Source organism: Streptomyces sp. NPDC040410 (assembly GCF_055595715.1).
Genome location: NZ_JBVIVK010000014.1, coordinates 1 through 54,493, shown reverse-complemented (window position 1 = coordinate 54,493; position 54,493 = coordinate 1). Strand labels below are relative to the sequence as shown.

General features: G+C 72.0%; 53 protein-coding genes and 8 pseudogenes (1 of these 61 cut by a window edge). 23 read left to right on the top strand and 38 right to left on the bottom strand.

Translation table 11 applies throughout. The features are described from left to right. A protein-coding gene (locus ACZ562_RS25950) for a hypothetical protein (RefSeq protein ID WP_471183516.1) crosses the window boundary here: on the bottom strand, positions 1 to 94 show its 5' portion. The gene continues 50 nt to the left of window position 1, outside the view; 94 of the gene's 144 nt are visible here — the first part of the coding sequence; it begins with the start codon at positions 92 to 94; the stop codon falls past the left edge of the window. A gap of 304 nt (positions 95 to 398) precedes the next feature. Here ACZ562_RS25950 and ACZ562_RS25945 point away from each other — a divergent pair. Further along, positions 399 to 518: pseudogene (locus tag ACZ562_RS25945) on the top strand (SDR family oxidoreductase); the annotation flags it as partial. A 32-nt stretch (positions 519 to 550) separates the two neighbouring features. Here ACZ562_RS25945 and ACZ562_RS25940 read toward each other — a convergent pair. Then, positions 551 to 1,246: a glycoside hydrolase family 75 protein gene (locus ACZ562_RS25940; protein ID WP_471183514.1), complete on the bottom strand. Its 696-nt coding sequence runs from the start codon at positions 1,244 to 1,246 to the stop codon at positions 551 to 553. Between the two features lie 401 nt (positions 1,247 to 1,647). Here ACZ562_RS25940 and ACZ562_RS25935 point away from each other — a divergent pair, with 401 nt between their 5' ends. Together ACZ562_RS25935 and ACZ562_RS25930 are read left to right on the top strand one after the other, a co-directional pair. Beyond that, entirely contained in the window at positions 1,648 to 2,730 is a 1,083-nt protein-coding gene (locus tag ACZ562_RS25935) for a fibronectin type III domain-containing protein (RefSeq protein WP_471183901.1), read from the top strand. A gap of 146 nt (positions 2,731 to 2,876) precedes the next feature. Next, the gene (locus tag ACZ562_RS25930) at positions 2,877 to 3,413 is read left to right on the top strand and encodes a hypothetical protein (protein ID WP_471183512.1); all 537 of its coding nucleotides are present in this window, start codon (positions 2,877 to 2,879) and stop codon (positions 3,411 to 3,413) included. An 82-nt stretch (positions 3,414 to 3,495) separates the two neighbouring features. Here ACZ562_RS25930 and ACZ562_RS25925 read toward each other — a convergent pair whose 3' ends face one another. The 3 genes from ACZ562_RS25925 to ACZ562_RS25915 form a co-directional block, all read right to left on the bottom strand. Next, positions 3,496 to 4,047 (bottom strand): PadR family transcriptional regulator, encoded by a 552-nt coding sequence (locus ACZ562_RS25925; protein WP_471183509.1) that lies wholly within the window; start codon positions 4,045 to 4,047, stop codon positions 3,496 to 3,498. A 30-nt stretch (positions 4,048 to 4,077) separates the two neighbouring features. Continuing rightward, positions 4,078 to 6,093: an oxidoreductase gene (locus ACZ562_RS25920; RefSeq protein WP_471183507.1), complete on the bottom strand. Its 2,016-nt coding sequence runs from the start codon at positions 6,091 to 6,093 to the stop codon at positions 4,078 to 4,080. Between the two features lie 100 nt (positions 6,094 to 6,193). After that, positions 6,194 to 6,562: a hypothetical protein gene (locus ACZ562_RS25915; RefSeq protein WP_471183504.1), complete on the bottom strand. Its 369-nt coding sequence runs from the start codon at positions 6,560 to 6,562 to the stop codon at positions 6,194 to 6,196. Between the two features lie 401 nt (positions 6,563 to 6,963). On the opposite strand from ACZ562_RS25915, the pseudogene ACZ562_RS25910 reads away from it, so the two are divergent. Together ACZ562_RS25910 and ACZ562_RS25905 are read left to right on the top strand one after the other, a co-directional pair. After that, positions 6,964 to 7,672, top strand: a pseudogene (locus tag ACZ562_RS25910) (PP2C family protein-serine/threonine phosphatase); the annotation flags it as partial. Positions 7,673 to 7,781: 109 nt separating this feature from the next. Beyond that, positions 7,782 to 8,546: a hypothetical protein gene (locus ACZ562_RS25905; RefSeq protein ID WP_471183502.1), complete on the top strand. Its 765-nt coding sequence runs from the start codon at positions 7,782 to 7,784 to the stop codon at positions 8,544 to 8,546. A 6-nt stretch (positions 8,547 to 8,552) separates the two neighbouring features. Here ACZ562_RS25905 and ACZ562_RS25900 read toward each other — a convergent pair whose 3' ends face one another. Both ACZ562_RS25900 and ACZ562_RS25895 read right to left on the bottom strand, forming a co-directional pair. Next, positions 8,553 to 9,419, bottom strand: a complete 867-nt coding sequence (locus tag ACZ562_RS25900; RefSeq protein ID WP_471183499.1) for a putative protein N(5)-glutamine methyltransferase — start codon at positions 9,417 to 9,419, stop codon at positions 8,553 to 8,555. A 240-nt stretch (positions 9,420 to 9,659) separates the two neighbouring features. After that, positions 9,660 to 10,073: pseudogene (locus ACZ562_RS25895) on the bottom strand (GNAT family N-acetyltransferase); the annotation flags it as partial. 86 nt (positions 10,074 to 10,159) lie between these two features. Between ACZ562_RS25895 and ACZ562_RS25890 the strand changes: the two are divergent. The 7 genes from ACZ562_RS25890 to ACZ562_RS25860 all read left to right on the top strand — a co-directional run bounded on the left by ACZ562_RS25890 (position 10,160) and on the right by ACZ562_RS25860 (position 15,952). After that, positions 10,160 to 10,765, top strand: a complete 606-nt coding sequence (locus tag ACZ562_RS25890; protein ID WP_471183498.1) for a sulfite oxidase-like oxidoreductase — start codon at positions 10,160 to 10,162, stop codon at positions 10,763 to 10,765. Continuing rightward, positions 10,758 to 11,513, top strand: a complete 756-nt coding sequence (locus ACZ562_RS25885) for a ferredoxin reductase (RefSeq protein WP_471183495.1) — start codon at positions 10,758 to 10,760, stop codon at positions 11,511 to 11,513. Before ACZ562_RS25890 ends, ACZ562_RS25885 begins: the two co-directional genes overlap by 8 nt. Positions 11,514 to 11,705: 192 nt before the next feature. Next, positions 11,706 to 12,290, top strand: coding sequence for an Rv1733c family protein (locus ACZ562_RS25880; RefSeq protein ID WP_471183899.1), 585 nt, complete (start codon positions 11,706 to 11,708; stop codon positions 12,288 to 12,290). Between the two features lie 140 nt (positions 12,291 to 12,430). Continuing rightward, a complete protein-coding gene (locus ACZ562_RS25875; protein WP_471183492.1) occupies positions 12,431 to 13,399 on the top strand; it encodes an acetylxylan esterase in 969 nt (322 codons plus the stop codon). Positions 13,400 to 13,409: 10 nt separating this feature from the next. Continuing rightward, complete coding sequence (locus tag ACZ562_RS25870; protein ID WP_471183489.1) at positions 13,410 to 13,814, top strand: nuclear transport factor 2 family protein; 405 nt, start codon at positions 13,410 to 13,412, stop codon at positions 13,812 to 13,814. A gap of 103 nt (positions 13,815 to 13,917) precedes the next feature. After that, positions 13,918 to 15,084 (top strand): serine hydrolase domain-containing protein, encoded by a 1,167-nt coding sequence (locus ACZ562_RS25865; protein WP_471183485.1) that lies wholly within the window; start codon positions 13,918 to 13,920, stop codon positions 15,082 to 15,084. Positions 15,085 to 15,214: 130 nt separating this feature from the next. Next, entirely contained in the window at positions 15,215 to 15,952 is a 738-nt protein-coding gene (locus ACZ562_RS25860) for a GntR family transcriptional regulator (protein ID WP_471183483.1), read from the top strand. A 130-nt stretch (positions 15,953 to 16,082) separates the two neighbouring features. On the opposite strand, the gene ACZ562_RS25855 is transcribed toward ACZ562_RS25860, so the two are convergent. Together ACZ562_RS25855 and ACZ562_RS25850 are read right to left on the bottom strand one after the other, a co-directional pair. After that, entirely contained in the window at positions 16,083 to 16,889 is an 807-nt protein-coding gene (locus ACZ562_RS25855) for a thioesterase family protein (RefSeq protein ID WP_471183481.1), read from the bottom strand. A gap of 46 nt (positions 16,890 to 16,935) precedes the next feature. Then, positions 16,936 to 17,664, bottom strand: a complete 729-nt coding sequence (locus ACZ562_RS25850) for a class I SAM-dependent methyltransferase (RefSeq protein ID WP_471183479.1) — start codon at positions 17,662 to 17,664, stop codon at positions 16,936 to 16,938. A 146-nt stretch (positions 17,665 to 17,810) separates the two neighbouring features. Between ACZ562_RS25850 and ACZ562_RS25845 the strand changes: the two genes are divergently transcribed. After that, positions 17,811 to 18,209 carry a nuclear transport factor 2 family protein gene (locus ACZ562_RS25845; RefSeq protein WP_471183478.1) on the top strand — a complete coding sequence of 133 codons (399 nt, stop codon included), beginning with the start codon at positions 17,811 to 17,813 and terminating at the stop codon, positions 18,207 to 18,209. A gap of 46 nt (positions 18,210 to 18,255) precedes the next feature. Next, a pseudogene (locus ACZ562_RS25840) lies at positions 18,256 to 18,411 on the top strand (SDR family oxidoreductase); the annotation flags it as partial. Positions 18,412 to 18,461: 50 nt separating this feature from the next. Here ACZ562_RS25840 and ACZ562_RS25835 read toward each other — a convergent pair. Together ACZ562_RS25835 and ACZ562_RS25830 are read right to left on the bottom strand one after the other, a co-directional pair. Continuing rightward, positions 18,462 to 21,299, bottom strand: a complete 2,838-nt coding sequence (locus ACZ562_RS25835) for a SpoIIE family protein phosphatase (RefSeq protein WP_471183476.1) — start codon at positions 21,297 to 21,299, stop codon at positions 18,462 to 18,464. Positions 21,300 to 21,435: 136 nt separating this feature from the next. Beyond that, a pseudogene (locus ACZ562_RS25830) lies at positions 21,436 to 21,750 on the bottom strand (RNA polymerase subunit sigma-24); the annotation flags it as partial. A 354-nt stretch (positions 21,751 to 22,104) separates the two neighbouring features. On the opposite strand from ACZ562_RS25830, the pseudogene ACZ562_RS25825 reads away from it, so the two are divergent. After that, a pseudogene (locus ACZ562_RS25825) lies at positions 22,105 to 23,082 on the top strand (D-alanyl-D-alanine carboxypeptidase family protein); the annotation flags it as partial. Between the two features lie 59 nt (positions 23,083 to 23,141). Here ACZ562_RS25825 and ACZ562_RS25820 read toward each other — a convergent pair. The 14 genes and pseudogenes from ACZ562_RS25820 to ACZ562_RS25755 all read right to left on the bottom strand — a co-directional run. Continuing rightward, complete coding sequence (locus ACZ562_RS25820) at positions 23,142 to 24,518, bottom strand: glycosyltransferase 87 family protein (RefSeq protein ID WP_471183474.1); 1,377 nt, start codon at positions 24,516 to 24,518, stop codon at positions 23,142 to 23,144. After that, positions 24,515 to 25,918: a polyprenol phosphomannose-dependent alpha 1,6 mannosyltransferase MptB gene (mptB, locus tag ACZ562_RS25815; protein WP_471183472.1), complete on the bottom strand. Its 1,404-nt coding sequence runs from the start codon at positions 25,916 to 25,918 to the stop codon at positions 24,515 to 24,517. The genes ACZ562_RS25820 and mptB overlap by 4 nt, the downstream gene beginning before the upstream one ends. A 191-nt stretch (positions 25,919 to 26,109) precedes the next feature. Beyond that, positions 26,110 to 27,042: a glutaminase gene (locus tag ACZ562_RS25810; protein WP_471183897.1), complete on the bottom strand. Its 933-nt coding sequence runs from the start codon at positions 27,040 to 27,042 to the stop codon at positions 26,110 to 26,112. Positions 27,043 to 27,076: 34 nt separating this feature from the next. Beyond that, on the bottom strand, positions 27,077 to 28,489 hold the full coding sequence (gene aspA, locus ACZ562_RS25805; protein ID WP_471183470.1) for an aspartate ammonia-lyase: 1,413 nt from the start codon (positions 28,487 to 28,489) through the stop codon (positions 27,077 to 27,079). Between the two features lie 32 nt (positions 28,490 to 28,521). Next, positions 28,522 to 29,547, bottom strand: coding sequence for an asparaginase (locus tag ACZ562_RS25800; RefSeq protein WP_471183895.1), 1,026 nt, complete (start codon positions 29,545 to 29,547; stop codon positions 28,522 to 28,524). A gap of 32 nt (positions 29,548 to 29,579) precedes the next feature. Next, a complete protein-coding gene (locus tag ACZ562_RS25795) occupies positions 29,580 to 31,022 on the bottom strand; it encodes an amino acid permease (RefSeq protein WP_471183468.1) in 1,443 nt (480 codons plus the stop codon). Continuing rightward, on the bottom strand, positions 31,019 to 31,696 hold the full coding sequence (locus ACZ562_RS25790) for a FadR/GntR family transcriptional regulator (protein ID WP_471183893.1): 678 nt from the start codon (positions 31,694 to 31,696) through the stop codon (positions 31,019 to 31,021). The genes ACZ562_RS25795 and ACZ562_RS25790 overlap by 4 nt, the downstream gene beginning before the upstream one ends. Before the next feature lie 160 nt (positions 31,697 to 31,856). Then, entirely contained in the window at positions 31,857 to 32,693 is an 837-nt protein-coding gene (locus tag ACZ562_RS25785; RefSeq protein WP_471183466.1) for an undecaprenyl-diphosphate phosphatase, read from the bottom strand. A gap of 71 nt (positions 32,694 to 32,764) precedes the next feature. After that, positions 32,765 to 33,139 (bottom strand): fluoride efflux transporter CrcB, encoded by a 375-nt coding sequence (gene crcB / locus ACZ562_RS25780; protein WP_471183465.1) that lies wholly within the window; start codon positions 33,137 to 33,139, stop codon positions 32,765 to 32,767. Beyond that, positions 33,136 to 33,531, bottom strand: a complete 396-nt coding sequence (locus ACZ562_RS25775) for a DUF190 domain-containing protein (RefSeq protein WP_471183462.1) — start codon at positions 33,529 to 33,531, stop codon at positions 33,136 to 33,138. The genes crcB (ACZ562_RS25780) and ACZ562_RS25775 overlap by 4 nt, the downstream gene beginning before the upstream one ends. Then, entirely contained in the window at positions 33,528 to 33,989 is a 462-nt protein-coding gene (gene crcB / locus ACZ562_RS25770) for a fluoride efflux transporter CrcB (protein WP_471183460.1), read from the bottom strand. Before crcB (ACZ562_RS25770) ends, ACZ562_RS25775 begins: the two co-directional genes overlap by 4 nt. Positions 33,990 to 34,195: 206 nt before the next feature. Beyond that, the gene (locus ACZ562_RS25765; protein ID WP_471183457.1) at positions 34,196 to 35,158 is read right to left on the bottom strand and encodes an SMP-30/gluconolactonase/LRE family protein; all 963 of its coding nucleotides are present in this window, start codon (positions 35,156 to 35,158) and stop codon (positions 34,196 to 34,198) included. A gap of 67 nt (positions 35,159 to 35,225) precedes the next feature. Continuing rightward, complete coding sequence (locus tag ACZ562_RS25760) at positions 35,226 to 35,513, bottom strand: ArsR family transcriptional regulator (RefSeq protein WP_471183454.1); 288 nt, start codon at positions 35,511 to 35,513, stop codon at positions 35,226 to 35,228. Between the two features lie 213 nt (positions 35,514 to 35,726). Next, positions 35,727 to 35,965 (bottom strand): annotated as a pseudogene (locus ACZ562_RS25755) (glycosyl hydrolase 53 family protein); the annotation flags it as partial. 252 nt (positions 35,966 to 36,217) lie between these two features. On the opposite strand from ACZ562_RS25755, the gene ACZ562_RS25750 reads away from it, so the two are divergent. Beyond that, entirely contained in the window at positions 36,218 to 36,568 is a 351-nt protein-coding gene (locus ACZ562_RS25750; RefSeq protein ID WP_471183452.1) for a VOC family protein, read from the top strand. 147 nt (positions 36,569 to 36,715) lie between these two features. Next, complete coding sequence (locus ACZ562_RS25745) at positions 36,716 to 37,105, top strand: MarR family winged helix-turn-helix transcriptional regulator (RefSeq protein ID WP_471183450.1); 390 nt, start codon at positions 36,716 to 36,718, stop codon at positions 37,103 to 37,105. Between the two features lie 78 nt (positions 37,106 to 37,183). Here the strand turns inward: ACZ562_RS25745 and ACZ562_RS25740 are convergent, their stop codons facing one another. Next, positions 37,184 to 37,585 carry an SseB family protein gene (locus tag ACZ562_RS25740; RefSeq protein WP_471183447.1) on the bottom strand — a complete coding sequence of 134 codons (402 nt, stop codon included), beginning with the start codon at positions 37,583 to 37,585 and terminating at the stop codon, positions 37,184 to 37,186. A 307-nt stretch (positions 37,586 to 37,892) separates the two neighbouring features. Between ACZ562_RS25740 and ACZ562_RS25735 the strand changes: the two genes are divergently transcribed. Next, complete coding sequence (locus tag ACZ562_RS25735; RefSeq protein ID WP_471183445.1) at positions 37,893 to 39,338, top strand: glyceraldehyde-3-phosphate dehydrogenase; 1,446 nt, start codon at positions 37,893 to 37,895, stop codon at positions 39,336 to 39,338. A 165-nt stretch (positions 39,339 to 39,503) separates the two neighbouring features. Here ACZ562_RS25735 and ACZ562_RS25730 read toward each other — a convergent pair whose 3' ends face one another. Beyond that, a complete protein-coding gene (locus ACZ562_RS25730) occupies positions 39,504 to 39,683 on the bottom strand; it encodes an integrase (RefSeq protein ID WP_471183442.1) in 180 nt (59 codons plus the stop codon). A 229-nt stretch (positions 39,684 to 39,912) separates the two neighbouring features. On the opposite strand from ACZ562_RS25730, the gene ACZ562_RS25725 reads away from it, so the two are divergent. After that, on the top strand, positions 39,913 to 40,179 hold the full coding sequence (locus tag ACZ562_RS25725) for a hypothetical protein (protein WP_471183441.1): 267 nt from the start codon (positions 39,913 to 39,915) through the stop codon (positions 40,177 to 40,179). Positions 40,180 to 40,332: 153 nt separating this feature from the next. Here ACZ562_RS25725 and ACZ562_RS25720 read toward each other — a convergent pair whose 3' ends face one another. From ACZ562_RS25720 to ACZ562_RS25700, 5 genes are all read right to left on the bottom strand, one after another. After that, positions 40,333 to 40,701, bottom strand: coding sequence for a hypothetical protein (locus ACZ562_RS25720; protein WP_471183438.1), 369 nt, complete (start codon positions 40,699 to 40,701; stop codon positions 40,333 to 40,335). 475 nt (positions 40,702 to 41,176) lie between these two features. Beyond that, positions 41,177 to 41,497, bottom strand: coding sequence for a 4a-hydroxytetrahydrobiopterin dehydratase (locus ACZ562_RS25715; protein WP_471183436.1), 321 nt, complete (start codon positions 41,495 to 41,497; stop codon positions 41,177 to 41,179). Positions 41,498 to 41,508: 11 nt separating this feature from the next. Then, a complete protein-coding gene (locus ACZ562_RS25710) occupies positions 41,509 to 41,979 on the bottom strand; it encodes a hypothetical protein (protein WP_471183433.1) in 471 nt (156 codons plus the stop codon). Then, complete coding sequence (locus ACZ562_RS25705; RefSeq protein ID WP_471183431.1) at positions 41,979 to 42,170, bottom strand: hypothetical protein; 192 nt, start codon at positions 42,168 to 42,170, stop codon at positions 41,979 to 41,981. Before ACZ562_RS25705 ends, ACZ562_RS25710 begins: the two co-directional genes overlap by 1 nt. A 33-nt stretch (positions 42,171 to 42,203) precedes the next feature. Beyond that, positions 42,204 to 42,785: a PadR family transcriptional regulator gene (locus tag ACZ562_RS25700; protein ID WP_471183428.1), complete on the bottom strand. Its 582-nt coding sequence runs from the start codon at positions 42,783 to 42,785 to the stop codon at positions 42,204 to 42,206. 395 nt (positions 42,786 to 43,180) lie between these two features. On the opposite strand from ACZ562_RS25700, the gene ACZ562_RS25695 reads away from it, so the two are divergent. Continuing rightward, positions 43,181 to 45,070 carry a PAS domain S-box protein gene (locus ACZ562_RS25695; protein ID WP_471183891.1) on the top strand — a complete coding sequence of 630 codons (1,890 nt, stop codon included), beginning with the start codon at positions 43,181 to 43,183 and terminating at the stop codon, positions 45,068 to 45,070. A 26-nt stretch (positions 45,071 to 45,096) separates the two neighbouring features. Beyond that, positions 45,097 to 45,528 (top strand): hypothetical protein, encoded by a 432-nt coding sequence (locus tag ACZ562_RS25690; protein ID WP_471183426.1) that lies wholly within the window; start codon positions 45,097 to 45,099, stop codon positions 45,526 to 45,528. Positions 45,529 to 45,664: 136 nt separating this feature from the next. Here ACZ562_RS25690 and ACZ562_RS25685 read toward each other — a convergent pair whose 3' ends face one another. Continuing rightward, positions 45,665 to 46,357 (bottom strand): response regulator, encoded by a 693-nt coding sequence (locus tag ACZ562_RS25685; protein WP_471183424.1) that lies wholly within the window; start codon positions 46,355 to 46,357, stop codon positions 45,665 to 45,667. A gap of 340 nt (positions 46,358 to 46,697) precedes the next feature. Next, positions 46,698 to 49,082: a phosphoketolase family protein gene (locus tag ACZ562_RS25680; RefSeq protein ID WP_471183422.1), complete on the bottom strand. Its 2,385-nt coding sequence runs from the start codon at positions 49,080 to 49,082 to the stop codon at positions 46,698 to 46,700. 571 nt (positions 49,083 to 49,653) lie between these two features. On the opposite strand from ACZ562_RS25680, the gene ACZ562_RS25675 reads away from it, so the two are divergent. Together ACZ562_RS25675 and ppk2 are read left to right on the top strand one after the other, a co-directional pair. Continuing rightward, positions 49,654 to 50,115 (top strand): cyclic nucleotide-binding domain-containing protein, encoded by a 462-nt coding sequence (locus ACZ562_RS25675; protein WP_471183419.1) that lies wholly within the window; start codon positions 49,654 to 49,656, stop codon positions 50,113 to 50,115. Between the two features lie 367 nt (positions 50,116 to 50,482). Then, positions 50,483 to 51,286: a polyphosphate kinase 2 gene (gene ppk2, locus ACZ562_RS25670; RefSeq protein WP_471183417.1), complete on the top strand. Its 804-nt coding sequence runs from the start codon at positions 50,483 to 50,485 to the stop codon at positions 51,284 to 51,286. Positions 51,287 to 51,289: 3 nt separating this feature from the next. Here ppk2 and ACZ562_RS25665 read toward each other — a convergent pair whose 3' ends face one another. From ACZ562_RS25665 to ACZ562_RS25650, 4 genes and pseudogenes are all read right to left on the bottom strand, one after another. Further along, positions 51,290 to 51,433, bottom strand: a complete 144-nt coding sequence (locus tag ACZ562_RS25665) for a universal stress protein (RefSeq protein ID WP_471183415.1) — start codon at positions 51,431 to 51,433, stop codon at positions 51,290 to 51,292. Between the two features lie 62 nt (positions 51,434 to 51,495). Beyond that, positions 51,496 to 52,401: a universal stress protein gene (locus tag ACZ562_RS25660; RefSeq protein ID WP_471183413.1), complete on the bottom strand. Its 906-nt coding sequence runs from the start codon at positions 52,399 to 52,401 to the stop codon at positions 51,496 to 51,498. Between the two features lie 278 nt (positions 52,402 to 52,679). Beyond that, positions 52,680 to 52,816: pseudogene (locus ACZ562_RS25655) on the bottom strand (hemin transporter); the annotation flags it as partial. Positions 52,817 to 52,947: 131 nt separating this feature from the next. Then, positions 52,948 to 53,784: a class II glutamine amidotransferase gene (locus ACZ562_RS25650; RefSeq protein ID WP_471183410.1), complete on the bottom strand. Its 837-nt coding sequence runs from the start codon at positions 53,782 to 53,784 to the stop codon at positions 52,948 to 52,950. Positions 53,785 to 54,493: the final 709 nt, after the last annotated feature.

Genomic DNA, 54,493 nt, shown 5'->3' with positions numbered 1-54,493 from the left:
TCAGCTCGGCCTCCGCCGTTCCCGGGCCGGTCGCCGCGTCGGTGGTGCGCCAGCCGTGGTGCTCGACCGCCGCGCGCAGCGCCGCGTTGGACATCGCCGCCTGATCGCCCTGATGAGGGCTGTCCTGGGGCAGCCGGACACGCTCAGCAGGCGCGCGGCGAACGCCGGCTCGGCCTCTTCGTACGTCTGGCGCCAGACCGCGCGCAGGCCCGGCTCGGTGCGGGTCAGGCGCACCAGTACTCCGACGGTGGCGCGGGCCGGCCCGCCGCCGAAGCCCCGCCGGGCGGTGAACGCTCGTCGAAGAGCTGCTCGAAAGGCTGCCCCGGACGCCAGTCCCTCAGGCAGGCGGCGATCGCCCCGATGCCCACCGAGAACAGCGGCCGTACGAAGCTCTCCGAATCGGCCGGCCGGCGCAGCCCCGGGAGCAGGCCGCCGCCATCGTGTGCCTCGCCTCGGACGCCGCCAGCAACATCAACGGTGTGGTCCTGCCCGTCGACGACGGCCGGCCGGCCGTCTGACGCATCCTCAGGGCCGGGCGGAGGGAAGCGGTTCACCGGCTCCGCACGAACTGCCTCGCCAGCCGCTCCCCCGCCTTCACAGCGGCCGCGTGGTCCTCGATGGGCGTCACCCGCGTGTCCTTGAAGACGATGTACGTGACGCCGGAGTCCGTGCCGCCGCCGCGCGGGCCGGGGCGGATACCGAGGGCCTTGGCGGTGGCGTAGGACGCCTCACCGATGACGTCGTACGGGCCGACGTCCCCGACGACCGCGTACACCACGCGGTCCTCGTGTACCACGGCAGCGAGGGAGCCCCCGCGGACACCGTGGTCGCGGTGGTTCCAGATGCCGCTCGGGGCGGGCACCACGATGTACGGGAGGCGTTCGGGCTTCAGATAGCGGCCGTCGGACTGCTGGTAGGCCGTGGAGCCGGAGAAGTACGGGTCGGTACGGCGGTTGCAGCGGGGGCCCGGCCGTCCGTCGCAGTCGATGTCCATGTCGGCCTTCCAGAAGACCGCCTGTGTGGTGCCGCACACCGGGATGCGGGCGCGCGCGCCGTCGTCGCTGCGGTAGCGGCCGCGGGAGACGGGGGTGCAGTCACGCACCCTGGCAAGCAGGTCCGCGGCGCGGACGTCGCCCTCACGCCTCATCACAAGCTCCTCGTGGGCGTGAGGCCTTGGGGCGGGCATTGCCGTGGGGGCGAGCAGGACGGCGCCTGCCGCGACCAGCGTCAGTGACGGGACATGCACGATGGTGGCCCTCTCCTCGGGGACATGTGCCGAACACGCGGCCACATCTGTTCCCGTTCCGGGCACACGGCCACCACCAGGGGGCCGGACGGCGCACATCCCGGCAGGGGCCGGGGGCCTGAGCCCGTGTCGGCTCCGGCCGCCCGGCCACCCACGTCCGGCGCGGGATCAGCGACGACAGCGGCCCGCGCCACCGGCTGAACTACCCAGTCCTCAGGGTGAGTTCAGACGTGAGCGACTTCAGCATACGTAACTCTTCCCACGACCGGCAGACGACGGCCCTCTTGATGCGATCGCACCGGCGGCGCCATATTGGTCCGTACCATTGCCGCCGCGCCGCCCCGGGAGGCAGAGCCGTGCGACGCGTTTCCGCTGTCCGTACCGCTTTCCCGCGTCCCTTCGTGCTGTTCCGCCGCTCCTCCCCGCGCCGCTTCGTCCTGCTCTGCGCGGCACTCGCCCTGGTCGCGTCCTGTGGCAGGAGCGGGGCGGACGACGGCGAGGGCGGCAGGCTGCCCGCGGCGCCCGTGGGCGTCACCGCGGCGGCGGGGAGCGCGACCAGCGTGCACGTGATGTGGAACGCGGTGTCCTCGTCCGCCGGCATCAGTGTCTACGAGGTGTATCGCGGCACCACGAGGGTGAAGGAAGTACCAGGTTGGCAGCACATGGTGGATGTCACCAGGCTCAGGCCGTCCACCGCATACGTCTTCACCGTGCGGGCGCGGGACACCGGCGGACGGCTGGGGCCGCCCAGCCGGGAGGTCCGGGCCACCACCTCCGCTGCCGCGGCCGCGGCAGCGGACCATTCGGCACCGACGCGTCCGGGCAGGTCACGGGGCAGGGTGATCGGCAGCCGGGCCGTGCAGCTGTCCTGGTCGGCGTCGACGGACGACCGGGGCGTGGTGTCGTACGACATCCAACAGGGCTCGACGAAGATCCACAGTGTGGGCGGGAACCAGACCACGGCCGTCGTCACGGGGCTGCGGCCGGGCATCCGGTACTCGTTCAGCGTGCGGGCCCGGGACGCGGCCGACAACGTCTCGCCCGCCGGCGACACCGTCCGTCTCACCACCGCGCCGGGCGCCGACGACGGCCGGGGCACCGCGCCCACCGGCTTCCGCGCCACGACCCACCGCGCCGACGGGGCGTACTACGTCGACCTCGCCTGGGCCCCGCCACGGACGGACGGCGTGGTGACGGAGTACCAGGTTCACCTCGACGGCCGTCCGGCCACCTCGCTGGTGTACGGCGGGAGCGCGCCGCCCGACCGGCCCACGTACAGCTTCTACGTGGGAGAGGACGCCCGGGTCACGCACCGGGTACGGATCCGCGCCAGGCTGCCCGACGGCACCTGGGGCGGCTTCTCGGCGGAGCGGACGGTGACGACGGGCGCGGCGGGCGGCCGACCCACCTCCTGGCTGACGTCCCTCACGACGGACCTCCGTCGCGGCGGACAGCCGGCACGGCAGGCCGGGAATCCCCCGTAGGAGGGAATCCGTCACCTGCCCGGGCGTCGTCCGCATGCGGCCCGGACCGGGGGCACGTTGGCTTTTCCCGTGGCAGCACGGGCGTTCCCCGATCCTCGGCGGCGCAAGGGATGTACCGCCAACCGTGCCGCCGGAGGGCAGTCCACATGCGCAACTCTCAGCCACTCCTCCGCACCGGCCTGACCGCGGCAGCCGCCGCCGCGCTGCCGCTCACCCTGCTGGCCGGGCATGCGTCCGCGACCCCGGGCATCTCCGTGAACACCAACGGGTCCACGGTCTCGGTCACGACCAGCGCGTGCACCCAGATCAACGGCAGCTGGGGCAACGCCTCGCTGCTCAACAGCAGCCAGGTGAACTTCGCCCAGGGTCGCCAGGCGGCGTTGACGGGCACGAGTTCCCTTCAGTCCGCGGCCTGGTCGAACGTGAGCCCCGGGACGTACACCGTCGTCGTGGTGTGCTCGAACGGCAGCACCGCGGGCACCCAGTCCGTCATCGTCTCGCCCGTCTCCACCCCGACGATCTCCGCCACGGCCTCGCCGTCCCGGGGTGTCATGGGCGGAGTCGGCGGCGCCGCCAGGGACTACGGCACCCTCACGCTCGTGGCGGGCGGGGCACTGGCCGGGACCGGTGTCATCGCCGCGGCGTGGTTCCTGCGGCGCCGCTCGAAGCCGTACCGGCTCTGACGCGTCCGGCGATCAGGTCGGAGGGAAAGCGGCGGCTCCCCCGCGTCTGCGGCATGGTCCGCCGGCCTGGGCGCGGCCGCCTTCAGGTGGTGTCCGCGTCCGGCAGTTCCGCGAACTCCTCCACCGCGCGCGTCAGCCACTGTGTCCAGAAGGTCTCCAGGTCGATGCCCGCCTGCAGCACGAGGTGATGCAGGCGGTCCTGGGGAGTGTCCTTGCCGGGCGGGAAGTCGCGCTTCTCGATCTCCCGGTATTCGGCCAACTGCCGCCGGTGGAGCTCGAGATGGCGGCGCAGATCGGCCTCGATCCCGGCGGTTCCCACGACGGCCGCCGCGCGCAGCCGCAGCAGCATCACGTCGCGCAGCGGCTTCGGGTCCTGGGAGGTGGCTGCCCAGCGGGCCAGCTCGGCGCGGCCCGCGGGGAGGACCTCGTAGCTCTTCTTCTGCCCACGGGCCGGCTGCTCGGCCGGGAGCGCGCGGATGGAGCCCTCGGCCTCCAGCTTTCCCAGCTCGCGATAGATCTGCTGGTGCGTCGCCGACCAGAAGTAGCCGATCGACTTGTCGAAACGGCGGGTCAGCTCCAGCCCCGACGACGGCTTCTCGAGCAGGGCGGTGAGGATCGCGTGCGGGAGTGACATGGGCTCATCCTAGGGACGCGGGGACGGCCCTCAGAGTGCTGCCGCGAGCTCCGTGCCCTGCTTGATGGCGCGCTTGGCGTCCAGCTCGGCGGCGATGTCGGCGCCGCCGATGAGGTGGGCGCTGCGGCCGGCGGCGAGCAGCGCCTCGTACAGGTCGCGCCGCGGGTCCTGACCGGTGCACAGCACGATGGTGTCGACCTCCAGGACGGTGCTCCGCTCGTCGACGGTGACGTGCAGGCCGGCGTCGTCGATACGGTCGTAGCGCACGCCCGGGACCATGGTGACGCCGCGGTGCTTGAGCTCGGTGCGGTGGATCCAGCCGGTGGTCTTGCCGAGTCCCGCGCCGACCTTGGTGGTCTTGCGCTGCAGCAGGTGGACGGTGCGCGGCGGGGCGGGCCGCTCGGGGGCGGCGAGTCCGCCGGGCGCCGCGTAGTCGGTGTCGACTCCCCACTGGCGGAAGTACGTCGCCGGGTCCTCGCTCGCCTTGTCGCCGCCGTCGGTGAGGAACTCGGCGACGTCGAAGCCGATGCCGCCCGCGCCGAGGATGGCGACCCGGTCGCCGACGGGGGCGCCGTCGCGCAGGACGTCGAGGTACCCCACGACGCTCGGGTGGTCGACGCCGGGGATGTCGGGGGTGCGCGGGGTGACGCCCGTGGCGACGACCACCTCGTCGTAGCCGGAGAGGTCCTCGATGGCCACCCGTGTGTTCAGCCGTACGTCCACACCGTGCTCTTCGAGCTGGTGACGGAAGTAGCGGAGCGTCTCGTCGAACTCCTGCTTGCCGGGGACCTTGCGGGCGACGTTGAGCTGGCCGCCGATCTCGCTCGCGGCGTCGAACAGGGTCACCTCGTGGCCGCGGTCGGCCGCCGAGACGGCGCAGGCGAGCCCGGCGGGCCCGGCGCCGACGACGGCGACGCGCTTGCGCAGCCGGGTGGGGGAGAGCACGAGCTCGGTCTCGTGGCAGGCGCGCGGGTTGACCAGGCAGGAGGTGATCTTCCCGCTGAAGGTGTGGTCGAGGCAGGCCTGGTTGCAGCCGATGCAGGTGTTGATGGCGTCGGGCCTTCCGGCCGCGGCCTTGGCGACGAAGTCCGGGTCGGCGAGCATCGGGCGGGCCATCGACACCATGTCCGCGTAGCCGTCGGCGAGCAACTCCTCGGCGAGGTCGGGGGTGTTGATGCGGTTGGTGGTCACGAGCGGGACGGACACCTCGCCCATCAGCCGCTTGGTGACCCAGGTGTAGGCCCCGCGCGGCACCGAGGTGGCGATGGTGGGGATGCGGGCCTCGTGCCAGCCGATGCCGGTGTTGATGATCGTCGCGCCGGCGGCCTCGACGGCCTTGGCGAGCGTGATCACCTCGTCGAGCGTCGAGCCGCCCGGGACGAGGTCCAGCATGGACAGGCGGTAGACGATGATGAAGTCCTCGCCGACGGCCTCGCGCACCCGCCGGACGATCTCGACCGGGAAGCGCATGCGGTTGTCGTACGCGCCGCCCCAGCGGTCGCTGCGCCGGTTGGTCTGCGCGGCGATGAACTCGTTGATGAGGTAGCCCTCGGAGCCCATGATCTCGACGCCGTCGTAGCCGGCCTGCCGGGCGAGGCGGGCGGCGCGGGCGTAGTCGTCGATGGTCTGCTCGACCTCGGCGTCGGTCAGCTCGCAGGGCGGGAAAGGGCTGATCGGCGCCTGGAGGGGGCTCGGGGCGACGAGGTCCTGGTGGTAGGCGTACCGGCCGAAGTGCAGGATCTGCATCGCGATCCGGCCGCCCGCGCCGTGCACGGCCTCGGTGATGACCTTGTGCTGCTCGGCCTCGGCGTCGGTGGTGAGCTTCGCCCCGCCCTCGTACGGCCGCCCGGCGTCGTTGGGTGCGATGCCGCCGGTGACGATCAGGCCCACTCCCCCGCGCGCCCGGGCGGCGTAGAACTCCGCCATCCGCTCGAAGCCACGCTCGGCCTCCTCCAGGCCGACGTGCATGGAGCCCATGAGGACGCGGTTGGGCAGCGTGGTGAAGCCCAGGTCGAGCGGGCTGAGCAGGTGCGGGTAACGGCTCATGGCAGGCCTCCGTGCGCGGTGTCGTCCCCACTGTTCTAGAGGACCGCGCACGGTTTATGCAACTAGTTGCACAACAACTCCCGGGGTGATGTGCCGCAGGTCACCGGCTTTCCAGCAGGACGTGCAGCTCCCGCTCCTGGTCCCCGGAGGCCGAGGAGAGGTCGCGCACCGCGAACAGGGAGTCCAACGTGGCGCGGAGCCGCTCGATCGCCCAGTAGCCACCCTGCGCGTCGGCCTCGACGGAGGACGAGAGCCGGGCCGGGCGGGGGCACTCATGCGCGTCGGTGACTTCGAACGTGCCGAGCCACACCGCCGGGCGTGACTCGTGGAGCTGCTGCGGCACCTCGTCGGCACGCCGGTCGGACTCGAAGCAGGCGCACAGCGTGTCGAACACGATCCGGGCATCCTCCTTGCTGCATCCGCTGATCTCGACGGAGACGGGCTCCTCGTGCAGTCGCTCACGGTCCATCGTCGCTCCTCTCGTGGTGGTGGCGCGGGACCGCGGGTTCCCCGCGAACCACACCACACCCCCAGAAAAGCACCACTCGCCGGGCGAGCACCACCCACGGCGCCACCCGATGTCAGCCGCGCGTGAAACGGAGGGTCTCGCCGGCCGCCGGGGCGCTCGGCGGCGGACTCGGCATCAAACCTTCGCCGGACGGCCGCCACTCGGCGAGAGATGGTGGAAGAGTGCGACGGTGGCGTCGCAGCAACGGTTGAGCGCGGTGGGCCAAGGGGAGTCGGCACGGGGGAACGGCGTGCCGCGAGGACGGTCGGAGGCGGTGCGTGGCATGAGTGCAGCCGGGATTCCCGTGCCCGAGGGCGAGGAGCCCGTACGCGGCGTGGTAGGGCCGACCGGGCTGCTCGACGAGCGCCCTCACCCCGCAGCGCAGCCTGCTGCCAAGCCATCCGCCGGTGACCGGCGGCCTCGAGGTCGCCTCCCGCTACCAGCCCGCGGGGCGCCATCGCCGAGGTCGGCGGCGACTGGTTCGACGTGATCCCCCTTGACGGGGGCAAGACCGCGCTCGTCGTCGGCGATGTGATGGGCAGCGGCATCAACGCCGCCACGACCATGGGCCGGCTGCGCACCGCGACGAACACCCTGGCCTCGCTGGACCTGGATCCGGCCCGGCTCCTGGAGCACCTCGACAAGATCACCGAAGGGCTGGACCCCTCGATCGCCACCTGTGTGTACGCCGTCCACGATCCGCGGCTGCGGCAGTGCCGGATCGCCAACGCCGGCCACCTGCCCCCGGCCCGGGTCCGCGCCGGCCGCCCGCCGGAATTCCTCGAACTGCCCACCGGGGCCCCGCTGGGCGTCGGCGGCGTCGCCTTCTCCACCACCACGGTCGACCTCGAACCCGGCGACCGGCTGGTCTTCTACACCGACGGGCTGGTCGAGACGCGGCAGCACCCTCTCGACGAACGGCTGAACGCGCTGCTGGGCCTTCTCGACAGCCCCGACCGCCCGCTGGAGGAACTCTGCGACATGCTGCTGCGCACCCTGCACCAGCCGGACAACTCCGACGACGTGGCGCTGCTCATCGCCCGGGTGCAGACGCGGGGGCAGGAGGGGTGACCGCCCCGATTCACAGGACTTGATTACCCGCTCCTTACCGGCCGCATTCCATAATCGCAGCAAGGCATGGCAGAGAAATACCGGGTGCCGTGGCCGATGGGAGCGAGCCGTGAGCAACGATCCGGACCAGGAAAGCACCGCCGGCGGCGAGCCGACCACCCGGCCGTCCGGCAATCCGTGGGCCCCACACGCGGGCGCGGACCGGGAGGTGATCACGGGTCCCGGCGTGACGGAACCCGCCCGCTCACCCGGCGTGGGCCTCCGGGAGCTGTGGCAACGCCGGGCCGTCCGGGCGCGGGCGGTGGCCGCGGCGGCCACGGCCGTCGTGCTGGCCGTCGGCGGCGTGGCCTTCGCGGCGAGCTCGGGCGGGCCGGGCGGCGGGCCCGCGCCGGCGGCCTCCGGCTCCGCGTCTGCGTCACCGGACGGCCCCGGTGAGCGGCACGGCCACGGCATGTGGTTCGGCCCCGGCGGCGAGGGCGTTCACGGCGAGGCGACCGTCAAGGACCGTGACACCGGCGAGTGGGTCGTACGGATCTGGCAGCGGGGCACCGTCGAGAAAGTGGCCGGCGACGAGGTCACCGTCAAGAGCGAGGACGGGGCCTCTTGGACGTGGACGGTGTCCACGGACACGCGCGTGTTCGGCGACGGTACGCCGGACAGCGGGGCGGACGCCGTCAGGAAGGGTGAGACGGCGTACCTCGTCGGCTCCCGCTCCGACGACGGCACCAGGACCGCCACGCACGTCCTCTCCGGCCCCTGGAAGGACAGGGGTCAGGACGGCGACCGGCGTGGCGGATTTCCCGGACACGGCCCCAGGGACTGGCGCGGCCCCTATCCCTCGGCAAGCCCGCAGGACAGCGGCGCGACGGCCTGAGCACCCTCAGGGCCGCGGGGCCTCAGGGCCGGCAGCTTCGGCAGAGCCCCGGTTGTGGGGCCTGGTGCCGATGACGACATCGGCGTCCAGCTCCTCGGATGCGGCGAGCCGTGCCGTCAGCCCGCTGCGGGTGAAGATGTCGACGGCCGCGTCCGCCTGGCGTTCGCTCGTCTCGACCAGCAGGCAGCCGCCGGGAGCGAGCCAGCGGGGCGCCTCCGCGGCGACCCGGCGCAGGACGTCCAAGCCGTCCGTGCCGCCGTCGAGGGCGACCAGTGGCTCGTGGTCTCGCGCCTCGGCGGGCAGGAGGCCGACTTCGGCGGTGGGGACGTACGGCACGTTGGCCGCGAGGATGTCGACACGGCCGCGCAGGTGACCGGGCAGCGCTTCGAAGAGGTCGCCGCGATGGACGTGCCCGCCGACGGCGGCGACGTTGCTGCGGGCACAGCGCACCGCGGCCGCGTCGACGTCGGCGGCGTGCAGCTCGACGCGGCCGAGGGCGGCGGCCAGAGCGGCGCCGACGGCGCCCGAGCCACAGCACAGGTCCACGACGACGGACGCGTCCGGGGCCTGGGCGAGGGCCTGTTCGACGAGGAACTCGGTACGGCGGCGGGGCACGAAGACTCCGGGTGCCACGCCGATGCGCAGCCCACGGAACTCGGCCCAGCCCAGGACGAGTTCGAGCGGCTCGCCGGTGACCCGGCGGTCCACCAGGGCGGCCAGCTCGTGCGCGGTGCGGGCGGCGGCCAGTATCAACTGCGCCTCGTCCTCGGCGAAGACACAGCCGGCGGCGCGCAGGGTGGCGGCGACCCGGTCATGCGAGGAGGACGACGACGGTGCGGGGGAAGAGGGCGACGAGGGAGAGAGTGGAGGCATGGAGAGCCGAGGGCCTTTCGGGAGCCGAAGGGCGCTCTCGCGGACACCTACTGCCGGTGAGCCGCGTCGACTTGAGGTGAGAGCACCCGACCTGACACAGCGGTAATGGGTCTCACCTCCTCGGTACTCGGGGCCGGGTCGATCCGCGGCCGGACGGCCACCTTACACCGGCGACCACCACGTCCTGGTGCGCCACCCGACCGACGCCGGCGGCGGCCGCATCCTCGGCGCTGGCCCAGGTCACCGAGAGCCGCCGCCCGCCCCTTCCGGCTGCGGCACCGGCACGGCGGCGCGACCGTCCGCCGGCCGTCGCGGAGCCCGCGCCGCCGGGAACGCGGTGGTGCGGCTCAGCCGGAACCCCAGGGACTCGTAGAGCCGGATGGCCCTGGTGTCGCGGGCGGCGGTGTGCAGGAAGGGCGTCTCGCCGCGTTCCCGGATGCCGTGGGCGACGGCGAGGATCAGGCGGGTCGCCAGGCCCTCGCCGCGGAACGCGATATCGGTGCACACTGCACTGATTTCGGTCCAGCCCGGCGGGCGCAGCCGCTCCCCCGCCATGGCGACGAGGCCGCCGTCGCGCCGTATGCCCAGGTAGGTGCCGAGCTCGATGGTGCGCGTCAGGAAGGGGCCCGGCCGGGTCCGCTCGACCAGGTCGAGGGTGACCGCGGAGCCGCCCCGGGGCCCGGTCATGCCCCGCGTGCCCTTACGGTTGAACGCGTATGCATTTTGGAGGCACCCCCCGTATGAACGTCACCCGAGGCTTCACCGGGCGCCCCCGCGTCCACAACCCGGGACTGCCGCCCGGCCAGTACGACGCGGGCGACGAATGGCCCGTGCTGTCCGCGGAAGTCACACCCGAGCTGGCGCACGACCACTGGAACTTCCGCGTCGACGGCCTGGTGGAGGCACCGCGCACCTGGAGCTGGGATCAGGCGCACGCGTTCCCGGCCTCGGTCTACGAGGGCGACATCCACTGCGTGACGAGCTGGTCGAAGTTCGGGGTGCGCTTCAGGGGGGTGTCACTGGACGCGTTCCTGGATGTGGTGCGGCCCCATGTGTCCGCCACCCATGCCGTCGCCTACTCGCACACCGGGTACACCACGAACCTCCCGCTCGCCGATCTGACCGGCGGGCGTGCCTGGATCGTCTGGGAGCACGACGGCGAGCCGCTCGCACCCGAGCACGGCGGGCCGGCACGGCTGCTGGTGCCGCACCTGTACTTCTGGAAGAGCGCCAAGTGGATCGCGGGAGTGAGGCTCCTGGACCACGACGAGCCGGGCTTCTGGGAGCAGAACGGCTACCACGCCCGCGGCAACCCCTGGGAGGAGCAGCGGTACTCCGGTGACTGAGACCTTCACTCCCCCGACGCGGTTCGCCGTGCCCGGCCGCATCGCCGTGAGCCACAGCGCCGCCGTGGTGTGGCAGACCGCCACCCTCACCGAGATCCGCCGCGAGACCCCGCACGCCGCCACCTTCCGGTTCGCGGTGCCCGGCTGGGCCGGGCACCTGCCCGGCCAGCACCTGATGCTGAGGCTGACCGCGGACGACGGCTACGCGGCCCAGCGCCACTACTCGATCGCGTCCCCGCCCGACGACCCGGGGCACATCGAGCTGACCCTCGGCCACGTGGCGGGCGGTGAGGTCTCGGGCTGGTTCCACACCGTGGCCCGGCCCGGTGACGAGGTGCAGGTGCGCGGCCCGCTGAGCGGGTTCTTCGCCTGGCCGGGCGACCGGCCCGCGCTGCTGATCGGCGCCGGCTCCGGCGTCGTACCGCTGATGTCGATGGTGCGCCACCACCGGGCGCGGGAGCTCGCGGTGCCGCTGCGGCTGCTGGTCTCGGCGCGCGGTCCTCAGGAGCTGATCTACGCGCGGGAGTTCGGCGCGGAGACGACACCCGTGTTCACGCGAAGCGCGCCGGAGGGTGTGCCCGTGGGACGTATGGCGGCCGCACATGTGGCGCCGCTCCTGGCCGAGCAGCCTCCCGGTGGATGGGAGGCCTATGTGTGCGGCTCCAACTCCTTCGCCGAGCACGCCTCGCGACTGCTGGTCGAGGCCGGCCAGCCCGTGGATCGCATCCGCATCGAACGTTTCGGCTGAGAGGTCTCACGGCCGGGCCGCGCGGGCCCCGGCCCACCGCGCCGGGGTTTCGCCGCGACGCCGCCGGGCACTCCTGTGCGGCGGCGGGAAACGGCGTCGGGCGGTCCCATGCGGCCCGTTGGTGAACGATGGCGGTGGACGGATACTGAATCCGTGCGAGCACTCGCAGGTGTGCGCGGTGCGGAGGTCGACATGCGAACCCGGGTGCGCGGCTGGCGCTGGCGGCGCAATCCGTTGCGGCGCCGGTCGGACGTCGTCGAGGCGTGGACCGTACTGGCCGTCGCCTTGTTGCTGTTGGCCGGCGCTCCGCTGGCCGGGGCGGTCGCGGCCTGGTGGGCCCACGACGACGCGCGCACCGTGGCGACGGCACAGCGCGCCGAGCGTCACCGGGTGCGGGCCGAGGTCGTCGGCAGAACCCCCGCCACACTGCCGTCGGTGCAGGGCGGCCGGGAGCACTCGTACCGGGTGACCGTGCGCTGGACCGAGCCCGGCACCGGTGCGCGGACGGCCACCGCGCGCGTCCCGGCGGGTACCCGCCAGGGTGACAGGGTCGACGTGTGGTTCGACTCCCGGGGCCGGAGCGTGCCCCCGCCGCCCGGCGAGACCGCGGTCTGGCAGCACACCCTGACGATCGGCGCCTGCGCGACGGGCGGCGCGGCCGCCGTCGTCCTGCTCGGGCAGTCCGTCGTACGCGGCGTGGCCACGCGGCACCGGCTGGAGGAGTGGGAACGTGAGTGGGCCCGCACCGAGCCGCGGTGGACTCGCCGCCGGGCGTGACGGACGTACCGGGCACGGTCGCGCCCCCTGAGCCGATGAAGCAACGGCGGCGTCCTGGCCACGCCTGACGGCCTGGCGAGTCGTCCGATCACCCACGTACGGTGTGATCATCCGCACTCTCTCCACAAAGGCGGTCCCACATGGCCCTGTTCGACCTTCCGATCGACGAGCTCCGCGAGTACCGCAGCGCGTCCGCCGAGCCCGAGGACTTCGACGCGTTCTGGTCCAAGACCCTCGGGGAAGCCCGCGAGCACGACCTGGACGCCCGCTTCGAACTCGTCGACACGGGTCTGACCACGGTGAAGGTGTACGACGTGACGTTCGCCGGGTTCGGCGGTCACCCGGTGAAGGGCTGGTTCACGCTGCCCGCCGAGGTCTCCGCGCCGGTGCCGGTGGTCGTGGAGTTCGTGGGGTACGGCGGCGGGCGCGGCCTGCCGCACGAGCACCTGCTGTGGGCGTCCACGGGGCGGGCGCACTTCGTCATGGACACCCGCGGCCAGGGCAGCGCCTGGGGCGCCGGGGGCGGGACCGCCGACCCGGTGGGGGGCGCGCCCGCGTTCCCCGGTTTCATGACCCGGGGCATCGACGCTCCCAATGACTACTACTACCGCCGGGTGTTCACGGACGGGGTGCGCGCGGTGGAGGCGGCCCGTTCGCATCCGCTGGCCGACGCCGCCCGTACGGTGGCCGTCGGGGCGAGCCAGGGGGGCGGCATCTCGATCGCGGTGGGCGGTCTCGTCCCGGACCTGGCGGCGGTCGCGCCGGACGTGCCGTTCCTGTGCGACTATCCGCGCGCGGCGACGCTCACGGACCGGCACCCGTACCGGGAGATCGGCAGCTACCTCAAGACCCACCGCGGCCGCACCGAGGAGGCCCTGCGCACCCTCTCGTACTTCGACGGCGTGCACTTCGCGTCCCGCGGCCGGGCGCCCGCCCTCTTCTCGGCGGCCCTGGAGGACCAGACCTGCCCGCCCTCCACCGTCTTCGCGGCCTTCAACGCCTGGGCGCACGACGACAAGGCGATCGAGGTGTACGAGTTCAACGACCACGAGGGCGGCGGGCCTTACCAGGAGGCCGCCAAGCTGCGCTGGCTGCGGCCGCGCGCCTGAAAGGGCCCGTATGGAGACGCGTGAGGCCGCGGAACGTTTCGTCCGGGTGTGGCAGCGGGGCTGGGCCGCGCATGACGTGGACGCGCTGATGCAGGTGTACGCGGAGGGGTGTGTGCACCGATCCATGCCGTTCCGCGAGCCGCATCGGGGCCGGGCCGAACTTGCCGAGTACCTGCGCTGGTCGTTCGCCGAGGAGAAAGTGACCGACGTGCGGTTCTCGGCGCCGGTCGTCGGCCCGGACGGCGTCGCGGTGGCCGAGTTCCGGGTGCTGGCCGAGCAGGGCGGCGAGCCGTCCACGCTCGCCGGGTGCGTGTTCGTGCGCTTCGACGGTGCGGGGCTGGCTGTCGAGACCCGCGACTACTGGCACACGGCCGAGGGGCATCAGGAGCCGAAGGGCGCCCTGTTCTTCCGGTGAGTCTCCGCGCCCTTCCGTCCTGTCCGACCAGTCGGTACGTTCAGGGGGCCCGGGTCGCTGTGTCGCGGCCCGGGCCTTTCGGCGGACGACGGAGGGCCTGCACATGTCCGAGCACGAGGCAGAGGTTCACGGTCACTGCGAGGCACGCTTCGAAGCGGTGCGCACGGCGTTCGAGGAGAACTTCCGGGATCGCGGCGAACTGGGCGCGGCGGTCACCGTCAGGGTCGACGGCAGGCCCGTGGTGGACCTGTGGGGCGGGTGGGCGGACGCGGCGCGCACGCGCCTGTGGGAGCGGGACACGCTGGTCAACGTCTGGTCGACGTCGAAGGGGCCGGTCGCCCTGTGCGCACACATCCTCGCCGACCGGGGGCTGCTCGACTTCGACGCGCCGGTGGCCGCGTACTGGCCCGAGTTCGCCTCGGCGGGCAAGGAGAAGGTGCTCGTACGGCATCTGCTGTCGCACCGCTCCGGCCTGTCGGGCCCGCGTGAGCCGCACTCGCTCGCGCAGCTGTGCGACTGGGAGCTGACCACGCAGCGCCTGGCGGCGATGGAGCCCTGGTGGGAGCCCGGGACACAGTCCGGATATCACGCGCTGTCGTACGGCTTCCTGGTCGGGGAGGTCGTGCGGCGCGTGTCGGGGCTGCTGCCCGGCGCCTTCCTGGAGCGGGAGGTGACAGGGCCGCTCGGGATCGACTTCACCATCGGACTGCCGGAGCAGGAAGCAGGGCGGGCGGCCGAGCTGGTGCACCCGCCGGCCGCTTCGAGCAGCGAACAGGCATCGATCTTCAGCCAGTTGACACCCACGGCGCTCGCCGCACTGGCCAACCCCCTGGTGGGTGCAGCGGAGGCCAACTCGCCCAAGTGGCGCGCCGCCGAGATTCCGGCTGCGAACGGCCACGGCACCGCACGGGCCGTCGCCGCTCTGTACGGGGTCTTCGCGGGGCGGGGCTCCCACGACGGCCACCGCGTCCTTTCCGCCGAGGCGGCCGAGCGGGTGCGCGAGGGCCAGGGCGGCTGCCGCGACCTGGTGCTCGGCGCCGGCTTCGAGCACGACACCGAGATCGGGCTCGGTCTGTGGCTGAGCGGACCGAACGGCTCCTACGGGCCCAACACGCGGGCCTTCGGACACGACGGCTTCGGCGGCTCCTGCGGTCTGGCCGACCCGGAGGCCGGGGTCTCACTGGGGTACGTGATGAACCGCATGGGGCCCCGCATCGCCGACGACCCACGGAAGATGGCGCTGATCGACGCCTTGTACGGCGCGCTGTGAAAGGGTTCCGAGCGGGCCGGGTTTCGGCCGAACAGGCGGGCCGGTCTTCCCTCATGGTTTAGACCAATGCTAGATCTGGTGGCGCAATGAGCCCGCACGGCTACGGCACGTCACCAACAGGAGGCGCGGCATGGCCCGCACCACCCACGACCACCCGTTCCCCGAGGAACAGCCGATCTACTGGCGGATCGCCAGGGAGTTGCTCGGCGAGCTGCGCGACGGGACCATCCCGCCCGGTGAACGCCTGCCGGGTGAACGGCGGTTGGCCGAACACTTCGGGGTCAGCAGGGAGACGGTACGGCAGGCGCTGGAGGTGCTGCGCCGCGACGGGCTGGTCGCCACCGACCGGCGCGGCTCTCACGCCACCCTGCCCGGCCTGCCCGTCGAGAACCCGGCCTCGCTCGCCTTCCCGGTCGGTTCCCGGGGTGCGGACCCGGGCACCGACCGGACCACCGTCACCTGGGAGACGCCGCCGCCGGAGCACGCCCGGGTCCTCGGGCTGGCCCCGCACCGGCCGACCCTGGTGCACCGCTACGAGTCCGCGGGCGCCGACGGGCGGGGGAGGCGCAGGGCCGTGACCTCCTTCTCCGCCGTGGCCCTCGCCGAGGTGGAGGAACTGGCCCGGTACCGCGACCGCGCCGACGGTGCCGCCGAGGCGCAGCTGCGGCGGGCCTACGACTGGATGCGCCGGGCGGGCCTCACCCTGCACCACCGGGACGCCATCACCCCGCTCGCCGACGCGCCCTCGGTACGGGTCACCCGGCGTGTCCACGACCAGTACGACCGCCCGCTGGAGATCACCGACCTCGTAGTGGACGCCCAACAGGACGCCCTGGTCTACGAGTTCACGCTGCCCGGAGCGCGCTGACCGCACGGGGGCGCCGGAAGTACAGCGGCACCGACTCCACCGGGCGCCCACCGGGCGTCTTCGGCCACGGTCTGCGGCTGCCGCCGGGCAGTCGGGCAGTCGGGCAGTCGGGACCACTTCATCCCAAGCCTCATGCGGCACCGGCTCCCGCGTCCCCCCGCACCACGCGGGCCTGGCGGCCCAGGGCCAGCAGCCGGCCGTCCGCCGACCAGACGGCACTGTCGTCGACGGCCCAGCCGCCACCCGCCTGGTCGGTACGGATGCGGACCAGGGCCCAGCTCTCGGGGGCACCGGCGTCGAGGGCGTCGGTGAGGTGGACCGTCAGCTGCGCGGTCGGGACGGGCCGCGGGGCGCGCCAGCGGGCGTAGAGCGCGGGCGGCAGGACGTCGGTGAGCGTGACGGCGGCCGCCGCGTCGAGCGCACGGCCGTCCGGAAAGCGCACCCAGGCTACGAGCTCGGCCGTGTCGCCTCCGGCGAGCGGGAGGGCCGCGGTGGCCGGGCGTATCTCCACCTGCTTGGCGAAGGGGGCAAGTTCGGAGGGGAGATCGAGGGGGCGGCAGTCGTCCGGTCGCGGGACGTCCGGGGCCGGCTGTCCGTCGTACGCGGGCCCGGTGCGCCCCGGGCCGAACAGCGCCGAACCGACGAGGACGGGCTCCCCGCCCTGGTGGCCGGTGAAGACGCAGCTGGCCGTGCGACGTCCGGCCGCGGGCGCGGCTCCCGACAAGTGCAGGGGCCGGGCGTCGACAGGAGCCAGGAAATGTGCGGTCAGGGTACGGACGGGTTGCGCTCCCCCGGCGAACCGGTCGCGTACGGCGCCGAGGGCGACGGCGGCGACATGGCCGCCGTGCGCTCCCTCCCACGACCACCACAGGGGGTCGATGCGGATCTCGTCGGCGGTCGTCTCGGTCGCGTGTTCAGTGGTCACGCGCTTCACCATAGACTGGTGGGTTGGAAAATCAAACGCATAAGGTGGAAAAACAAATTCACCAGGTGGGCCGCCGGGCCACGACCATCCGCACCCGTGGGCTTCCGTCGCGCCGCTGCCCGAACTCGGGCAGCGCCCGAAGATCGACCCGGAATCCGGTGCGCTCCAGTTCCCGCAGCACGTCCCCGAACCGGAAGGAGCGGTAGTACATGACGAACCGCGGCCGCCACACGGCGTTGCGCAGCCGCATGACCATGTCGAAGCCGAGCAGCATCCAGAAGGCGGGCGAGGACGGGCGGGGTGGCGCGAGCACGGGGAAGGCGAAGCGTCCGCCCGGCCGCAGCGCGGAGTGGACCTGGGCGAACAGCCCCGGCAGCTCGCGCGGCAGGAAGTGACCGAGCGCCCCGAAGCTGACCACGAGGTCGAAGGCGGGTCCGAAGGGCAGGGCGCGGGCGTCCGCGCGCACCCAGGCGACGCGCGGCCCCGTGATCCGCGTGCGTTCGCGGGCGGCATCGAGCATGCCGGCACTGAAGTCGACCCCGGTGACGCTGCGCCGGCACACCCGGGCCAGCACGTCCGTCCCGGCGCCCGTCCCGCAGCACAGGTCGAGGCCGTCGTCGCAGGGCCCCGCCCGCTCCAGCGCCGACGCGACGGCGGTGAGCACCGAGTCGGGCGTGCGGAAGGGGGTGTGGTCGAACTTCGGGGCGAGCAGGTCGTAGCCGCGCTCGACCGACGACAGCGCTTGGACGGCGAGTTCACGCAGGCTGGGACCTTCGGGGCTGAACATCCCGGTCAGCCTAGGCCCTGTCGTCGAATTCCCACCCGCCCGCGGGCGGACGACGGGAATTGGACGACAGGATCCAGTGGACACCCCTGCCACGACTGATTAATCTCACCCTCACCTACTCAACTAATTGACTATGGGGTGATCCGATGCGCGCGTTCCGCGAGGCGGTCGAGGCCGGGGACCTGGACGCCGTCGAGGCGCTGCTGGCGGAGGACGTCGTCTTCACCAGCCCGGTGGTCTTCAAGCCGTACCCCGGCAAGGCGATCACCACGGCGATCCTGCGCGGTGTCACGCGGGTCTTCGAGGACTTCCGGTACGAGCGTGAGCTCGCCGGCTCCGACGGTCGCGACCACGCGCTGGTGTTCAGGGCACGGGTGGGCGGCCGCGAGCTGTCCGGCTGCGACTTCATCCATCTCGACGACGAGGGTCTGATCGACGAACTGACGGTCATGGTTCGCCCGTTGTCGGCTGCACAGGCCCTGGCGGCGGCCATGGGCGCGCAGTTCGACCAGATCGAGAAGGAAGCGGCGGCCCGGTCCGTCTGAGCGCGGCGTCACTCTCACGGTGCGGTGACGGTGCGACGGAGGCGCGGGCCGCGCGGGCACGGTCGACGAGGTGGCCCCGCTGGTCGTGTACCTGCTGCCGGACGAGTCGTCGTACGTGAACGGCGCGGAGATCACGGTGGACGGCGGGCACGCGGCGCACGGCGGGGTGAAAGCGATCACGAACGCCCTCGACGCGCCGTGACCGCCGCGCTCGTCATCGCAGCGGAGTCGCCCGCCTGGCCCCTGCGGCCGTCACGGCAGGGGCTGTTCGGTCCAGATGATCTTGCCATCTGGGCTGTAGCGGGTCCCCCAGCGGTCGGTGAGCTGGGCGACGAGGAAGAGTCCGCGACCGCCCTCGTCCTCGGTCTTTGCGCGCCGCAGCCGGGGCGAGGTGCCGCTGCCGTCGCAGACCTCGCAGATCAGCGCGCGGTCGCGGATCAGCCGCAGCTGGACCGGGCCGGTCGCGTGGCGGATGGCGTTGGTGACCAGTTCGCTGGCCACGAGTTCGGTGGTGAAGGCCAGTTCGTCGAGGTCCCAGTCGGCGAGCTGGGCGATGACAGCCGCACGGGCGCGGGACACCACCATCGGGTCACTCGGCAGGTACCACTGCGCGACCCGCTCCGGCCCGAGGGCGTGCGTGCGGGCGACGAGGAGGGCCACGTCGTCGCTCGGCCGGTCCGGCAACAGCGCGTCCAGGACCGCCTCGCAGGTGTCCTCCGGCGCCCGGTCGGCGCGGGCCAGGACGGTGCGGAGCCGGTCCAGGCCGGAGTCGATGTCCCGGTGACGGTCCTCGATCAGACCGTCGGTGTACAGCACCAGCTGGCTGCCTTCGGGCAGTTCGAGTTCGACCGTTTCGAAGGGCATCCCACCCAGCCCGAGCGGCGGCCCCGAGGGCAGGTCGACGAACTCCGCGGTTCCGTCCGGCCGTACGACCGCGGGGAGCAGGTGCCCGGCACGGGTGAGGGTGCACAGCCGGGTCACCGGGTCGTAGACGGCGTACAGACAGGTGGCTCCGACGATTCCGGAGTCCGGCGGTGTGTTCTCCATCTCCCAGCCCTCGCCCCGGTCGAGCCGTCCGACCAGGTCGTCGAGGTGGGTGAGGAGGTCGTCGGGCGGCAGGTCGAGGGAGCAGAAGTTGTGCACCGCGGTGCGCAGCCGGCCCATCGTGGCGGCGGCGTGCAGTCCGTGGCCGACCACGTCGCCGACGACCAGCGCCACGCGGGCGCCGGACAGCGGGATGACGTCGAACCAGTCGCCGCCCACCCCCGCCTGCGCGGGCAGATAGCGGTAGGCGGCCTCGACGGCGCTCTGTTCGGCCCGGCCCCGCGGCAGCAGACTGCGCTGCAAGGTGAGGGCGGTGTTGTGCTCACGGGTGTAGAGGCGGGCGTTGTCGATGCAGACGGCGGCACGCCCGGCCAGCTCCTGGGCGAGCGACAGGTCGTCGTCCTCGAAGGGGGCGGGCTTCACGGAGCGGTAGAAGCTCACCACGCCGAGGGTCGCGCCCCGGGCCCGGAGCGGCACCGTGATCAGCGAGTGGATGCCGACCGAGAGCGCCCGCTCGAGGCGCGGCGGATCCTGGGCCAGCCAACCCGCGGCATCGGTCAGTACGGGTTCGAGTACGGACCGCCCGCTCTCCAGGCCGCGGGCCTGCGGAGTGGATCGGACGTAACGGACCTTGTCGCCGACGCCGTACAGGTGGGAATCCTCGTGCACGGCACCCAGGGCGACCCGGCGCAGCGGGGTCTCGGCCCCGAGCGGCCCCGGCTCGTCCCCGCGCAGCACGGAGTCCGGCAGGTCGACCGCGGCGAAGTCGGCGAAGCGGGGTACGGCCACCTCCGCGAGTTCCTCCGCGGTGCGGGTGACGTCCAGCGTGGTACCGATCCTGCCGCCGGCGTCGTGCAACAGCTCGAGGCGCCTGCGGGCGAGCACGGCCAGCCGGCCGACGCCCGGCTCGCCGACGAGGAGGAGCCGGCCGCCGGCACCGCCGCCTTCCCCGTCGTCGTCCGCTTCTGTCACCGTCGGCCATACGGGAACCGGCCCGGGAGACGGCGGCGGCGCGGCGGGCACGGCCATGGTCGGCACGTCCACCGGCGCCGACTCGGCCCGCCCGGGCTCCGCCGGCGCGGGCTCCGCCGGCACGACCGGTACAACGGAGCGCATTCGCGGACCGCCGAGCACACGGGCCTCGACGACCACACCCGCTTCCCCAGCCGCACCCATGACCTGGCGGCGCAGCAGGACGGCGGTACGGCCTCCGGACAGGGTCACCTCGTCGAGGGTGCGCTGCGGGGAGGCGATGAGTTCCTCGGCCCTCTCCCGCAGGACGGCGAGATCCGTCCGGCCGAGATCCCCGCTCTCCCGGCCCCTCCCCCGGCCCGCCGCGGCGAGCTCGGGCTGCCGCGGCCGGCGGGCCGCTTCGGGGCCGGCCCGCCGGTACGCGGCGAGGAGCGCCCGTTCCCGTTGCGTGGCGTGCTCCAGCAGTCGCGCCTCTATGTCGCGGGCGGCTTCGCGCACCAGCCGCACCATCGTGGGGTCGCCGTCGTCGCGCAGACAGGTGAGATCGAGTACGGCCTCGATGCGCCCGCTGAGGGGGTCGCGGACGGGCGCGCCCGCACAGGCGAAGGGCTGCAGACAGTCGGCGAAGTGCTCGCGGCCGACGACGTAGACGGGGCCGCGCTCGGCCAGCGCGGTGCCCACGCCGTTGGTGCCCACGACCGGCTCGGAGGCGTCGAACCCGGGGGCGAACCTCACCTCGTCGAGCCGCCCGCGCAGCCCGGGGTCACCGCCGAGCCGCTGGACCAGGCGGCCCCGTGCGTCGCAGAGAACGACCGTCATCCCCACATCGGAGAGCGACGCGCTGAGCTCCGTCAGGACCGGGTCGGCCGCGAGCAGGAACCGATGGTCCAGCGCCGGATCCGGTGCGTAGCGGGCCAGCAGCCGGTCCGGCTCCAGCCCCGCGTATCTGCACCGCTTCCAGGAGTCGAGCACCGGGGCCCGGACATCCGAGTCGACGCGCGCGCCGGCCAGAAATCGTTCGTGGGCATCGACGAGCCCGCCGATGTCGTCCCAGGCGACGGACAACGGGATCACTTCCCTCGCCCGGAGGCGGCCCGGTCGCGTGCCGCCACTCGACTCGCCGACCCGCGGAGTCCTCCGGGCGCCTTCACCCTAGACCCGGCGTGACTCACATCACAACACCGGTCGGCGCCCTGCCGAGGCGCGCTCCCTACGCCGATCGGCACTCCGCGAGCCGCCTTTCGAGGAACCGCCGCTCCGCCTCGTTCTCGACGAGTTCCAGCGCTCGCTGGTACGCCTCGGCCGCCTCCTGCCCGCGTCCGCTGCGGCGCAGCAGGTCGGCGCGGGAGGCGGGCAGCAGGTGGTACCCGGCCGGCTCACCCTCCCGTTCGAGCTCGGCCAGCAGGGCGAGGCCCGCATCCGGGCCCTGGGCCATGCCGACCGCCACCGCCCGGTTGAGGCGGACCACCGGGGAGGGCACGAGGCGGGCCAGCTCTCCGTAGAGCGCGGCGATGTCGGCCCAGTCGTGCGGGCCCGACACGTTCTCGTGGGCGATCAGCCGGCGTGGGCCGACGTTGCGGTAGCCGGTGGTCACGTGCACCACGTCGGCCGGCGGCTCCGCGTCGGTACGGGTGCCGCTCAGGCGCACGGGGGCGTGGCCGAACGCGCTGCTCTCGTCGACGTGGAGACGGAAGTCCAGCACCTCGCGGGTCACGGGTCCGCTGACGCTCGCGATCACCTCCTCCACGGACTTGCGGAAGGCGTCGATCCCGCGCTGGTTCTGATTCTCCCGGACTGGGGCCGTGCGCGAGGCGTCGACGGTGTCGTCGCCGCAGAAGAGCAGCATGTACTTCACGGGTCCTCCCGGTCCGTCGTCGCCATGCGGCGCCACCGCGCCGGTGGAGACCGGTTCCCGCGCCGACGACTTCTCGCCCGTACGGCGTGCGGCATCCGGGTGCTCGCAGGCCCCGCTCGGCCCGGGCAGCGCGGCGGACAGCGGCTCCGTTCCTACGTTGACCGCATGACCATCGGATTTACTTCCCGGGCGGCCGTGTCGGCCTGCGCATTGGGTGTGACCGGCCTGCTCGCGCTCGCGCCCGCGGCGGCCGCCGCTCACCCCGGGGCCGACCCCGGCGCGCCCGGCGCACCGCGTGCGGCGGTTCCGCAGCCCTCCCTGCTGTACCGGCCCGGTACACGGGTCGTGCCGCGCAAGGGGGCGCCGCGGGTCCCGGGCGTCTCCGCGCTGTCCTGGCTGGTGGCCGACGCCGGCACGGGCGAGGTGCTCGCCGCGCACAACGCGCACCGCAGGCTGCCGCCCGCCAGCACGCTCAAGACGCTGTTCGCCCTCACCGTGCTTCCGGTGCTGCCCGGCGGCATCCGGCACGAGGTCACCGAGAAGGAACTGGAGGACATCGGCGAGGGCAGCAGCCGGGTCGGGGTCACCGAGGGGCGGACGTACCGGGTCGCCGACCTGTGGCGGGGGGTCTTCCTCAACTCCGGCAACGACGCCGTGCACGTCCTGGCCGCACTCAATGGCGGCTGGCGCGCCACGGCCGCGCGTATGCAGGCCAAGGCCCGCGCCCTGGGTGCCCGCGACACGCATGTGCGCTCGCCCGACGGCTACGACACACCGGGCCAGGTGTCGTCGGCGTACGACCTCGCCGTGTTCGGGCGGGCCGGGCTGCGCAACGCGGACTTCGCGCGGTACTGCGGCACGGTCGACGCGAAGTTCCCCGACGGCGGCCGCTCGTCGTACGTCATCCAGAACACCAACCGGCTGCTGTCCGGCGCCGACGGCGTGCAGCCGTACCGCGGGCTGATCGGTGTCAAGAACGGCTACACCAGCCACGCGGGCAACACGCTCGTGGCCGCGGCCCGCCGGGGCGGGCGCACACTCGTCGTCACGGTGATGAACCCTCAGTCGGGCGGCGGTTTCGCCGTGTACGAGGAGGCCCGCGAGCTGCTCGACTGGGGGTTCAAGGCGGCCGGGCACGTCGAACCGGTCGGGTCGCTGGACGCGCTGCGGGGCAGGCCGAGACCCGGACCGGCCGCGCTTCCCATGGCCTCGGCCCTCGCGCCGGACGACGGGGCCGGCTGGGCGGAGACGGGCGCGATCGCGGCCGCAGCCGTTCTCGGGGCGGGCGTCATGGAGCTGGCGTTGCGGTTCCTGACAGGCCGTACGGCGCGGAGTTGACCGGCCGGCAGCCACAGCAGCAGTCCGAGCGTGATCCAGGTGTAGGCGTTGCTGCCCAGAAAGCCGTCGACGCCGGAGGAGTCGTCGAACCACAGCCACACGACGCTGGTGGACAGCACCGCGTACAGGGCGCCCGCGATCCGCACATGCCCGGCGCGGACCAGCACGGCGAAGGAGGGCAGCAGCCACACCAGGTGGTGCACCCAGGTGATCGGACTGACCAGGCAGGCCGTCAACCCGGTGAGGGCGAAGGCGGCCGTCCAGTCCCCCGCGGCGGCCGCACGGCGCGCCCGTGCCGCCCACACGGCCAGGACCAGCAGGACCGCCGCCGCCCACACCGGGCGGCCCGGTTCTCCCAGCCGGGCCAGGATGCCCTGGAGCGACTGGTTCGAGACGTAGTCGAGACGGCCCACCCGGGTCGTGTCCCACATCGCCTCGGTCCAGTAGTAGCGGGACGCGTCCGGCGCCACACAGGCCGCGAACGCCGTGGCTGCGGCGGCGGCGGCCGTGGCGAGGACGGCGGCGTGCCATCGCCGGGCGAGCAGCAGCAGGACGACGAAGAGCGCGGGCGTGAGTTTCACGGCCGCGGCGAGTCCGATCCCGGCCCCCGCCCAGCGCCCGCGGCCGGTTGCCAGCAGCCGTCCGTCGGCCAGCACCAGGGCCAGCAGCAGGAGGTTCACCTGGCCGAAGCTGAACGTGTCGCGCAGTGGCTCGAACAGCGCGAGCGGGCAGGCCCCCAGCGCGCAGCCGTACCAGCCGTACCGCCGCCAGGCCCGCCCGGTGAGCAGGCGCAGCACCACGGCCAGCGCGGCGAGGTTGAGCAGCAGTGCGACGGCGATCGCCGTCCGCGGCCCGAGCAGCGCCATCGGCAGCATGCCGACCGCCGCGAACGGCGGATAGGTGAAGCCGTACGACGTGCCGGGCATCCGGAAGTCGTAGATCCGTCCGCCGTGGTGGACCCAGGCGTTGACGGCCCCGTAGTAGACGCGCAGGTCGAACCAGTCGCGCAGCAGCGGCACGGTCGCGGTGAAGGCGGTGACGGCGGCGACGAGGGCGAGCACCAGCAGCAGCCGGCCGCGGTCGCTGCCGGGCAGCCTCATGCCGTACGTCCCAGCGTCGGCGCCTGTGCCGTCTGATGGGCCTGCCACAGGACGACCACCGCCAGCACGCCGCCGGAGACGGCCAGTACGAGTTGTCCGGTGTCAGGGGGGCCGCCGCCGGGCAGGACGGCGAGCGCGAGTACGCCCGTCACTACCGCCCCACGGCGCCGTACCGAGGTGCTGGGAGCGGCGGCGGCGATGAGGAACAGTCCCCACAGGGCGTACCAGGGGCGGATCGCCGGGCCGAAGGCGGCCACGGCGGCCAGGCTCAGCCCCAGCGCGTACACCGGCCGCGGGCGCAGCCGCAGCCAGATGAGGAGGACGGCGACGACGGCGGCCACGACGCCGAGGGCGTGCCACGCGGGGACGGCCAGTGGCGCCAGGTCGCTGCCGAGGCGTTCCAGCAGGGCCCGGGTGGCACGGCCGAGCAGGCTGGTGAGAGCCCAGTTGTGCGGGGACACAGGGGTGTCGAGGGCATGTATCCAGCCGTATCCCGTGCCTGCGGCGGCCGTGGCGGCGGCGGTGGTGGCAGCGGCCGCGACGGCTGTCGTCACGACCGCTTTCGCCGGCCGGCGACCCGCGCGGACCTGCACGACGGCGACCGCGGCGAGCCCGAGCACCGCGGGCGCCTTGACCAGGGTGGCCAGCGTGACGAGTACGGCGCCCAGGACCGGCCACCGGCCGAGCGCCGCCACCAGGCCGAGGCCGAGGAGGCCCAGCATGACAGCGTCGTTGTGGGCACCCGCGACCAGGTGCAGCAGCACGAGCGGGTTGAGGGCGCCGAGCCACAGGGCGGCGGACGGATCGGCGCCGCTGTGCCGGGCGAGGCGGGGCAGCGCGGCCGCCATCAGCGCCACCCCGAGCAGTGCGACGAGCCGCATCCCGAGGAGGCCGGCGGGGAGTTCGCCGCGATTGAGGCCGGACAGCGCGGCGGCCACGACGAGGAACACCGGGCCGTACGGGGCTCCCGTGGTGCGCCACGCCGGGGCGACCTCGTCGGCGAGCGGGCCGCCGAGCCGGGCCGGGCCGTGCGCGTACACGTCGATGTGCGCGTCGACCATGGCGCCCTGCGCGAGATAGCTGTACACGTCGCGGCTGAAGAGCGGGGGTGCGAGCAGCAGCGGGGCGGCCCACAGGGCGAGCACGAGCAGCAGGGCGCGCGGGGTCGGCGGCTCGGGCCCGCGGATCACCCGTCCCAGCAGCGACCAGGCGGCGATCAGCAGCACGACCCCGAAGTACACGCCGACCAGGCCGAGTGCGGCGCGAGCGTCGGCCGGTGCGATTAGTTCTGCGACGGGCAGGGCACCCGCGGACTCACCGCCGGCGGCGAGGAAGGCGGTGCCGGCCAGGCCGAGTATCTGGCAGCGGCGGAGATCGACGGGGAAAGCGGTGGCCAGCACTCGGGGAGCGTGGCAATTCCGGGTGGCCGGACAGCGACGGGTTGCCCTCCTGACGGGGGCCGTGACGTGTCTGGTCGGTGGGGGTCGTCCGTCGGGTGCGGGCCCGTTCGTTGTGGGGTGGTCGCGCCCGCGCGGCGGAGCCGCACAGCGTCACAGCCCCGCGCGCCCATGAGGGCGCTCCCCTGGCCCCGTCAGAACACCGACAGCCCCGTCAGCGTCGTGAATCGGTCCAGTGCTGCCACTCCCGCCACCGAGTTCCCCCGTTCGTCCAAGCCCGGGCTCCACACGCACAGCGTGCAGCGGCCCGGTACGACCGCGATGATGCCGCCGCCCACGCCGCTCTTGCCGGGCAGGCCCACGCGGTAGGCGAAGTCGCCGGCCGCGTCGTAGGTCCCGCAGGTCAGCAGCACCGCGTTGACCTGTTTGGCCTGGCTGCGGGTGAGCAGCCGGGTGCCGTCGGCACGGACGCCGTGCCGGGCCAGGAAGGTCGTGGCGAGGGCGAGGTCGGCGCAGGAGGCCATCACGGAGCACTGCCGGAAATACTGGTCGAGGAGCGCAGGCACCGGGTTGTCGATGTTGCCGTACGAGGCCATGAAGTGCGCCAGGGCGGCGTTGCGGTCGCCGTGGGCGGACTCGGAGGCGGCGACCTCCTTGTCGAAGTCCAGCGTCGGGTTGCCGCTCTCCGCTCGCAGGAAGGCCAGCAGTTCCCCCGCCGCGTCGCCGGTACGCGTCTGGAGGCGGTCGGTGACCACCAACGCGCCCGCGTTGATGAACGGGTTGCGCGGGATGCCGTTCTCGTACTCCAGCTGGACCAGGGAGTTGAAGGGGTTGCCGGACGGCTCGCGGCCCACATGCTCCCAGAGTTCGTCGCCCTCGCGGGCGAGGTCGAGCGCGAGGGTGAAGACCTTGGTGATCGACTGCGTGGAGAACGGCTCCCGCCAGTCCCCCACGCCGTACACCGTGCCGTCCAGCTCCGCCACGGCCATGCCGAAGCGGCGCGGGTCGCACGCCGCGAGGGCCGGGATGTAGTCGGCGGGCCGGCCCCGGCCGGGGGTCCGATCGATCTCGCCTGCGATGCGCTCCAGGACCGGCTGGAAGGTCATGGACGAAGTCATGATCACTATTGTGCCTCCGGGCCGGTCCTGGTGCGCGCGCAGGTCAGACCAGGGCCGGTCCGCTGCCCGCGACGACCTCCGGGCGCAGCAGCTCGGCCAGCCTCTCGGCCGGCAACAGGCCCTTCTCCAGGACGAGTTCCGCCACACCCCGGCCGGTGACCAGGGCCTCCTTGGCGATGTCGGTGGCGGCCGTGTAGCCGATGTGCGGGTTCAGGGCGGTGACGAGGCCGATGGAGTTCTCCACGGTCCGGCGCAGCACCTCGGTGTTGGCGGTGATCCCGTCGACGCACCGCTCGGCGAGGGTGAGGCAGGCGGCGCGCAGGTGGGTGACGGACTCCGACAGCGAGTGCAGGATGATCGGCTCGAAGGCGTTGAGCTGCAGCTGTCCGGCTTCGGCGGCCATGGTGATGGTCACGTCGTTGCCGATCACCTCGAAGGCGACCTGGTTGACGACCTCGGGGATCACCGGGTTGACCTTGCCGGGCATGATGCTCGAACCGGCCTGCACCGGCGGCAGGTTGATCTCGCCGAGGCCGGCACGCGGCCCGGAGGACAGCAGGCGCAGGTCGTTGCAGCTTTTGGAGAGCTTGACCGCGATCCGCTTGAGCACGCCGGACATCTGGACGAAGGCACCGCAGTCCTGGGTGGCTTCGACCAGGTTCGCCGCCGTCACCAGCGGCAGTCCGGTGATCTCGGCGAGGTGGCGGCGGGCCGACTCGGCGTATCCGGCGGGGGCGTTGAGGCCCGTGCCGATCGCGGTGGCGCCCAGGTTGATCTCGTGGATCAGCTCGACGGCCTCCGCCAGCCGGCTGCGGTCCTCGTCGATCATCACGGCGTACGCCGAGAACTCCTGCCCCAGCGTCATCGGCACCGCGTCCTGGAGCTGCGTGCGGCCCATCTTCAGCACGTCCCGGAACTCGACGGCCTTGCGGGCGAAGGAGTCCTGCAGCACGGCCATCGCCTTGAGCAAGCCCTGCACCGCGAACACGGTCGCGATCTTGACTGCCGTCGGGTAGACGTCGTTCGTGGACTGGCCGAGGTTGACGTCCTCATTGGGGTGCAGGTGCTTGTACTCGCCCTTGGCGTGGCCGAGCAGCTCCAGGGCCCGGTTGGCGACGACCTCGTTGGCGTTCATGTTGGTCGAGGTGCCGGCGCCGCCCTGGACGACGTCGACGACGAACTGGTCGTGCAGCTTGCCGTCGCGGATCTCGCGGCACGCCGCGACGATGGCGGCGGCCTTCTCAGGGTCGAGCAGGCCGAGTTCCTCGTTGGCGAGGGCCGCGGCCTCCTTGACGGCGGCCAGGGCGTCGATCAGGTGCGGGTAGGCGGAGATCGGCGTCCCGGTGATGGGGAAGTTCTCCGTGGCCCGAAGGGTGTGGATGCCCCAGTACGCCCGGGCGGGGACGTCCCGGTCGCCGAGCAGGTCGTGCTCGCTGCGGATGGCTGCGGCGGTCATGGCTGTGCGGCCCTTCTCTGGGTCTACGGCGGTCAGACGAGGGGGTGCCCGGGCTCCGGCGGGGGCGGGTCAAGGGAGCGTACAGGGCGGACGCCGCCGACCGGCAGGCCGCCCCCGAGCAGCGGCTCCCCCGCGAACTCGGCGAGCGCCGCCGGGGCGACCCCGGCCCGGGCGAGGGCGGCCGCGGCGACCGGGATGCGTGCCCGGTCCGCCCCGTCGGCGATCTTCACGGCGACGGCCCGGCCGTCCGGCAGCGCGGCGACCTGGACGCCCTCGAAGCCGTCCTTGGTGAGCAGTCCGGGCACGGCCCGCATCAGCGCGGCCACGTCGCGGCCGGAGCCGGAGGCCATCTCGGCGTGCTCGCGCATCGCGTCAGCCACCCGGGCCTCCGGGGTGCCGGGGACCGCGGTGGTGAGGCGGGCGGCGGCCCGGGCCAGGCCGTGCAGGGACACGGAGAACAGGGGTGCGCCGCAGCCGTCGACGGTCACCCGGGCGATGCGCTGCCCGGTGAGGTCCTCGACGATCTCCGCGATCGCCTGCTGGAGCGGGTGTCCGGGGTCGAGGTAGTCGTCGAGGGACCAGTCGTTGAGGGTGCAGACGTACAGCATGGCCGCGTGCTTGCCGGAGCAGTTCTGGGCGAGCCGGGAGGGCAGCCGCCCCTCGCGCACCCAGGCGTCCCGGACGACCGGGTCGAACGGCAGGTCCGGCACATTGCGCAGGTGGTCCTCGGTGAGCCCGGCGAGCTCCAGGATCCGCCGGGTGCCGGCGAGGTGGCGCTCCTCGCCGGAGTGGCTGGCGGCGGCGAGCGAGAGCAGCTCGCCGTCGAGGGGGAGCCCGGCCCGCACCATCGCGACGGCCTGGACGGGCTTGAGCGCCGAGCGCGGGTAGAAGGCGGCTTCGATGTCGCCGATCTGGAGCTGGACCGCTCCGTCGGCGCCGAGGACGACGACGGAGCCGTAGTGGATGCCCTCGATCACCCCGCCGCGTACGAGGTGGGCGACGGGTGCGTGGAGGGGTTCACGGACGAGGGGTGGGTCCGCGACGGAACTGCTTGACATCACTGCCTGGTTGTCCTGGCCGGGCGCGTACTTCACGCGTCGGCTCCGGTGGTTGACTTGCGGGCGACCCGGCCGCGGACGCCGAACCATCCGGCGGCCAGTGCCGCGGCGATCAGCGGCAGGCACAGCACGGTGGTGCGTCCGGCGCCGCCGTCGGCGTACATGAGGACCAGGACGGAGGCGAGGAAGGCCAGCGTCACGAGTTCGGTCCAGGGGGAGCCCGGCAGACGGTAGCCGGGGCGGGACAGCTCGCCCTTCTCGGTCTTCTGCCAGAACAGCAGGTGGCAGATCATGATCATGCCCCAGGTGGAGAGGATGCCGATCGCGGCGAAGTTCAGCACGATCTCGAACGCGTCCGCGGGGACGACGAAGTTGAGGCCGACGCCGAGCACGCAGATGCCGCTGGTGAGCAGGATGCCGCCGTAGGGGACTTGGCTGCGGCTCATGACCGATGTGAACTTCGGCGCCGAGCCGGACATCGCCATGGAGCGCAGGATGCGGCCGGTGGAGTACAGGCCGGAGTTGAGCGAGGACATGGCCGCGGTCAGGACGACCAGGTTCATCACGCCGCCCGCCGCGGGGACGCCGATGTTGGAGAGCACGGTCACGAAGGGGCTCTCGCCGGCGACGTACTCGGTCCAGGGCAGCAGCATCGAGAGCAGGACCACCGAGCCGACGTAGAACAGGCCCACGCGCCACATGATCGAGTTGATCGCCTTCGGCATGATCTTCTCGGGGTTCTCGGTCTCGCCCGCGGCGACGCCGACCAGCTCGACCGAGGCGTAGGCGAAGACGACGCCCTGGATGATCAGCAGCATGGGCAGCAGGCCGTTGGGGAAGACGCCGCCGTGGTCGGCGATCAGGGCCGGTCCGGGGGTGTGGCCGTCCACCTGGTGCTGGGTGACCAGGAGGAAGATGCCGATGCACATGAAGACCACGAGCGCGCCGACCTTGATGATCGCGAACCAGAACTCCAGTTCGCCGAACATCTTCACGGATATGAGGTTCACGGTGAGAACCACGGCGAGCGCGATGAGCGCGATCACCCACTGGGGGATGTCGGAGAACATCCCCCAGTAGTGGGTGTAGACGGCCACCGCGGTGATGTCGGCGATACCGGTGGTGGCCCAGTTCAGGAAGTACATCCAGCCGGCGACGTAGGCGCCCTTCTCACCGAGGAACTCCCGGGCGTACGACACGAAGGCGCCGGACGAGGGCCGGTACAGGACGAGTTCGCCGAGCGCGCGGACGACGAGGAAGGCGAAGACACCGCAGACCGCGTAGGCGACGAACAGCGAGGGACCGGCGTCGGCGAGGCGGCCGCCGGCGCCGAGGAAGAGGCCGGTGCCGATGGCGCCGCCGATGGCGATCATGTTGACGTGCCGGGACTTGAGGGACTTGCTGTAGCCGGCGTCCCCGGCGTCGACGTGCGCGGTCGGTTTCCGGGTGTGCTCCTCGAGATGCTGCTCGCTCACGCCTCGGGTCCGCCTTCCGTGGGGGTGTCCGTGCGCCCGGGGCGCACGATGTCGGTGAGGGTCGTCGAGACGCGGTCGAGGTGGTGGGACATGGCCTCCACCGCGTCGAGCTCGCTGCCGTCGATCAGCGCCTCGACGATCGCACGGTGTTCGAGGTTGGACTGCTCCCGGCGGCCCCCCAGTTCGTTGAGGAACGCCGACTGGCGGGCCAGTGCGTCGCGGATCTCCTCGATGACCCGGCGGAAGACCGGGTTCTGGGCGGACTCGGCCACGGCGAGATGGAAGAGCGAGTCCATGGCGACCCACGCGGTGGTGTCCGTCTCCTGCTCCATCCGGTCCAGGAGGTGGGCCAGGTGGTCCAGGTTCTCCGGGGTGCGGCGAAGGGCCGCGTACCCGGCGACCGGGATCTCGATGTGGCGGCGCACTTCCAGCAGGTCGCTGGCCGCGTAGTCGCCGAACGTGGGGTCCTCGACGGTGTTGGCGACCACGAAGGTGCCCTTGCCGGTCTTGGAGGTGGTCAGCCCCATGGTCTGCAGGGCCCGCAGGGCCTCGCGCAGCACGGGGCGGGAGACCTCGAGGGTGCGGCAGAGCTCCGCCTCGGAGGGGAGTTTGTCGCCGATGAGATACTCGCCGCGCTCGATGGCGCCGCGGAGGTGGGCAAGTACCGCTTCCATGGCGCTGACGCGCCGCGGTGCCGCCGCACCACTTGTCTGGCTGTCTGACAGGTTCACGGTGTGATCCTGCGGGTGACGGGAGGCGGCTGTCAAGGTGCCCGAAAAGATAAATTCACGGGGCGCGACGTCCGAATATCGCTTCACGCCCCGTTCCGCACCGTCAGCTGTCGAGCACACCCGTGGCGAGCAGCCCGAACAACGCCACGCCGACGACGATCCGGTAGATCACGAAGGCGTTGAAGGAGTGCTTGGCGACGTACTTCAGCAGCCAGGCGATGGAGGCGTAGGCGACCACGAAGGAGACCAGCGTGCCCGCTACGAGCGGGGCGGCCCCGACGCCCGCGCCCAGGGCGTCCTTGAGCTCGTACAGGCCCGCGCCGGTGAGCGCGGGGATGCCGAGAAAGAACGAGAGGCGGGTCGCGGCGACCCGGTCCAGGTCGAGGATCAGGGCCGTGGACATGGTGGCGCCGGAGCGCGAGAAGCCGGGGAAGAGCAGGGCGAGGATCTGTGAGCCGCCGACCAGCATCGCGTCCTTGAACGAGGTGTCGTCCTCCCCGCGCTTGTGGCGGCCCATCCGGTCCGCCGCCCACATCACGCCGCTGCCGGCGATCAGCGATCCGGCGACCACCCACAAGGAGGCGAGCGGCCCTTGGATCAGGCGCTCGGCGGAAAGACCGACGGCTACGACCGGGATCGTCGCGTAGATGACCCACCAGGCGAACTTGTAGTCGTGGTGGTACCGCTCCTCCTGGTTGCGCAGCCCACGGCCCCAGGCGGAGACGATCCGCACGATGTCCCTGTAGAAGTACACGAGCACGGCGGCGATCGCGCCGACCTGGATGACGGCCGAGAATCCCACGACCGCGTCGTCGTCGACGGGGATGCCCATCAGCCCCTCGGTGATCTTCAGATGGCCGGTGGAGGAGATGGGCAGGAACTCGGTCACCCCCTCGACCGCTCCGAGGACGACGGCCTGACCGACGCTGATGACGCTCATTGGATCCAGTTCTGATGAGTTGGCCGACAGTGCTGGAGGCAGTCTTACTACGCTCGGGTGTGGCCGGTCGCCTACATCCACACGGCCCGGGCGATCGACACGCCGGCGAATGCCGCACCGAGCCCCGCCGTCACGCTCCCGACGATGTTGGCGGCAGCGTAGAGGGCCGCCCCCGTCTCGGTCAGCCGCAGCGTTTCGTACGAGAAGGTCGAGTAGGTCGTCAGGGCCCCGCACAGACCGGTGCCGATGAGCAGCTGGAGGTGGGAACCGGCCACTCCCGCGGCGGCCGCGCCGGTCAGCAGGCCCAGGACGAGAGAGCCGGTGACGTTCACCGCGAAGGTGCCCCAGGGGTAGACCGAGTCGTGCCGGGACTGCACCGCCCGGTCGGTGAGGTAGCGGAGCGGGGCACCCACCACGGCCCCCGCGACGACCAGCAGCCAGTTCACAACGACCTCTTACCTCTCGCGCCCGTTTCGCCGGGAGTGCCGGCGTCGGCCGTGGCGTCGCGGCCGGTGTACCGGATGACCTCGCAGTCGTCGAGGACGACGAGACCCTCGGTGACGAGTTCGTCGAGCTGCGGCAGGAAGGCGCGGACCCGCTCCTCGGTGTCGACGATCACGATCGCCACCGGCAGGTCCTCACTCAGCGAGAGCAGCCGCGAGGTGTGGATCAGTGAGGAGGCGCCGAACCCCTCGATCCCGCGGAAGACGCTGGCGCCCGCGAGGCCGGCCGCTCGGGCGCGGTGCACGATCTCCGTGTAGAGGGGTTTGCGGTGCCAGGTGTCGTTCTCGCCGATGAGGACGGTCAGGCGCAGGGCGCCGCCGGTGAGCCTGGTCATGGCTGCCTCCACTTCAGGACGCGACGGGCCGCCGTGACCGCGAGCCACACCGCCGTGAGCGCCGCGAGCAGGGTCGCGGCGAGATAGGCCAGGCCCGTGGCGGGGTGGCCGGAGTCGACCAGCTTCTGGATGTCGACGGCGTACGTCGAGAAGGTGGTGAACCCGCCGAGCACGCCGGTGCCGAAGAAGGGCCGCACCAGGCGGTGGGCGGCCCACACGTCGGTGATGACCACCATGAACACGCCGATCACGGCACAGCCGACGACGTTGGTCCAGAAGGTCGCCCAGGGGAAGTGGCCCGGCTGGGCGGGCCACTGGAGCTGGGCCGCGTACCGGGCGACGGCACCGACGGCTCCCCCGAGCGCGACCACCGCGACAACGGACGACTGGCCGCGCCAGACGGGCGGCCGCCGGGGACGCGCCGGGGCGCGGACGTTCTCGGCCTGTGGGGCTGTCATGGTGCTGCGTCTCCTACTCGCCGGGGGCCCGGACCGCGGGCGCGCTCCCCCGGTCCCTCTGCTTCGCCCGAGCAGGGAAGAGCCCGCATCACACGCAGGAACCGTCGGCGGCACCACCGCCGCGGTTCGGGTACGGCGGGCCCCACCGCCGTGCCGCGAGGCGTGATCGCGGCCGGTCAACAGGGTAACGCCGGGGGCGACCCGGGTCACTTCAGGGCGGGCGCCTCGCACACGGCCACGCCGTGCTCCCACAGGCTGCCCAGGACCAGGTGGCCGGCGGCCTCGCAGACCGCGGTGACCATGCGGAAGCCGGAGCGCCGGCGAGCGAGGTACTGGACGACGTTCCCCTGGTCGTCGACCGCCAGGACGCCGATCGTCCCGGTGGGGCGGAAGGGGGCCCGCACGGCCACGCGTGCGGCGGCGCGGCGGACCGCCGGTGCGCTGCGCCGCAGCAGGTCCAGGGGCGGTACCCGGGGGCCCGCGAGGGCGACCAGGATCGGCCCGTCGGGGCCGGCGCGCCACAGGTTGTCGGGCATGCCCGGGAGGTTCTCCGCGAAGGGCTCGCTCTGTCCCGCCCTCGGCCCGGTGAGCCAGTAGCGGGTCAGCCGGTACGCGCCGGTCTCCGCGACGACCAGGAAGGACTCGTCGCCGGCGGCAGCGAGCCCGTTGGCGAACCGGAGCCCGTCCACCAGCACTTCGGGGGTGTCGCTGCCGGGGGCGAGGCGCAGGAGCCGGCCCGTCGCGGTGTGCTCGACCAGATCGCCGATCCACTGGTCCAGGGGGTAGCGGCGGCTGGAGACGGTGAAGCAGACGCTGCCGTCGGACAGGGCCACCACATTGCTGCAGAACCGCAGCCGCTCCCCCGCCAGCGAGTCGGCGAGGACGCTCACGGCGCCGTCGCCGAGGCCGACGCGCAGCAGGCCGCGTTCGGCGTCGCACACCAACAGTGCGTCGTCGGGGAGGAGTTCGAGGCCGAGCGGCCTGCCGCCGGTCTCCGCGAGCACCTCGACGCGGGTCGCGGCCGGGTCCGTGAGCCCGTCGATGCGCAGGATGCGGCCGTCCTCCACTCCGGTGAGCACACGGCCGCGGGCGTCGGCGACGACGTCCTCGGGGCCGCGGCCGCCGATCGCGACGTAATGGCGTGGGACGAGAGCCCTGGGACGGTCCATGTGTGCCTGTCCTCACCTGTCGCCCGGTCGGGAGCCTCGCCGGTGTGTACCCGCTGCGGGCCGTTCCCTACCAGCCTTTCTCGAACATGCGGGCCACCTCGGCGATGCGTACCTCGTCACGCCGGTAGTAGGTGCGCCGCCGGATCCTCCTGGTGCGCAGCAGGCCGATGTCCGCGAGCAGGCCGAGGTGGGTGTCCGCGACCGAGCGGCGCACGCCGAGTTTTTCGGCGACGGAGTCCGCCGTGACGCCGTCCTCGACGAGGTCGCCGTGCCGCTGCGGCGGGAAGTGGGCGACCGGGTCCTTCAGCCATTCCAGGATGTCCAGGCGCCTGTGGCCGACGGAAGTCCTCAGCATGTCGTCCCCTCCGTCCGGGCCTCCTCGTACCGCGCTCTCCCACTGTCCCGCAGACGTCGGCGCCGTGTCCGGGACTCCGCACGTTCTTGTCCGGGACTCCGTTCGACTTGTCCGGTACCGAACTCCCTTGCGACATAAGGGTGTTCGGCAACCTCGCTGGACAACCGCCGGGGCCCGGCCGCACCCACGGGGTCGCGCCCCCCTCGTCATGGCTCAGCGATGGCTGAACCACGACGTCGCCGGCAGCGCCTTGTCGTCGCAGCCGAACAGGGCCTGGCTCTCACAGCCGTTGCAGGAGCTCGCGCCGGTCGGGTCCCACCGTTGCCGGTGACCGGGGTCCAGGTCGACTCCCGGTAGAAGACGCCGAGGCCACGGCCGCTCGGGACAGCCTCCACGATGTTCATCACGTCCCTGAGCCAGGCGGACCGCCCGGCCGTGGTCGCCGGGGAGCCGGGGAGCCGGGGAGCCGGGGAGCCGGGGAGCCGGATCGACGGTGATCCTGCCCACGGAGCCGGTGCGGCGGGAGTCGACACAGAGGCGGTGTATCCGGGCGCGCGTCGGGCCGGACCACGTACCACCCGCCGACCGGTCAGGATCGGAGAAGCCACTCGGCCCTCCCCCGCCCTAGCGTGAAACCACCGACGAAACCCGTCGGTCCGACGCCGCAGCGCCTCGTCGGTCCACGCAGCAGCAAGGAGTACGTCATGACCGCCGGCCTCAACACGATCATCTACCCCGTCAAGGACCTCGCCAGTGCGAAGTCCCTGTTCACCGCCCTGCTGGGTGTCGAGCCGTATGCCGACGAGCCGTACTACGTCGGGTTCAAGGACGCGGGGCAGGACGTCGGTCTCGACCCCAACGGGCACGCGAAGGGCATGACCGGACCGGTCCCCTACTGGCATGTGGCCGACATCAGGTCCACCCTCGCCGCCTTGCTGGAGGCCGGGGCGGAGCCGCTGCAGGACGTCCAGGACGTCGGCGGCGGCAAGCTGATCGCCTTCGTCAAGGACGCGGACGGCAACCTCGTCGGACTCACCCAGGATCCGTCCGCCTAGGGACGTGTCCGGCCGATCACGGCGGAGACGAGGGGTGTGGCACGCACATCTGCCGGAAAGGTCCTGGCCAGGCGCATCGCCCTGTGTGATTGCACGCACACTAGTTGCACAGTCAATGAATGGCGGAAACGGTGTTACCGTGCCCGTATGGCAGTCAAGACGGCCGATGCCGGGCTCGAGGAACGCTGGCGGGACATCCTGTCGGTGCACGCGCGCACGATGTGCGAGATCGACCGTGCCCTGCACCCGCACGGGCTGGGCGCGAGCGACTTCGAGGTACTCGACATCCTCGCCGGCGAGTCGCCCGCGGAGGGCGATCTGTGCCGGGTGCAGAACCTGGCCGGACGCGTGCATCTCAGCCAGAGCGCGCTGTCCCGGCTGATCGGCCGGCTGGAGAAGGACGGCCTTGTGGAGCGCTCCGTGTGCGCGGAGGACCGCCGGGGCGTGTGGGTGGCCCTGACCCGCAAGGGGCGCGATCTGCACGCCGAGGTGCTGCCGCTGCAACGCGCGGTGCTGACGCGGATGCTCGACGGCTGAAGCAGGGCCTCGCCCCGGGTCTCCCGGGACCGGCCGCAAAGCCGGCCGGGCCCGGCCCGTTTCTTCCTGTGCCGCGCCCTACGGCCTGGCCAGGAGCGTGCGCACGCCCTCGGACGTCAGCGTCAGCGGGTGGTCGGAGCCGGCGTCGATGGTCAGCGACAGCTCGTCGGCCGGCCACTGCGCGGCGAGCGCGCCCAGCGGGACCAGTCGGTAGCGCGAGACGAACGGCAGCAGTTCCGCCATCGCCGGTTCCGAAGTGAACACCGGGACCACGGGATCGCCGTTCGGCTGCTCGAGTACCGGCAGGGCCACGGCCGACGGATCGGACGCGTCCTCCTGATCGGCGTCGTCGGGCACGGGAACGAGGACCTCGCTGCTCGCCAGCGTGTCCAGCGCCGCCGTGTCTTCGGTGTTCACCGTCAGCGCGTCCAGCGCCCGCTGGGCGGGTGTGGCGGCGTTGTCGTGGGCGGGTGTCTCCATGGCAGATCCCCTGGTAGCGGCGGTCGTACGGTCCGCCCGCGACATGATCGCCCCGGGCGCGGTCTCCCTCGCGTACCCGACCGGGCGCGGAGCAATCCTCCGGCCGCCGGGGAATCGGGCCGGCGCTCGGCGGCTCAGCCGTACGCGAGGGCCGTGCCGGTTAGGTCCGACCCTCGTCGCGCAGCACGTCGGCCAACGCGGCTTGAGCGGCCGCGAGGTAGCTGCAGGCAACCACATGCCACCCCCTGAGTGATCAAAATGGCAAGGGGTTAGCATATGAGCGCCGCCTAGCTCGAAAGATAAATCTGTGACTGTCAACGAGGACTCGTTCACCAACTGGAACAACCGCGAGGAGATCGCGGAGTCGATGATCCCGATCATCGGGAAGCTGCACCGGGAGCGGGACGTCACGGTCCTGCTGCACAGCCGCTCCCTGGTGAACAAGTCAGTGGTCAGCATCCTGAAGACCCACCGATTCGCCCGGCAGATCGCCGGTGAGGAGCTCTCGGTCACCGAGACGCTGCCGTTCCTGCAGGCGCTCACCGCGCTCGATCTCGGCCCCTCGCAGATCGACATCGGCATGCTCGCCGCGACGTACAAGACCGACGACCGCGGTCTGTCGGTGCAGGAGTTCACCGCCGAGGCCGTCGCCGGCGCCACCGGCGCCAACAAGATCGAGCGCCGCGAGGCGCGGGATGTGGTCCTCTACGGTTTCGGCCGCATCGGCCGCCTGGTCGCCCGCCTGCTCATCGAGAAGGCCGGCTCCGGCAACGGCCTGCGGCTGCGCGCCATCGTCGTCCGGCAGGGCGGTGACCAGGACATCGTCAAGCGGGCCTCGCTGCTGCGCCGCGACTCCATCCACGGCCAGTTCCACGGCACGATCACCGTCGACGAGGCGACCAGCACGATCAGCGCCAACGGCAACGAGATCAAGGTCATCTACGCGGGCGACCCGTCGGAGGTCGACTACACGGCGTACGGCATCAAGAACGCCATCCTCATCGACAACACCGGCAAGTGGCGCGACCGCGAGGGCCTGTCGAAGCACCTGCGTCCCGGCATCGACAAGGTCGTCCTGACCGCGCCGGGCAAGGGCGACGTCCCCAACATCGTGCACGGTGTCAACCACGACACGATCAAGCCGGACGAGCAGATTCTGTCCTGCGCGTCCTGCACCACCAACGCGATCGTCCCCCCGCTGAAGGCGATGGAGGACGAGTACGGCGTCCTGCGTGGACACGTGGAGACCGTCCACTCGTTCACCAACGACCAGAACCTGCTGGACAACTACCACAAGGCCGACCGACGCGGCCGCTCGGCGCCGCTGAACATGGTCATCACCGAGACCGGTGCCGCCTCCGCCGTGGCGAAGGCGCTGCCCGACCTCAAGGCGCCGATCACCGGCAGCTCGATCCGTGTCCCGGTGCCCGACGTGTCGATCGCGATCCTGAGCCTGCGGCTCGGCCGCGAGACCACCCGCGAGGAGGTCCTCGACTACCTCCGCAACGTGTCGCTGACCTCCCCGCTGAAGCGCCAGATCGACTTCACCACCGCCCCCGACGCGGTCTCCAGCGACTTCATCGGCTCGCGCCACGCCTCGATCGTCGACGCCGGCGCCACCAAGGTCGACGGCGACAACGCGATCCTCTACCTCTGGTACGACAACGAGTTCGGCTACTCCTGCCAGGTCATCCGCGTCGTCCAGCACGTCTCCGGGGTGGAGTACCCGACCTTCCCGGCCCCGGCGGTCTGAGCACACAGGCACACGAAGGCCGAACCTACCCGCAGCACTCGACGTCTCAAGCCCACACACCCGTACTGAGCTGCACCGCAACCGGCGAGACAACAAAGCAGTGAGGGCCGCCACCCGGCATTCGGATGGCGGCCCTCAGTGATCGTCCGCAAGCTCAGGGAGTTCTCAGGGGGTTTCAACCGGCGCCCCGTCGCCGCCTGCGTCCAGCCACGCGTCCATGGCGGTCCGCCCCCGCATCCCATTGTCCGGCAGGAAATGCGCGTACGTCTCCAGCGTGATGGTGACAGACGCATGCCCCATCCAGTGCGACACCGACACTGCATCCTCCCCGGCGCCGAACTGCACGCTGGCGTAGGTATGCCGCCACCGGTGGTGCATCATCTCCCGGCACGGTTCCCAGCCCCATGCCTCGCCTTCTCGGCGCGCCGGAATGAGGCCGGCCGCGGCCAGCTGGCGAGTTGACGAGCAGCGGCGTTGTAGGCATGCGCCCCCCAGGGTCTTTCGGACGGGTGGGAAGCGCGCCGGACCACATGTTTACACCCGGCTGGCTGCGGACGGACGGCGAGGCACGCGAGTGACGCCCTCGACCCCCATCCCGGACGGGTCGGTGGTCATCACGCCGACCGAGGTGAATGCCGAGGTCCGGGCCACGCATGACGAGGTGAAGTCCGTGTCGGCGAAACTCGACGCCCTGCCCGTCGCCGACCACGCGCGTGCGCTGGAGGACCACGAGGGCCGCATCAGGATTCTGGAACGCGCACGCTGGCCGCTGCCCTCCATCGCCGCGCTCACCGCGGTCGGTGCCCTCGTCCTGGCGCTGTACCAAGCACTCGGCCGATAGCCCCACCACGCCCCCTTGCACAGCCCCAACGCGCGGGCAATGCAAGGGGGCGTTTCGTCATGTCCCGGGAGATCGGCGATCGCGACTCGCTGCGGATCGGATATGGATCCCCCACGCGGGGGCCTTCGTCGGTCTACGGGAGTTGCGGCGCCTTCAGCACTTGCCTGGTAGGGCGGCTGGTGTGTCGCAGGCGGCTGCAACGTTCAGGCCGTCGATGTAGGCGCGGTTGAACGTGAGGTTTTCAAGCGTCTTGCATACCTCAGGCGTCTTGGGGTCGCCCTTCCAGTTTTCGAGGTCCAGGTTCCAGTCGTCCCACTCAGGGGCGGCCTCAGCGACTGCGTCGATGCACTGCTGGCTCAGCTCTGCTTCGCTTAGGAGCTGGGTGGCTGTGGCGGTGACGGTCTCGGCGGGATCGGGGGCGTCGGCTCCAGGGTTGGCGTCGGCATGCTCATTGTTGGAGCAGGCGGTGAGCAGCAGGCCGGCGGTGAGTGCGGCTGTGAGAGCGACTGCGGTTCGGCGCATGGTCCCCCTTATGCGGTTTGCGGGTACGCATCATGGCGTGGGGGCGTGAACGGTCACGTGAGAGTGATCGTCTTGTGACGTTCCGCTGCGGCTGCCTCCGCGCCGCTGCCCGCTGTTCAGCGTCCGTTCCACGCGCCTGTCCGCACACTGCGGGGACCCGCTCCGGATCCGTCCGGGCGGGGCGTCCCGAGTCGCCTCGGGGAGGGGGGTCGGCCGCCCCTATCGATCGACATGCGGGGCGGGCCCGCATGGGCGAGAGTGAGCTGTGGCGGGACGTCGCCAGGAACACCAGGCACCGGGGATCCGGGCCGCCCCGCCAGCGTCGGTCGCCGACGCGGGTACGCACACTCCCCGACGGCCGGCGCCACGACTACTGCCACTCCGCTGGCCCTCTGCATCCCCCAACGCGGGCAGTGCAGAGGGCGTGTCGTCATGCCCGGGTTACGGGCTCCCGTAAGCCCGACGACCAGCGGATTCAGCCGCTGATGGGTTCGGCCATGTGCGCCGCGGCGATGGCGTCGATACGGCGGGCGAGGTCGAAGTCCGCTGCGGTCAGCTTGTGGCCGGCATCGTGCGTGGTAATCCCGAACCTCACCTTCCCCCACCGGAGATCAATGTCCGCGTGGTGGCTGATGAGCCGCTCAACGTCCGCAACATGAACGATCATCGCCACACCGCCGTGATAGCGGATGGCATAGCTGCGGGTGATCTCGTCACCCTCACGCTTCCAGCCGGGCAGCGCCTGCAGGGCGGCTTCGATCTCGTCCTCGGTCAGCGGCACGGGTGCCTCTGCCACGTCAGCTCCCCTCAATCGCGGGCGCCGGAACCTCCGTAAGGTCCCGGCCGACCGGGGCATCCTGCCACGGCAGCATCGCCCGCTGAAGGGTCACCAACTCCCGCCGCATACGCGCTGAACGGGTCTCTACGGCAATGTCGGCGACCGTGAGGGCAATCTTCCAGCGCCTGATCCGGTTCGCCCGCTCCTGCCGCCGCTGTGGCATGCCGCGCCAGGTACACGCCCCGGTCCCTGCGCGCGGTCTCCGGGACGATGTCGAGGACCTGGTCCCACAGGGACACGGCTTCCGCGCCGAGGCCGAGGCGGCCGTAGCAGGTTGCGCGCTGCACCTCGAGGTAGCCGGGCGTGCGCCGGCATGCGTTGCCCCATGGCAGGTCGTCGTCGACGCGGGACAGCAGCATCCCCGCCTCGTCGAGCAGCTGGTCGACGGCGCCCCGGTCGCGGGTCAGGCTCGCCCCGTGCGCCTGCTGCTGCATGGCCATCACCCGAACCTTCGGGGCCAGACGGTGGGAGTCCTCGAGCTTGCCTCGCACAGGTCGATGACCGCGTGCCCGTCGCCCAAGTCGGTGCGCACCTGCGCCTGATTGACCAGGCTGTAGCCGATCAGGTGCGGGTCCCTCGACCGCATCGCGATCTCCTGCGTGACGCCGCGCCAGAATGCGGCGCCTTCCATGTCGCCAGCGCCGGCCTCGATGAGGCGGTCTCCTCAGTCGCGCCCCGATTCGTCAAGTGCCGCCGCACGTTGTTCGAGTCGCTTCAGGGCCGTCTCGCCCCACTGGACGTTCGCCCGTTCCAGGGCCATGCCGCCCTGAAGGGTGAGATAGGGGCCGATGCGCTCGGCCGTGGCGAGGTACTCCTCCTCGCTGCGTCCGGCGAGCATGCGCTCCCGCATGCGCTCGTACCTGGCCAGCTTGGCCGTGGCGCGCTCCACCCGCTCGGCGACCGCGGTCCGCACGGCGGCCATGTCGCCGACGTCGACGCACTGGACCTTGACCATCAGCTCGTCCCGAATGGCCGTGGGCTTGGCGGGACTTCGGGCGACGTAGTCGCGCAGCACCCCGAGCCCGGTCTCGGTGAGGGAGAAGAGCCTCTTGTTGGGCCTGCGTTCCTGCTGCACGACACGAGCCGAAACGAGACCCTCGCTCTCCATGCGCTCGAGCTCCCGGTAGAGCTGCTGAGGGGTGGCCATCCAGAAGTTGGCCACCGAGGCCTCGAACCCCTTCGCAAGGTCGTAACCGGACGCCTCGCCCTCCAGAAGCGCGGCCATCACCGCATGACGCAGAGCCATCGTCCCAATCTAACAGCTTGTTGATCAGTCAATGGAGCGACTATCCGCGCGCGTTCACGAGAGATCTCCGGTGAGCGAGGCCACCGGGAGCAGGGCGGGTCGCTCGGCGTGTCGGCCGTCGCCGGACGAGCCAGGGCGCACACGCCGGACGAGCCAGGGCCCGAGGAAGCTAGTAAGCAAGTAGTTGACTATACGCATCATTGAACATACCAGGAAGTGAGCCACCCGACAGAACAGAACGGGATCCGTCAGTGAGCCGATGTCGAACAGGTTCAGCCGAGGGGCGGACAGTAAGCGACATGTGCCGCGGGCAGGGGCCGGATGGGTCGAGAGTGCCTGAATCGTCGTCGGCAATGGATCAGACAGACATGACGGGCATGGCGAATATGGGTGACATGTGCGAAACGCAGCCGGTGCCGTCGGCCGGCGCGGCGGAGGAGCGGTTCCGGGGGCTGCTGGAAGCCGCTCCGGACGCCATGGTCATCGTGGACGACACGGGCACCATCAGACTCGTCAACGCCCAGACCGAGGCCCTGTTCGGCTATCAGCGCGAGGAACTGCTCGGCCGACCGGTCGAGTTGCTGATCCCGCATCGCTTCCGGGCCCACCACACGATGCACCGCGACGGTTACGCCGCCAACCGCCAGGTACGCCCGATGGGAGCGGGGCTCGACCTGCACGGCCTGCGCAAGGACGGCACCGAGTTCCCGGTGGAGATCAGCCTCAGCCCTCTGGAGACGGCGGACGGGCTGCTCGTGTCCGCGGCCGTACGCGACGTCAGCGACCGCAAGGCCGCCGAGCGGCGCATCAACGAACTCGCCGCGCTCGTCGAGTCGTCCCAGGACGCGATCCTCGCCAAGACCCTCGACGGGTACATCACCTACTGGAACGCGGCCGCCCAGTCCCTCTACGGCTACACGGCCGAGGAGGTCATCGGCCGGCACGTGTCGCTCCTGGCACCCGGGGAGATGCGGCACGAGATCAGCGCGCTCCTGGAGCGCCTGCGCCAGGGGGAGAAGGTCGAGCACTTCGAGACGCTTCGCGTCACCAGGACGGGCGGCCTGCTGGACGTCGACGTCACGCTGTGGCCGACCCGGGACACCGACGGGACGGTCGTCGGCGCGTGCGCCATCGTCCGGGACATCAGCGACCGCAAGCGGGCCGAGGCCGAACTCACCGCGCTGTACGAGCAGCAGCGGCACATCGCCCTCACGCTGCAGCGCAGTCTGATGGGCACCCCGCCCGCCCTTCCCGGCCTGGCCACCGCCAGCCGGTACCGGCCCGCCACACAGGGCGCGGGTGTGGGCGGCGACTGGTTCGACCTCATCCCGCTGGGTGCCGGCCGGGTCGGTGTGCTCATCGGCGACGTGATGGGACGCGGCCTCGAAGCCGCCGCCGTCATGGGCCAGTTGCGCTCGGCGGCGCACGCCCTCGCCAAGACGGGCATGCAGCCCCGTCAGCTGATGCAGGCCCTGGACGTCTGTGTCGCCGATCTCGACGTTCCCGACCAGCTCGTCACCTGCTGCTACGTGATCATCGCCCCGGACGCCGGCACTGTGACCGTGTGCTCCGCCGGGCACCTGCCGATCCTGGTGGCCGGCAGCGGCCACGGCGTGCACGGCCTCTCCGCGCCGGTGAACGCCCCTCTGGGTGTCGGCGACGTGCTCTACCAGCAGTCCAGTACGGAGATCCGGCCCGGCGCCACCCTCGTCCTCTACACCGACGGCCTGATCGAGACGCCCGGCAGCGACATCGAGGTCCGGCTCGGCGAACTCACCACCGTCCTGGACGAGTTCTTCACCGGCAGCCCCTGCCTGGAGACCGCAGCCGAGCACGTCCTGGCCAGCCTGCTGCCCGATGCCGAGAGCCACAACGACGACGTCACCCTCCTCCTGGCCCGGCTCCCGGCCCCGCCGCTGGCCACCCTCGCCACCGACCTGCCTGCCGAGCCGACCTCCGTCCCCGAGGGACGCGCCTTCCTCCACAAGGCCCTGGCCTCCTGGAACTGCGCGGACACGGCGGACGACGCCATGCTTCTGCTCTCGGAGACCCTGACCAACGCCGTCCAGCACGCCGAGGGCCCCATCGGAGTGCACCTGTGCCGCACCACCAGCGCCCTCACCGTCGAGGTCAGCGACCGCAGCCCGCACCTCCCCCAGCCCCGTCTCGCGAACGAGGACGAGGAATCCGGACGGGGTCTGATCCTCGTCCGCACCCTCGCCGAAAGCTGGGGAGTCCGGCCGACCGACGACGGTAAAACCACCTGGTTCACACTGAAGTTGTGAGATCGCAGGACCGGGAGGCACACCGTATGAACTCCGCTTCGGCCGCCCTGCCGGGTGCGGCCGCCTTCACCTGGCTCGGCATGGTCGTGGCCATCTCGTTCATCGAGGCACCGCTCAAGTTCCGTGCCCCGGGCATCACCGTCCGGATCGGCCTCGGGATCGGCCGCCTGGTGTTCCGGGCGCTGAACATCGTCGAAACGGTCCTCGCCGTGACCGTCGTCGCCGCGGTCGCGGCGGGTTCGCCCACCGCGCCTGTCACGGCCGCCACCTGCGTGGTCGCGGCGTTGCTCGGCGTCCAGCTGGCAGCCGTACGGCCCCTGCTCAACCGGCGCAGCGACCGGGTGCTCGCCGGCGAGGAACTGCCGCGCTCACGCGCCCACCATGTGTACATCGCCGTCGAAGTGCTGAAAGCCGGTGCGCTGATCGCCCTCGGTGTCACCGCTCTCGGCGCGGTCTGAGGTCCCGTGAGCAAGGGCTCCGGCCCTGGTACCCATCCCTCTTCCGGTACGGGTACGCGCCACGTCAGGGTGGTACCGCCGTCGGCCGGACCGGTCAGCCCGACTGCCCCACCCAACTGTTCGCCCGGCGATCCGTTCAGTGCCCTTCTTGCCGGAGCCGGTCCTGGGCCTGAGTGGCGATCACGGCGGCCTGGATACGCCGCTCCACACCGAGCTTGGCCAGCAGCCGCGAGATGTGATTCTTCACCGTCTTCTCCGCGAGATACAGGCGCTGCCCGATCTGCCGGTTCGTCAGCCCCTCACCGATCAACGCCAGGATCTCCCGCTCCCGCTCGGTCAGCCCCGGCAGCGCGTCCGGTTCCGGCTCCTTGACCTGCTCCCCGCGCAGCCGGGCCATCAGCTTCGCCGTGCCACTCGGATCCAGCAGCGACTGCCCCGCCGCCACCGTACGCACCGCCGACACCAGATCCGAACCCTGGATCTGCTTCAGCACATACCCCGACGCCCCCGCCATGATCGAGTCCAGCAGCGCCTCCTCGTCGTCGAAAGAGGTCAGCATCAGACACGCCAGCTCCGGCATCCGCGACCGCAGCTCCCGGCACACACTCACCCCGTCCCCGTCCGGCAGCCGCACATCCAGCACCGCCACCTGAGGACGCAGCGCCGGAACCCGCACCAGCGCATGCTCCACCGTGCCGGCCTCCCCCACCACGGTGATGTCCGGCTCGTCGTCCAGCAGGTCGTGCACCCCCCGGCGCACCACCTCGTGATCGTCCAGCAGGAAGACCCGGATCGGGTCGCGGGCACCGGGCCGCTCACTGTCCGCCATCGCCAGCTCCTCGTCACACCTCGCGCACCACCGCCCGCCCACGGACGGCCGGCACTCCTACCCATAGAGATCTTGCTCGCTTCCGGGCCGAACGGCCAGGGCCGGTCGGCCCTTTTTCCGGCCCGGCGGGTCGGGGTGCCGGTCGGCCTCACAGGGCGCCGCTCGGGGACCGACAGTCGTGGGCCAGGGCCTTTCGGCCACGGCCCACGACTCCCCGAGCGCGTTCCGACGCGATCCGTATCCGCCCCGATCTGGTCACCGGGATCCGGCTGACGGCGGCCGATCAACCCGCCAATGCCCGAACACCTGAACACATGAACGCCTGCGCACCGGACCCGGGTCAGCCGTCCCAGGTCCAGTCGGCGACCTCCGGCAGGTCGGTGCCATGGACGCGGATCCAGTCGTGGTGGCGCTGCCGCACGTCCTCCATCGCCTGGCGCACGGCGGCGGCACGCACCGCGAGGCCGGGGACGCGGTCGATCACGTCCATGACCAGGCGGTAGCGGTCGAGGTCGTTGCTGACGACCATGTCGAACGGCGTGGTCGTGGTGCCGACCTCCTTGTAGCCGCGCACATGCAGGTTCCGGTGGCCGGTGCGCCGGTAGGCGAGGCGGTGGATCAGCCACGGGTAGCCGTGGTAGGCGAAGATGACGGGCTTGTCCGCGGTGAACAGGCCGTCGTACTCGAAGTCGCTCATACCGTGCGGGTGTTCTTCACTCGGCATCAGCCGCGCGATGTCGACGACGTTGACGACGCGGACGGCCAGCTCGGGCAGGTGCCTGCGCAGCAGTTGCGCGGCCGCCAGGGCCTCCTGGGTGGGCACGTCGCCCGCGCAGGCGAGCACCACGTCGGGCTCACGGGTGCCGTCCTCGGTGCCGGCCCAGTCCCAGATGCCTGCGCCGCGGGCGCAGTGGGCCCTGGCCTGTTCCATGGACAGCCAGTCGAAGCAGGGCTGCTTGCCGGCGACGATCACATTGACGTAGTCCCGGCTGCGCAGCGCGTGGTCGGCCACGGACAGCAGGGTGTTGGCGTCCGGCGGAAGGTAGACGCGGACCGCCTCCGGGCTCTTGTTGAGGATGTGGTCGACGAAGCCGGGGTCCTGGTGGGAGAAGCCGTTGTGGTCCTGCCGCCACACGTGCGAGGTCAGCAGGTAGTTGAGGGAGGCGATGGGTGCGCGCCAGGGCAGGCGGCGGGTGGTGCGCAGCCACTTGACGTGCTGGTTGACCATGGAGTCGACGATGTGCACGAACGCCTCGTAGCAGGAGAACAGTCCGTGCCTGCCGGTGAGCAGGTATCCCTCCAGCCAGCCCTGGCAGGTGTGCTCGGAAAGGATCTCCATCACCCGGCCGTGCCGGTCGAGGTGCTCGTCGACGTCCAGGGTCGAGGCCTGCCAGGCCTTGCCGCTGGCGTGGTAGACGGCCTGCAGCCGGTTGGAGGCGGTCTCGTCGGGCCCGACGAGGCGGAAGTCGCGCCGCTCGGCGGTGGCCCGCACGACCTCCTCCAGCATCCCGCCCAGCACACGGGTGGGCTCGTGGAGCGTGGCGCCCGGCTTGTCGACGTCGACGGCGTACCGCTCCAGCGGCGGCAGAGGCAGCTCACGCAGCAGCAGTCCGCCATTGGCGTGCGGGGTGGCGCCCATCCTGCGGTCTCCGGCGGGGAGGCAGGCCAGCACGTGCGCGCGTGGGCGGCCGTGCTCGTCGAACAGTTCCTCCGGGCGGTAGGAGCGCAGCCATGCCTCCAGCTGCCGCAAGTGGTCCGGGTTGTCCCGGACGGCGGACAGCGGGACCTGGTGGGAGCGCCAGGTGCCCTCCACGGGGAGTCCGTCGACCTCGGCCGGGCCGGTCCATCCCTTCGGGGTGCGCAGCACGATCACCGGCCAGCGGGGACGCTCGGTGGCGCCGTCCTCGCGGGCGGCCCGCTGGGCGGCGGCGATCCGGTCCAGGGCGGTGTCCATCGCGGCGGCCATCGCCCGGTGCACGGTCGCCGGGTCGTCACCGGTGACGTGGATCGGGTCGTGGCCGTACCCCCTCAGGAGGTCGTCGAGCTCGGCCTCGGGGAGCCGGGCGAGGACCGCCGGGTTGGCGATCTTGTAGCCGTTGAGGTGGAGGATCGGCAGCACGGCGCCGTCGTACACGGGGTCGAGGAACTTGTTGGAGTGCCAGGAGGCGGCCAGCGGCCCGGTCTCCGCCTCCCCGTCACCGATGACACAGGCGACGAGCAGGCCGGGGTTGTCGAGGGCGGCTCCGTAGGCGTGCGAGAGGGCGTAGCCCAGTTCCCCTCCCTCGTGGATCGACCCCGGTGTCTCGGGTGCCACATGGCTGGGCACGCCTCCGGGGAACGAGAACTGCCTGAAGAGGCGGGCCATGCCGGCCGCGTCCCGCGTGATGTCCGGATACGTCTCGGTGTACGAGCCCTCCAGCCAGGAGTTGGCCAGCACCGCCGGTCCTCCGTGGCCGGGGCCCCAGATGCACAGGGCGTCCAGGTCCCGGGCTTTGATGACACGGTTGAGGTGGGTGTGCACCAGGTTCAGGCCCGGGGAGGTGCCCCAGTGGCCGAGCAGCCTCGGTTTGACGTGCTCCGGGCGGAGTGGCTCGGTCGGCAGGGGGTTGGCCATCAGGTAGATCTGGCCGACGGACAGATAGTTCGCGGCGCGCCAGTGTGCGTCCAGTGTCCTCAGCTCGTCATCGCTGAGCTGGACGGACGCCTGCTGCGTGTCGACGGACATGGGAGATCCCTTCCGGGTCGGGGTGCCGTTCCGAGCTGCGTGCGGATCCGATTCCTTCCACCTTCCGCCACGCCCACGGGTTCCCGACAGGGCCGACCGGGCCAATGCTCCTCCCCGTACCCGTTCAGACCGCGGTCGTCCTCTGGTCCCGGAACTGTTCCCGGACCCGCCGGACCAGGTCGGGTGCCTGGCTCCGGGTGTCCCGCGACCAGAACGGAATGCCGCGGGTCTCGTACTTCCTCGCGCGAGCTGGTGGAACGGCAGCACGTCCGGCGGTCGACGCTGCCCGGCCCCGCCCGGGAAGCGGGCCGGGCCGTCGATGGCTTCCCGGTCGTCCGTCCAGCCAGGGACCGGGACGTACCGGATCCACATGCCCGCCCCGAGCCGGTCCGGGCGGGGGGCGATATAACTCCGGGCACGGGCGGCCGGCCTCCGGCGTTCCTCGGGCGGGCGGCGTGGGCGCCGTGCCACGGGGGCCGAAGGGCCCTCGCGTGGGACCGGGTGGCCCATGGCCCGGGACGGCGTGCGGGAAAACGCTGGAAGCGGATGGTCCCAACCCCTGGAGACAGCCATGAACGTTTCCGTGACTCCGAACCTGCTCCGGTCGATGTCCGCCGAGCACCGGACCCGGCTGACGCGCATCGCCCGAGAGGTCAACATCCGGCAGGGCGCCCGCCTGTTCGAGGAGGGCGGACGCGCCGACCGGTTCTGGATCGTGCGCAGCGGAAGCATCGCCCTCGACATGCGTGTGCCCGGACGCCGGTCGCCGGTCATCGAGACGCTCGGCTTCGGTGATCTCGTCGGCTGGTCCTGGCTGTTCGAGCCGTACACATGGCAGCTGGGCGCCGAGGCCGTGACACCGGTGCGCGCCCACGAGTTCGACGCCGTCGCCGTACGGCTGATGTGCGCCGACGACCCGGCGTTCGGGCAGGCGGTCGAGCACTGGATCGGCCGGGTACTGGCACACCGACTGCAGGCGACCCGGACCCGTCTGCTCGACCTGTACGCGCCGTACGGCAGTGGCAGCAGGTAGCGAAGCGAGCAGGCACTGATGTCCGAGCGTCCGCGTTCCCCGCGCACCGTGAGCGACGTGATGACCTGGTCAAGGCGGGGGCGGTGACCGCGGGCGAGCTGATGGGCGGTCCGGCGGTCACGGTGCGCCCGGACGCCCCGGGCGGTGCGCTGGGCGACAGGGCACTGGTACCGGTGCCGCGCGGGCCGTCCGGGCGGTCGCGGCCGTCGTCGTCCCCTTCGACCTCGCGCAACCGTGAGCTGCGGCGGCCGGCGGGCCATGAGGAGGGGCACGCCGGTTCCCGTGCGCGGAGCACATGCGCGTCCGCCGACCTGACAGTACGGTGCTGGCACAGAGGAACGTCGAGGGTACGGAGCGGGGAGGCGGCATGTCCGGCGAGAAGGCGGCGACGCTGCCGCGCAAGGTGTACGAGAAGGAACTGCTGCGTCTGCAGACGGAGTTGGTGAAACTCCAGGAATGGGTGCGTGCCGAGGGCGCACGGCTGGTCGTGATCTTCGAGGGGCGCGACGCGGCGGGTAAGGGGGGCACCATCAAACGGGTCGCGGAACACCTCAACCCCCGGGTGGCGCGGATCGCGGCGCTGCCCAAACCGACCGAGCGCGAACGCACCCAGTGGTACTTCCAGCGGTACGTCGAGAACCTGCCGGCCGCCGGGGAGATCGTCCTGTTCGACCGGTCCTGGTACAACCGGGCCGGCGTCGAGCGTGTGATGGGCTTCTGCACCAAGGAGGAGTACCAGCTCTTCCTGCGGCAGTGCCCGATCTTCGAGCGGATGCTGATCGAGGACGGGATCCTGCTGCGCAAGTACTGGTTCTCGGTGAGCGACGCGGTGCAGCAGGAGCGGTTCCGGCGCCGGATGGAGGATCCGGTGCGACGCTGGAAGCTGTCGCCGATGGACCTGGAGTCGATCACCCGTTGGGAAGCGTACTCCCGGGCGAAGGACGAGATGCTGGTGCACACCGACATCTCCGAGGCGCCGTGGTACGTCGTCGAGAGCGACGACAAGCGCCGGGCCCGGCTGAACATGATCGCCCATCTACTGGACTCGTTCGCCTACCACGACGTGCCGCCGCCGGTGCTGGAGCTGCCGGAGCGGCCCGCGTCGACGGGCTACGAGCGCCCCCCGCGCGATCTTCAGACCTACGTCCCGGACCACGCCGCGAGCCTGTGAAACTCACGCCCGCCGCGGTACGACGCCCACCGGGCAGGCGGAGTGGTGCGGCACCGCGTGGGCGACCCGGCCGAGCCGGAGCCCGGAGTGGTCCCCGCGGTGCCGGGCGCCGGCGACCCGCAGGTCCGCCTCGTGCCAGGGCTTCACGAGCACCTGCGGGGCGGCCCTTCGACGGTGCGCCGGTGCGGTTCCGGGCCGGGTGGGGCGCGTCAGTCGTGCGCGACGACGGCGACGGGGGCGGCGGCGTGGTGCAGCACGGCGTGCGTGACCGGACCGATGTGCGCGCCGAACGGGCTACGGCGGATCCTGCGGCCCACGACCACGAGCGAGGCCTCGCGGGAGGCGTCGATCACCTGATGGGACGGGCTGCCGGCGCGGGAGACCTCGACGACCTGGACGTCCGGGTACTTCTGCCGCCAGGCGCGTAGCACCGCGGCGAGGGCGGCGGCGTCCTGCCGGCCCAGCTCGGCGTCGAGGCCGGGGTCGGCGGGCAAGCCGTACGCGAGGTACGGCGGCAGGTTCCAGCCGTGCACGACCCGCAGGGCGGTGTCGCGACGCGCGGCCTCCTCGAAGGCGAAGGCGATCACCGTGTCGTCGGGGTGGTCGATGTCCAGGCCGAGGACCACGGGGCGGAACGCGGTCGCCGCGGACGGGATGCCGGACGGGTCCATGTCGTGCTCGTCGGCGGCCTGTTCACCGGCCCGTACGAGGACCACGGGCACCTCGGTGTGCGCGATCACGGCCATGCCGACGGACCCGACGAGGAAGCCGCCGAACCCGCCCAGCGCACGGGAGCCGAGGACCAGCAGCTCGGCGTCCTTCGCTGAGTCGGCCAGCACGTCGGCGGGCCGGCCGGTGATCTGCTGCTGCGTGATGTCGATGCCGGGATGGCGCAGGCGCAGCCCTTCGGCCGTCTCGCGGGGGATGCGCTCGCTCCAGTGCGCCTGTGTCTCGGCACCGAGCAGCGGCGCCTGGGCCATGGGCTCGGGGACGGGCTCCCAGACGTGGACGAGCCTCAGCGGCAGAGCGCGCAACTTCGCCTCGCGGGCTGCCCATTCTGCGGCGGCACGGCTCTCCGGCGATCCGTCGATACCGGCGACTACGGTGCAGACCATGGTTTCCGCCTCCTGAACTGGGGTCTGCTTCCAGAGTGGTGGCGCGCGGGGTGTGCGGTGCAGGGGCCGCAGGTCCCCGGCGGGGGCCTACCGGCCCCATGCGGAGGCCCCGCGCACCGAGACGCGGGAGCTCGTCGGGAGGCTGCCGGGCGCCCGCGCCGTCTTCTGGCAAGAGTCCCGGGCCGGAGGAGCCCGATGCCCGTAGTCACCGGCGAGGTGCGGGGCCTGGCTGTAGTCGCTGGTCATGTCGGTTGCGTTCGCGGGGAGTCCGACGCGGTTCAGGCGGCCCTGGCGGGCAGCCGCAGGTCGGGGCCGAAGACCTCGTAGGGGATGTGGGATGTGCCGTGCCGGAAAGGCCGGTGCTCAGCAGCTGTCCGCGTACCTCGCGCATGAACGGCAGCGGGCCGCACAGGAACACCGGATCACGAGGGCGGCATGACCTCCTCGTGGGCCGCCCGTGGCCGGCGACGGCCGCCCTGCACATCGGCGGGCACGAGGGGTTCGTCGTCGCCGAGGAGGCCAGCCGCCACGAGCTCATCCGGACCTCTACGCGGCCTGCGGGGTGAAGGAAAGCAGTTCGTCCTCCCCGTGCTGCACAACGCCGTAGCTGCTCTCGGGGACCTCGTTCCAGGCGCCCGGCAGATCACCCAGGGGCTCGGAGACGATGAGGCGGGTCTCGTCGGACACCGACCGGAGAAACTCCAGGTCGGGGTGGAGCGATCGCAGTGTGTCCACCGCGGTGCTGTAGTACAGCGAGCGGGAGGCTCCCTGGCTGGAGTAGCGGAAGGCCCACAGCCGTTCGCCGTCGGTCACCGCGACCGTCATCTGCAGCGGGAACTCCACGCCGTGCTCGTGACCGGTCCGTTCCACCAGGCCCGCCATCCGCGCGACGGCGCCCGGCGGGTCCTTCTCCAGGCCGAGGGTGAGGGCCAGGAAGAACATCGTCTCGGAGTCCGTCGATCCCTCGATGTCGAGGAAGAGTTCCGGGTCGACGGCCAGAGCGAGGTCCCGCCGGATCCGGTGGAAGTCGGCGATCGCGCCGTTGTGCATCCACAGCCAGCGGCCGTGGCGGAACGGGTGGCAGTTGGTCTGCTGCACCGCGGTGCCGGTCGTGGCCCGGATGTGGGCGAAGAACACCGGGGAGCGGACGTGGTCGGCGATCTCCCTCAGGTTGCGGTTGCTCCATGCCGGACCGGTGTCCCGGAAGACCGCGGGAGTGTCGAGGTCGTCCGGCGCGTACCAGCCGACGCCGAACCCGTCGCCGTTGGTCGTCTCCACGCCCAGCCGGGAGTGCAGGCTCTGGTCGATCAGCGAGTGGGCGGGCCTGTAGAGGATGGTGTCGAGCAGGACGGGTGTTCCCGAGTAAGCGAGCCACCTGCACATCGGTTTTCCGCCTTCCTGCCGTGGGGACCGGCCCCCGGCTCGTCGGATCGAACTCACGGATGTTGCTCCGTCCGGTACAGCTCACCCCGTACTCCCTCGGGAGGCATCGCCTCTGGCGGGTGATTTCCGCTCGGAGGGCCGCGGAACGTCCGGGTCAGGCGGCCTTCGCCGCGTGGGCCCCGTCCGGAGCCCGCCGGCCCAGCGAGCCGTGTGACGCGCGGCCAGTCGGCCGGGTCAGGCTCAGCGCCGTACCCGCGCGGCTGCGCGGCACCCGGACCCGCAGCGCCGCCGGTTGGATCCGGCACACCACGGGCGCCGCCAACAGCACGTGCTCCCCGTCGATGCCGGCCGGGACGGTGTCCGTGTCGGAGCAGTGGCTGCAGCCCCTCGGCGCGGGTGTCTCCGGCCAGCACCCGCAGCCTGGGGGCATCCGGGCCGGTGAGGAGTCCGGGCAGCGTCTGCAGGGTCGTGTGCACCGTCGGCGCGACGGCCACGCGGGCCGCCGCGGTGGCCAGCTGCGAGACGCGTTCATCCGGCTCGGCCCTCACCGGCAGCCGAGGGGGGGGGGGGGGGGGGGGGGGGGGGGGGGGGGGGGGGGGGGGGGGGTCGCCTTTTCCCCCCCCCCCCCCCCCCCCCCCCCCCCCCCCCCCCCCCCCCCCCCCCCCCCCCCCCCCCCCCCCCCCCCCCCCCCCCCCCCCCCCCCCCCCCC

Excerpts from the sequence above, each read along its gene's own strand:
- ACZ562_RS25720 (WP_471183438.1), bottom strand. The coding sequence starts at position 40,701 with ATGCGCCGAACCGCAGTCGCTCTCACAGCCGCACTCACCGCCGGCCTG.
- ACZ562_RS25690 (WP_471183426.1), top strand. The coding sequence starts at position 45,097 with ATGAACTCCGCTTCGGCCGCCCTGCCGGGTGCGGCCGCCTTCACCTGG.
- aspA (WP_471183470.1), bottom strand. The coding sequence starts at position 28,489 with ATGACCGCCGCAGCCATCCGCAGCGAGCACGACCTGCTCGGCGACCGG.
- ACZ562_RS25925 (WP_471183509.1), bottom strand. The coding sequence starts at position 4,047 with ATGTCACTCCCGCACGCGATCCTCACCGCCCTGCTCGAGAAGCCGTCG.
- ACZ562_RS25875 (WP_471183492.1), top strand. The coding sequence starts at position 12,431 with ATGGCCCTGTTCGACCTTCCGATCGACGAGCTCCGCGAGTACCGCAGC.
- ACZ562_RS25695 (WP_471183891.1), top strand. The coding sequence starts at position 43,181 with ATGTGCGAAACGCAGCCGGTGCCGTCGGCCGGCGCGGCGGAGGAGCGG.
- ACZ562_RS25855 (WP_471183481.1), bottom strand. The coding sequence starts at position 16,889 with ATGGTGAAGCGCGTGACCACTGAACACGCGACCGAGACGACCGCCGAC.
- ACZ562_RS25785 (WP_471183466.1), bottom strand. The coding sequence starts at position 32,693 with ATGAGCGTCATCAGCGTCGGTCAGGCCGTCGTCCTCGGAGCGGTCGAG.
- ACZ562_RS25860 (WP_471183483.1), top strand. The coding sequence starts at position 15,215 with ATGGCCCGCACCACCCACGACCACCCGTTCCCCGAGGAACAGCCGATC.
- ACZ562_RS25740 (WP_471183447.1), bottom strand. The coding sequence starts at position 37,585 with ATGGAGACACCCGCCCACGACAACGCCGCCACACCCGCCCAGCGGGCG.
- ACZ562_RS25920 (WP_471183507.1), bottom strand. The coding sequence starts at position 6,093 with ATGAGCCGTTACCCGCACCTGCTCAGCCCGCTCGACCTGGGCTTCACC.
- ACZ562_RS25930 (WP_471183512.1), top strand. The coding sequence starts at position 2,877 with ATGCGCAACTCTCAGCCACTCCTCCGCACCGGCCTGACCGCGGCAGCC.
- ACZ562_RS25865 (WP_471183485.1), top strand. The coding sequence starts at position 13,918 with ATGTCCGAGCACGAGGCAGAGGTTCACGGTCACTGCGAGGCACGCTTC.
- ACZ562_RS25705 (WP_471183431.1), bottom strand. The coding sequence starts at position 42,170 with ATGGAAGGCGCCGCATTCTGGCGCGGCGTCACGCAGGAGATCGCGATG.
- ACZ562_RS25760 (WP_471183454.1), bottom strand. The coding sequence starts at position 35,513 with ATGCTGAGGACTTCCGTCGGCCACAGGCGCCTGGACATCCTGGAATGG.
- ACZ562_RS25675 (WP_471183419.1), top strand. The coding sequence starts at position 49,654 with ATGAACGTTTCCGTGACTCCGAACCTGCTCCGGTCGATGTCCGCCGAG.
- ACZ562_RS25765 (WP_471183457.1), bottom strand. The coding sequence starts at position 35,158 with ATGGACCGTCCCAGGGCTCTCGTCCCACGCCATTACGTCGCGATCGGC.
- ACZ562_RS25880 (WP_471183899.1), top strand. The coding sequence starts at position 11,706 with ATGCGAACCCGGGTGCGCGGCTGGCGCTGGCGGCGCAATCCGTTGCGG.
- ACZ562_RS25685 (WP_471183424.1), bottom strand. The coding sequence starts at position 46,357 with ATGGCGGACAGTGAGCGGCCCGGTGCCCGCGACCCGATCCGGGTCTTC.
- ACZ562_RS25800 (WP_471183895.1), bottom strand. The coding sequence starts at position 29,547 with ATGTCAAGCAGTTCCGTCGCGGACCCACCCCTCGTCCGTGAACCCCTC.
- ACZ562_RS25820 (WP_471183474.1), bottom strand. The coding sequence starts at position 24,518 with ATGAGGCTGCCCGGCAGCGACCGCGGCCGGCTGCTGCTGGTGCTCGCC.
- ACZ562_RS25870 (WP_471183489.1), top strand. The coding sequence starts at position 13,410 with ATGGAGACGCGTGAGGCCGCGGAACGTTTCGTCCGGGTGTGGCAGCGG.
- ACZ562_RS25750 (WP_471183452.1), top strand. The coding sequence starts at position 36,218 with ATGACCGCCGGCCTCAACACGATCATCTACCCCGTCAAGGACCTCGCC.
- ACZ562_RS25745 (WP_471183450.1), top strand. The coding sequence starts at position 36,716 with ATGGCAGTCAAGACGGCCGATGCCGGGCTCGAGGAACGCTGGCGGGAC.
- ACZ562_RS25650 (WP_471183410.1), bottom strand. The coding sequence starts at position 53,784 with ATGTGCAGGTGGCTCGCTTACTCGGGAACACCCGTCCTGCTCGACACC.
- ACZ562_RS25845 (WP_471183478.1), top strand. The coding sequence starts at position 17,811 with ATGCGCGCGTTCCGCGAGGCGGTCGAGGCCGGGGACCTGGACGCCGTC.
- ppk2 (WP_471183417.1), top strand. The coding sequence starts at position 50,483 with ATGTCCGGCGAGAAGGCGGCGACGCTGCCGCGCAAGGTGTACGAGAAG.
- ACZ562_RS25700 (WP_471183428.1), bottom strand. The coding sequence starts at position 42,785 with ATGGCTCTGCGTCATGCGGTGATGGCCGCGCTTCTGGAGGGCGAGGCG.
- ACZ562_RS25900 (WP_471183499.1), bottom strand. The coding sequence starts at position 9,419 with ATGCCTCCACTCTCTCCCTCGTCGCCCTCTTCCCCCGCACCGTCGTCG.
- ACZ562_RS25660 (WP_471183413.1), bottom strand. The coding sequence starts at position 52,401 with ATGGTCTGCACCGTAGTCGCCGGTATCGACGGATCGCCGGAGAGCCGT.
- ACZ562_RS25790 (WP_471183893.1), bottom strand. The coding sequence starts at position 31,696 with ATGGAAGCGGTACTTGCCCACCTCCGCGGCGCCATCGAGCGCGGCGAG.
- crcB (WP_471183460.1), bottom strand. The coding sequence starts at position 33,989 with ATGACAGCCCCACAGGCCGAGAACGTCCGCGCCCCGGCGCGTCCCCGG.
- ACZ562_RS25680 (WP_471183422.1), bottom strand. The coding sequence starts at position 49,082 with ATGTCCGTCGACACGCAGCAGGCGTCCGTCCAGCTCAGCGATGACGAG.
- ACZ562_RS25775 (WP_471183462.1), bottom strand. The coding sequence starts at position 33,531 with ATGACCAGGCTCACCGGCGGCGCCCTGCGCCTGACCGTCCTCATCGGC.
- ACZ562_RS25915 (WP_471183504.1), bottom strand. The coding sequence starts at position 6,562 with ATGGACCGTGAGCGACTGCACGAGGAGCCCGTCTCCGTCGAGATCAGC.
- ACZ562_RS25890 (WP_471183498.1), top strand. The coding sequence starts at position 10,160 with ATGAACGTCACCCGAGGCTTCACCGGGCGCCCCCGCGTCCACAACCCG.
- ACZ562_RS25710 (WP_471183433.1), bottom strand. The coding sequence starts at position 41,979 with ATGGCCATGCAGCAGCAGGCGCACGGGGCGAGCCTGACCCGCGACCGG.
- ACZ562_RS25850 (WP_471183479.1), bottom strand. The coding sequence starts at position 17,664 with ATGTTCAGCCCCGAAGGTCCCAGCCTGCGTGAACTCGCCGTCCAAGCG.